Below are 55,516 nucleotides of genomic sequence, written 5' to 3' on the forward strand. Positions count from 1 at the left end.
GAGCCCGGGTCTGATCGAACAAGATCGGGTCCGGCGCCTTGTTCCCCTGCGAGGTGCCGGGTCCGGTCGGCACAGACGATCGGGCTCGGCGCCTTGTCCCCTCCGGGGAGCCGGGTCCGATCTTGTGGTGTGCGGAACGGTCAGGAATTGAGAAGCCCGGGGGCGTAGGCCGCGCTTAGCGTGAGCTCATGGTGATCCACCGCCTCGTCCCCGCCGCCTATCGGCCGGTGCTGGCCAACCGGGTGCTCCGGCGGTTGATCCTCGGCTTCGCGGTGTCGTACCTCGGCGACGGGATGAGCTTCGTCGCGGTGGCCTGGCTCGCCATCGAGCTGGCGCCCAAGGCGACGGCAGGTCTGTGGGTCGGCGCCGCGGTGGCGGCGTACACCTTGCCGGGCGTCGTCGGCGCGTTGGTGTTCGGTCGCCGTCTGCGTCACCTTCCGCCCAGGCGCATCCTGCTGGCCGACAACATTGTGCGCGGGGTGTTCCTGGGCGCCGTACCGCTTGCCTGGTTCGCCGGGGCGCTGACGCTGCCGCTGTACGTCGTATTGCTCGCAGTGTCGTCGTTGCTGCACGCGTGGGGCAGCGCGGGGATGTACACGCTGATGGCCGAGTTGCTGCCCGAGGAGCAGCGGCTGGCGGCGAACACTCTCGTCAGCACGCTCAACTTCTCAGCCACCATTGCCGGGCCTGCCATCGCCGGTGTGCTGGTGACGTACGTCAGCTCTGCGCTGGTGATCGGCCTGGATGCGCTGACCTATGTGTTCCTCGCGGTGATCGTCGTGACGACCCGACTGCCTGCGTCACGACGCGTCGACACCGTCGACGTCGTCGACACTGTCGACGTCGTCGACGAGCCGGCGGCCCGCGGTGGGTTCGCGTTCCTGCGTTCGCATCCTGAGTTGCTCGGGCTGTTGGCGCTCACCTGGTTCTTCAACTTCCTCTACGGCCCGGTCGAGGTCGCGCTGCCGCTCCACGTGACCAACGACCTGGACGCACCGGGCACGCTGCTCGGCCTCTACTGGATGCTGTTCGGCATCGGTGCGGTCCTCGGCGGTCTCACGATCGGCGCCCTGCGCCAGCTACCCCTCTGGCCGGTGACCATCGCCATCGTCGTCCTCTGGGGCCTTCTGCTGCTGCCGTTCGGTTTCGACGTTCCGATCGTGGTCACCGTCGTCTGCTTCATGGTTGGCGGCGCAATCTATGGTCCGTTCGTCCCGCTCTCCGTGACCCTCGTCCAGGCGAAGTCCCCACCCCAACACCTGGCCGCAGTCCTCGCCGCCCGCAGCGCAGTTCTTCTCACCGCGGCGCCCCTCGGCACGGCTCTCGGCGGCCCGTTGACCACAGCGCTAGGTCCAAGAGCAACGCTCGGCGCCTCAGGTCTCGCGACCGTGACCCTTGGCGGCATCGCCTGCGCTCTACTGCTGGTCCGAGAAGCCGGTGCGCCAATCGGGTGGGTGGGCGTCCACGCTAGGTGGGTGCGGGCGTAGGCGTTGGAGGCGCCTCGGGCCCAAGCAGGGCGACTGGTCGCGACAGTCGGTGGAGCAGGTACGCCGACGGATTCGGCGAACGCCGGGGACCAGGCCGAGGCCGGGGCTGGGTCGTTGTCGACGATGTTGACCGGGCCGGTTGGCCAGTTGAGGGCCTGTACGGCGGCGATCGCGGCGTCCTCGACGTGGAGGAAGCTGGTGATCTCGGAGCCGGTCGGGAGGTCGGCGGCGAGGTCGGCCATCAGGCCGCCCTTGGTGTACCAGGTGCCGGGGCCGTACAGCATGCCGTAACGCAGCACCACCCACTCGGAAGCCTCGGCGGTGATGTTCTCGAGTTCCGCGACTGCCTCGACCATTCCGCGGCGTCCCTCGTCCGGTGCGGCGAGGTCCAGTGGGGTCGACTCGATGGCCGGATCGTCGCCGCCTTCGTACGCCCACGAGATGCTCTGTGAGATCACCCGTCGCGCTCCCGCAGCCAGTGCGGCGTCGACGAGGTTGCGGGTGCCCACTCGCCGGATCCGCCCGTTCGCCGCGAAGTCGCGCGATCCCAGGTCGGTCAGTTGGTGGATGACCACGTCCGGCCGGGCCGCCGCGACCACCTCGGGCAACGACGCGGCGTCGTACACGTCTCCGACGACAGCGGTCACGCCCTGCCTGCGCAGGGATGACGGGTCGCGTCTGGTCAGGGCTGTGACGTCGTGGTGGGCGGCCAGCAGGAGCGGTACCAGCCGGCGTCCGATCGCGCCGGTCGCGCCGGCGAGAAAGATCCTCATGCTTGGCAACCTAGGCGATCGCCGTCATCTGGATGGTGGTCCAGTTCACGGTGAATTCGGTGGGCCATTCGCGGCGGTGCGTCTATTCTGAAGTGAAAGTAAACAGCTGTTCACCTCCGTGAGGACACCGCGTGAGCGCCCGCACCTCGACCGTCCGCCCAGCCCGTCCACGCCTCATCCTGACCGCGCTCGCCTCCTGCGGCGTCCTCGTCTCGATCAGCCAGACGATCGTCGTACCGCTGCTGCCCGAGCTGCCGCGGATCACCCATCGCGGGCCCGCCGACGTCAGCTGGCTGATCACGGTCACGCTGCTGACCGGCGCGGTGTTCACGCCGTTGCTCGGCCGGGCCGGCGACATGTACGGCAAGCGCCGGGTGCTGTTGATCGCGCTCGGTTCGATGGTGATCGGTTCGTTGCTTTGCGCAAGCAGTTCGGAGCTGGCGGTGCTGATCGTTGGCCGCGCCTTCCAGGGGGCCGCGGTCGCCGTCGTACCGCTCGGGATCAGCATCCTGCGCGACGAACTCGAGCCGCGCCGGGTGCTGCCGTCGATCGCGATGATGAGCTCGACCCTGGGCGTCGGTGCGGCGTTCGGCATCCCGGCGGCGACGCTGGTGGTGGAGTACTCGAACTGGCACACGATGTTCTGGATCTGCGCCGGCATCGGCGTGCTCGACCTCGCCCTGGTCCTGCTGATCGTGCCGGAGTCGGCGGTGCGGACGAGAGGCCGGTTCGACATCCTGGGTGCGCTGGGCCTGAGTGCGTTCCTCGTCTGCCTGTTGCTGGCCGTCTCGAAGGGCAGCACGTGGAGTACGACGGCGACCATCGGCCTGTACGTCGCAGCCGCGGCGATCGTGCCGTTGTGGGGACTGTTCGAGCTCAGGACGACCAGTCCGCTCGTCGATCTGCGAGTGTCCGCGCGTCCCGCCGTACTGTTCACCAACCTGGCCGCGCTGCTGATCGGATTCTCGTTCTACGCCAACTCGCTGGCGACCGCGCAACTCGTGCAGGAGCCGACGTGGACCGGCTACGGACTCGGTGAGTCGATCGTCGTCAGCGGTCTGTGCCTGCTGCCCGGCGGTCTCGCGATGGTGCTGCTGTCGCCGGTGTCCGCGCGGATCTCGGCCGCCCGTGGTCCGCGGTTCACCCTGGTGATCGCGTCGGTCCTGATGGCCGCCGGGTACGTCGTCCGGCTGTTCACCAGCGGCAATGTCGCCGGGATCGTGGCCGGTGCGACCGTGGTCTCGGCCGGGACCGCGATCGCCTACTCGGCACTTCCGGCCCTGATCATGCATGCTGTGCCCGTGACCGAAACGGCCGCGGCGAACAGCCTCAACACCTTGATGCGCACACTCGGGGCGGCGATCTGCAGCACGATCGTGGTGACCGTGCTGACCAACGTGACGCTCACCAGGTCCGGCCAGGTGGCGCCCGCGCTGTCGGCGTACCTGATCGTCTTCGTGATCGCGGGCGCGGCAGCCGTGGTCGCGGCCGGGCTCGTCCTGTTGATCCCGGTACGGCGGCAGACGCCGGTCCACCTGGAAAGCACGGTGGGTAGGACGTGACCGACGTCGGAAGAATCGCGATCCTCCGGGCGGCGCGGCGGGCGTTCGCGCTCCAGCCGTACAACGCCGTCACCCTGCGCGGGATCGCCGCCGACGCGAACGTGAGCGCGGCCCTGATCGTCAAGCACTTCGGCAGCAAGGAATCCTTGTTCGACCAGGTCGCGGACTTCAGTGAGGCCGCGGAGAAGCTGCTCGACGCGGCCGACGAGGACCTCGGCCGGCACGCCATCCTGACCCTGGTGAACTACCGCCGCGAGAACGGTCTCGACCTGCTCGTCCGAGTGATCTTCTCGGCCGGCAGCGGTGACGAACGCGCGCTGATCCGCGAGCACTTCCGCGACCAGGTGACGCGGGCGTTCGCCGCCCGCCTGACCGGAGCCGACGCGGACCTGCGGGCCGAGCTCATCACCGCCCAGTTGCTCGGCCTGGGCGCCACGATGTCGCTCGACAAGACCGGCCCGACCGCGACCGCTGACCCCGAGGCCATCGCCGATCAGTACGCTCCCGGCCTCCAGGCGCTTATCCACTGACTGAACAGCGGTCTCACTAAGTGGGCATTGACCCTGTAATCCAGGTGTGACGCCGCTAACATGGCGGGGCCGGGTCGAGAGGCGCTGCAACGGACACTCAGGTCCGCCACGCTCGACCCGGGGTCTATTTGCAAGGGCGCCTCCGGAGATTTTCTGGAGGTGACGGCAGATGAGTGAAATCGCTCTACGGGAGCTGCTGGATCAGCGGATCGCGGTGCTGGACGGCGCGTGGGGCACGATGCTCCAGTCCGCGAAGCTGAGCACGGCCGACTTTCAAGGTGACCGCTTCGTCGAGCACTCGCACGACGTCACCGGTGACCCGGATCTGCTCAACCTGACCCGGCCGGACGTCATCCTCGACGTGCACCGGAAGTACCTCGCGGCCGGTGCCGACATCACCACCACGAACACGTTCACCGCGACGAGCATCGGCCAGGCCGACTACGGTCTGCAGGACCACGTCCGCGAGATGAACGTCGCGGGTGCCCGGCTGGCCCGGCAGGCCGCGGACGAGTTCGGCAACCGCTTCGTGGCCGGTTCGATCGGACCGCTGAACGTGACGCTCTCGCTGTCGCCGCGGGTGGAGGACCCGTCCTACCGGGCGGTGACCTTCGAGCAGGTGCGGGCCGCGTACGCCGAGCAGATCGCGGCGCTGGCCGAGGGCGGCGTGGACCTGCTGCTGATCGAGACCATCTTCGACACCCTGAACGTGAAGGCCGCGATCATGGCGGCCCGTGAGGTCGCACCGCACCTGCCGCTGTGGATCTCGGTGACGATCGTCGACCTGAGCGGCCGGACGCTGTCGGGCCAGACGGTCGAGGCGTTCTGGAGTTCGGTCGAGCACGCCAAGCCGCTGATCGTCGGCGTCAACTGCTCGCTCGGCGCCGCCGAGATGCGCCCACACGTGGTCGACCTGGCCCGGTTCGCCGACACGTACGTCGCCTCGCACCCGAACGCCGGCCTCCCGAACGCCTTCGGCGGGTACGACGAGACGCCGGACGAGACGGCCGGGATGCTGCAGGAGTTCGCCGAGTCCGGTCTCGTCAACATCGTCGGCGGCTGCTGCGGTACGACGCCCGCCCACATCGAGCAGATCGCGCACAGCGTGGCCGGTATGGAGCCGCGGACCGTCGTACCGCCGAACGACACCACCCGGTTCTCCGGGCTGGAGCCGTTCAAGATCGGGCCGGACACCGGGTTCGTGATGATCGGCGAGCGAACCAACGTGACCGGCTCGGCGCGCTTCCGCCGGCTGATCGAGTCAGACAACCATCAGGCCGCGGTGGACGTGGCGCTGGAGCAGGTCCGCGGCGGCGCCAACCTGCTCGACGTGAACATGGACGCCGACCTGCTCGACAGCGAGCAGGCGATGACCACGTTCCTGAACCTGATCGCGACCGAGCCCGAGGTGGCCCGGATCCCGATCATGATCGACAGCTCGAGGTGGTCCGTCCTCGAGGCCGGACTGAAATGCGTGCAGGGCAAGGGCGTGGTCAACTCGATCAGCCTGAAAGAGGGCGAGGAGCAGTTCCTCACCCAGGCCCGGCGGATCCGCGACTACGGCGCCGGCGTGGTGGTGATGGCCTTCGACGAGCAGGGCCAGGCCGACACCGTCGAGCGCAAGGTGGCGATCTGCGGCCGGGCGTACGACCTGCTCACGCAGAAGATCGGCTTCCCGGCCGAGGACATCATCTTCGACCCGAACGTCCTCGCGGTGGCCACTGGTATGAGCGAGCACAACGGCTACGCCAAGGCCTTCATCGAGGCTTTGCCTCTGATCAAGGACCGCTGTCCGGGCGTCCACATCAGCGGCGGTATCTCGAACCTGTCGTTCTCGTTCCGCGGCAACGACGTGGTCCGGGAGGCGATGCACTCCGCGTTCCTGTACCACGCCGGCCAGGTCGGCCTGGACATGGGAATCGTCAACGCGGGGCAGCTCGCGGTCTACCAGGACATCCCGGCAGACCTGCTGGAACTCGTCGAGGACGTGATCTTCGACCGGCGCGACGACGCCACCGACCGGCTGGTCAGCTTCGCCGAGACCGTGCAGGGCAAGGGGACCCAGCGTGAGGTCGACCTGTCCTGGCGCGAGGGCCCGGTCGAGGAGCGGCTGTCACACGCGTTGGTGCACGGGATCGTCGACTTCATCGAGGCCGACACCGAGGAAGCCCGGCAGAAGCTGCCGCGGCCGCTCGAGGTGATCGAAGGCCCGCTGATGGACGGGATGAAGGTGGTCGGCGACCTGTTCGGCGCCGGCAAGATGTTCCTGCCGCAGGTGGTGAAGAGCGCCCGGGTGATGAAGCGCTCGGTCGCCTACCTGGAGCCGTTCATGGAGGCGGAGAAGGAACAGGCCCGGCTGGAAGGTCGCGCCGAGTCGGTCCGCGGCCAGGGCAAGGTCGTGCTCGCCACGGTGAAGGGCGATGTGCACGACATCGGCAAGAACATCGTCGGGGTGGTGCTCGGCTGCAACAACTACGAGGTGATCGACCTCGGCGTGATGGTGCCGGCGGCAAGGATCCTGGACACCGCCGTGGCCGAGGGCGCCGACGCGGTCGGCCTGTCCGGCCTGATCACGCCGTCACTCGACGAGATGGTTGCCGTCGCCACCGAGATGCAGCGCCGCGGGCTCAAGCTCCCGCTGCTGATCGGTGGTGCGACCACGTCGAAGCAGCACACCGCCGTACGGATCGCACCGGCGTACGAAAGCACGACCGTGCACGTGCTGGACGCGTCGCGCGTGGTCGGGGTGGTGTCGGACCTGCTCGACGACGAGCGCGCCGAGGAACTTGCCCGGAGCAACAGCATCGAGCAGGAGCGGCTGCGCGAACAGCATGCCAACAAGCAGCGCGCCCCGATCCTCACGGTGACCGAAGCGCGCGCCAACGCCGAGCCGGTCTCGTACGACGAACTCCCCGTGCCGGCGTTCACCGGGCTGCGGCACGTCTCGCCGTCGATCGAGACCTTGCGCGAGATGATCGACTGGCAGTTCCTGTTCCTGGCCTGGGAGCTGAAGGGCAAGTACCCGGCGATCCTGGACCAGCCGGTGGCGCGTGAGCTCTTCGACGACGCGAACACGCTGCTCGACGAGATCATTGCCAGCGGCTCCTTCACCGCCGAGGGTGCCTACGGGTTCTGGCCGGCGCACAGCGAGGGTGACGACATCATCCTGGACGGTGAGGACGTGTCCTTCCCGATGCTGCGGCAGCAGACCCAGAAGCCGGCCGGGCGGCACAACCGCTGCCTGGCGGACTACGTCGCGCCCGCCGGTGACCACCTCGGCGGGTTCGGGGTGGCGATCCACGGTGCCGAGGCGCTGGCCGCGTCGTACGAGGCTCGCAACGACGACTACCGCGCGATCATGGTGAAGGCGCTGGCCGACCGGCTGGCGGAGGCGTTCGCCGAGTGGATCCACCTGGAGGCGCGGCGGGCCTGGTTCGAGCCGGACGCGGAGCCGGAGCTGGCGGATCTGCATGCCGAGCGATTCCGTGGCATCCGGCCGGCGCTCGGGTACCCGGCGAGCCCGGACCACAGCGAGAAGAAGGCGCTGTTCGAGCTGCTGGAGGCCGAGAAGCTCGGCCTCGGGCTGACCGAGTCGTTCGCGATGACGCCAGCCGCTGCGGTGAGCGGTCTGATCTTCCAGAACCCGGCGTCGCGCTACTTCAGCGTCGGTCGGCTCGGCCGCGATCAGATCGAGGACTACGCCGTACGCCGGGGGATGCCTGTCGACGAGGTGGAGCGCTGGCTGCGGCCGAACCTGGCGTACGACCCGGCCTGAGATGTCACACTTCGGCGCCCGGATGACTCCTAGAAGGTGTGAAAGCACACGATGACATGAGTTCGGGCGCGGCGACCGAGGTGTTCGTCGGGCATCGGGAACTGCTGTTCTCGATCGTCTACAACATCCTCGGCAGCGTCACCGACACCGAAGACGTCCTGCAGGAGACCTGGCTGGCCTGGTCGACCCGGACCGAGGTCGAGAACCCGCGGGCGTACCTCGTCCGCATCGCGGTGAACTCGGCGCTGGCCCGGCGTACGACGATCAATCGTCGCAAGGAGGAGTACGTCGGGCCTTGGCTGCCGGAGCCGGTGGTCACGCCGGCCGACCCGGTCGAACGGGCCGAGGCGGTATCGCTCGCGGTGCTCGTCGTCCTGGAGACGCTGACGCCGTTGGAGCGGGCGGTGTTCGTGCTCCGTGAGGTGTTCGGGTACGCGCACACCGAGATCGCGGAGATCGTGGGTCGGACGCCCGCGGCGGTACGGCAGCTGGCGCATCGGGCGCGGGAACACGTGGCGGCCCGGCGTCCTCGGTTCCCCGCGGATCGGCAGGTGCAGCAGGAGGTGACGCAGCGGTTCATCGACGCCGTGGTCGGCGGGGATCTGAACGCCCTGATGGAAGTACTCTCGCCAGACGTGACGCTCTGGGCCGACGGTGGCGGCAAGGCTCGCGCGGCGGGTCTGCATCCGCTGCTGGGCCGGGACAAGATCGCCCCGCTCATCATCGGTGACCGCCGTCGCCGCCCGCTGGACTCGCTCGGCATCCGCTACCGAACCATCAACGGCGACCCGTCCGCGCTGCTCTTGTCGGGTGACACTGCGTTCGCCGTGATCGTGCTGGATGTCGAAGGCGATCAGGTGACAGGCATCTACGCGATCACCAACCCGGACAAGCTCGCGCATGTGGAGGTGGACTGACATGACCACCATCGCCGTGGTTGTCGTGGTGGTGACCCTGGCCATGAACGCGTTCTCGGGGATCGCGGCGCTGCTGCACTGGAAGGCGATCCTGCCCGGGATGGCGAAGGCCGAGGTCCCGGAATCGTGGCTGACGTTCCCGATCGGCACACTGAAGACGGCCGGTGCCGCCGGGCTGCTCGCCGGGCTGCTGATCGGAGCGCCGTGGCTGGTGGCCGCTGCCGCGATCGGGCTGGTGCTGTTCTTCGTCTGTGCTTTGTATACCCACGTTAGGGCCGCGGATTACACGGCACAGTTCGGGCTTGCCGTGGTGTTCCTGGGCGCGGCGAGCACCTCCTTGGTGCTTACCCTGACGGCATGACAGCTTCGCTCCGCCCTGCCGAGCCCGCCGACGCCGAGGCCGTCGCCGCCATCTGGTACGCCGGGTGGGGCGACGGGCATCTCGGGCACGTGCCGGAAGAGCTGGTCGCGATCCGGACCAAGGAGTCGTTCTTGACCCGGGCCGCCGAACGCGTCGCCGACACCACGGTCGCGGTGGTGGGCGAGGACGTCGCGGGATTCGTGATGGTGGTCGGGGATGAAGTCGAGCAGGTGTACGTCTCCCGCGACCACCGTGGCTCGGGTATCGCCGGCGTACTCCTGACCGAAGCCGAGCGGCAGGTGAAGGCCGACGGTCACGCCGAGGCGTGGCTCGCGGTCGCCACCGGCAACGCCCGGGCTCGCCGCTTCTACGAGCGCAGCGGCTGGACCGACGCCGGCGCCTTCGACTACCCGGCTACCACCGACTCGGGCCCCATCCCCGTCCCGTGTCACCGCTACACGAAGCCGGTCTGACGGGGCCCGCTCGGAAGTTACGGCAGGTAGTAGTTGGGGTTGGGGAGCTTGAAGGTGCGGTCGGCGTACCCGCCCTTGAGGTCGCTGTACTGGTCGCCGAAGTTGGCGACGATGTCGTACCCGAGCGACTCGATGTGCGCGCGGGTCGCCGACTTGTAGTGGATCGTCGTGCAGGAGCCGTTCGGGTCGGCGGCGCACGCCGTCTTCAGGTAGTCCGGGTAGTCCGCGACGGCCGGCTTGGTGAACAGGCCGTCCTCACCGTTCGGCAGCGTGGTCGGCTTCGGGAAGCCCGCGTCGATGCCGACGCCGTCCGCGGTCAGGTTGCCCAGCGTCGCCTGCTCCTGCGCCGCACCGCGCCCGGTCAGGAAGAAGACCGCGTACCCTTCCCGCTCGGCCGTCTTCACCAGGTCGACCATCCCCGGCACGGCGGGGAATTTCTGGTCCAGCACGTACGTCGCGTTGGTCGCCGGGTTGTACGCCCAGTTGCTGGCGATCTCGTAGTTCCAGGTGGCCAGCGAGGTGTCGTCGACGTCCAGCAGGATCGCCTTGGTCTTCGTGGCTGTCCTGGTGTGATGCGTTGTGGAGATCCAGCGGGCGCCCGCGGCGGCGACCGACTTCGCCTCCTTGGCGTAGTTGCTGTTCGCGCCGAACGTGCCGGTGCCGAGCGGATCGCCGTAGTAGTTGCGCAGCTGCTGGCGCAGGACGTCGATGTTCGTGACCTGTCGTTCGGTCCGCGGTGTCGACGTCTGGATGGCCGGCTGCTGGGCCGCGACTCCGGCCGAGTACGCGACCCCGCCGACGATCGACGCGATCGCGACCGATGCGGCGCCGGTCAGAACCAGCCGACGCGAGGGCCGGCGCCAGGAACGGATGCTCATGAGTTACCTCTCCCACGAAGAAAGCTTGCGAAAGCAAACTAACTCCATTCCTTTCCAATGGAGTTGCCACAGCCGCAATTCCAGGGGAAACCTGCGCCCTGAGCCCCGGGCTCAGCGGGGGAGGACGCCGTACAGGAGGGTGGTGAGGGCCTCGCGGAGGGCGGGTTCGAATTCCTGGCGGATGGCCGCGAGTGCGGGGTCGGCCTCGTATGCGGCCAGGATGGCGGCGGTCGGGTGCGAGTGCGTCCAGATCGTGCCGGCCAGCATGCTCGCGCTGGCGATGAAGCGGGACGCGCCGTCCACGCCGATCTGCGGAAGGGCTGCGATGACCACGGTCAGCAGACCCTCGTAGCCTCGCAGGGCTGCGCGTTTGAAGGTGAGCGCGACGTCGGCCGAGATGTTCCGCTCCAGCACGGACGCCTGTGCGCTGATCAGGTCACAGAACACCGGCCGCGCCGACAGTGTCCGCACCACTGCGTCGACCAGCTGTTCACCGCGCTGGGACGGGCTGCCGGTGACGTCCCGCAGCGCCGTCCGTAGATCCTCGACCCACGCGTCGAACTCGATGCCGAACAGCTCGAGCAGGACGGCCTCGCGGGACTCGAAGTACTTGAGCACGTTCGACTTGGCCAGGCCGACGCGGCGGCTCAGCTCGTTCAGGCTCAGGTCCGCGACCGGCATCTCGGTCAGCATCGCCGCCGCCGTGCCGAGGATCGCCCGCCGCCGGGCCGCCCGCTGCTCCTCGCTCCGGGCCCGCTGGAATGTCGTCACCCTCACAGTCTACAGACCGGCGGTCTGTTGTTAACGGACCGCCGGTCTGTTACTGTCGAAGCCATAACAGACCACCAGTCTTTTATGAGTGGAGACACGATCATGTACGTCGTACCCGACCAGACCGGCAAGCTAGCGGTCGTCACCGGCGCCAACAGCGGCACCGGCAAGGAAGCCACCAAGCGGCTGGCCGCGGCCGGCGCCCGCGTCGTAATGGCCGTCCGCACCGTCGCGAAGGGCGAGGCGGCCCGCGCCGAGATCCTCGCCGAGCACCCGCACGCCCAGCTCGAGGTACGGCGGATCGACCTCGCCGACCTCGCCTCGGTCCAGGAGTTCGCCGACGGCCTGATCGCGGACGAGCCGCACCTCGACCTGCTCGTGAACAACGCCGGTGTGATGGTCCCGCCGACCCGAATGACCACCAAGGACGGGTTCGAACTCCAGTTCGGCTCCAACTTCCTCGGCCCGTTCGCGCTCACCCTGCGGCTGCTGCCGCTGGTCCTGGCCGCCCCGGAGCCGTGGATCACCACGATGAGCAGCGGCGCCGCGAACTCCGGCCGGATCCATTTCGACGATCTGCAGTGGGAGCGCCGGTACCGCCGGATCGCGGCGTACGGGCAGTCGAAGCTCGCCGACCTGATGTTCAGCAACCACCTCGCGCAGCTGGCCGCCGAGCGCGGCTGGCCGCTGGTCAGCAACGGCGCGCATCCCGGCTTCACCCGCACCAACCTGCAGACCGCCGGTGCCAGCCTCGGCCGCGACAAAACTCCGCGATACGTGGAACTTCTGATGCGCTTCAACCCGCTCCCGACCCAGGACGTGCAGATCGGCACCGAGCCGTTGTTGTTCGCGGCAACGAGCCCGGACGCCAAGCCGGGTGCGTACTACGGACCGTCCGGCCGCTTCGGCCTGGTCGGCCCGACCAAGCTGGTCAGCGCCCCGAAGCGTTCCCTCGACCCCGAAGCCAACGCGCGCCTCTGGAAGGCGGCCGAGGAACTCACCGGTGTCTCCCTCCCGACCCACGTCAGGTAGGCCTACGCTGCGGGGATGAGCGAGTGGTCGAGTGGCGACATCTACGAGTCGTACGTGGGCCGGTGGAGCCGGCCGGTCGCGGCGGAGTTCATCGGCTGGCTGGACCAGCCCGCGGGACGGCGCTGGCTCGATGTCGGCTGCGGTACGGGCGCTCTGACCAGCACGATCCTGCGTACGGCGGACCCCGCCTCGGTGCTCGGCGTGGACCCGTCGGAAGGGTTCATCGGGTACGCCCGCCAGACGGTCGACGACCAGCGCGCGAGCTTCGAGGTCAGGTCGGCGGCCGAGCTCCCGGACGGTCCGTACGACGCGGTCGTCGCCGGGCTCGTGCTCAACTTCATCCCCGAACGGGTCGAGGCGCTACGCCGGATGCGGGAGATCGGCTCGATGGTCGCGGTCTACGTCTGGGACTACGCCGGCGGCATGCAGCTGATGCGGCACTTCTTCGACGCGGTGGCCGAGGTGCGGCCGCAGGACCGTGAGCACGACGAGGGGATCCGCTTCGCGTTCTGTACGGCGGAGGGACTTGAAGAGCTGTTCACCGAGGCCGGGTTCACCACGGTCACTACGCGCGAGATCGTCGTACCGACGGAGTTCACCTCGTTCGACGACTATTGGCGGCCGTTCCTGGGCGGGCAGGGGGTTGCGCCGGCCTACCTGCGCAGCTTGGCCGTGCCGGATCAGGAAGTAGTGCGGGAGGCGGTGCGCTCGCGATTGCCGATCGAGGCGGACGGTTCGATCCGGCTCACCGCCCGGGCGTGGGCGGCGAAGGCGGTCAGCTGAGGGTCAGCTGAGGTAGTCGTTGCGGAGGAGGCCGAAGAGCAGGTCGTCGGTCCACTCGCCCTTGAACCACGAGTTGGACAGCCGCAACCCCTCCTGCCGGAAGCCGACGCGTTCGAGCAGCCGTGCCGACGCGGTGTTGCGGGCGTCGCATTCGGCCGACACCCGGTGCAGGTCCCGCTCGATGAAGAGGTGGTCGAGCAGTCCGCGAACGGCCTCGGTCGCGTACCCGTTTCCCTGGTACGCCGGCGACAGCGTGAAGCCGAGCTCCGCCTGCATGAGGTTGTCGTGCAGGTTGAGCCCGAGGTCCCCGATCAGTACGCCGTCCAGGTCGATCGCGTACTGGAACCAGCCGGGCACGGCCGGATCGCCCTGCCCGAAGTCCTCCACCAACTCGAGCGCGTCCGCCAGGCTCACCGGCGCATCCCACGACTGGTAGCGGGCAACCTCCGGCTCCGACCGGTACGCCGCGAAGGCCTGGGCATCCGCGGTCGTGAAGCGCCGCAAGCCCAACCGCTCGGTCTGTAGGAACATCCCGCCATCATGTCAAGAACGCGGCTTCGACTCCGTCGTATCAGTGAGAGGAGTGGGCCGATGAAGTTCCTACTGATCCTGCATGGCGACACCGGCGCGGACCTGTGCCGCGACGAGTTCGAACACACCGCCCGCGAGGCCGGCGAGTTGGTCGGTGGCGAGCTGCTGGCCGATCCACAGCTGGCGATCACCGTTCCCGACCGAGCCCGCGCGGCCCCGATCGACGCCTACTACCTGATCGACGTGGACTCTCCGGTCCGCGCGGTCGAGCTCGCCCACCTCCTTCCCGACACCCGCGCTCCCGGGCGCTCGGTGGAGATCCGCGCCGTCATGCACTCGACCGCGGTCGACTTCTAGCCGTCCTTGTCCACTGCGAACCAGAGGTTGGAGGCGAGGGGGTGCTCGGTCAGGCTCAGGCGGTTCAGTGCGAGGGTGTGTCCGCCTGGGTGGTCGAAGAGGCGAGTGCCGTCGCCGAGGAGCACCGGCGCGAAGCAGAGCAGTACCTCGTCGAGTTCGCCGGCCTCGATGCACTGCTTGGCGATGTTCGCGCCGATCACGTTGACGTACTTGTCGCCGGCCGCGTCCTTCGCCATCGCGAGCGCCTTCGCGAACTCGTCGACGTACGTGACACCGGGCTCGGGACTGGCCGGCGGGCGGTGCGTGACCACGAACATCGGCCCGTCCCATCCGCCGCCGAACGCTTCGCCTTCGCCGGCCTGGCCCTTGTGTGGGTCGTCCCCGTCGTGCGACCGCCGTCCGATCAGCAGCGACCCGATCCGCGGGATCAGCTCCTCGACCTCCGGATTCGGCCCGAGGTACGGCCGCATCCATTGCATGTCGCCATCCGGCCCGGTGATGAAACCGTCCACCGACATCGTCACCGAGTACAGCACCTTCGCCATCAGAAACCTCCGGCTCGCTCGTCCTTACCTCTGTTGAGACGAGCGAGCCGGCGAAAACTCATCGCGGCCCGACGTCCCCGGGGGTGAGCGGCCGGTTGAGCGGAGCGGCCGGGCTGTACTCGTCCGCGCCGACGTCGGCCCGGCCCGTGCGCGGGTGACCGTCGAGGTCGCGCGTCACGTTCGAGTATGTCTTGCTGGCGGCGTTGATCGCCGGGCTGGTGGAGCTGAGACGGCGGATGCCGTCGGAACCAGTGGCAAGCTTCGGGTCCTTCCGGCTGAAGCCGCCCGGGATGTTGCCATCGGCGGCCGCACCCCAGCAGATGTTGCCGGACCAGCTGATGCCCTCCAGGTACGGCATCGACACCAGTTGCTTGCCCGAGTCGCCGACAAGAAGATTGTCGGCAATCGTGCAATCGCGCGGTGGCAGTGTCCGCTGGGACTCGCCGCTGATCGCCGTACCGCAGGACAGGATCGTGTTGAGGGCGATCGTCACCCGGTCCGGTGCGTCGTTGCCGCGGCGGCTCTCCGGTGAGTCCTCCGGCTTGTGGTCCTGGACGTTGCCGCTGCCCAGGACGACGCCCGAGCCGCCGACCTGCTCGACGTAGTTGTTGACGATCAGGTGATCGTTGCCGTAGATCCGTATTCCGTTGCTCCCGGCAAGGATGAAGTTGCCTTCGACCCGGGTCCGGTTGCCGTGCCGGAGCACGATCCCGCCGAGGCTGTCGCGGATCGTGTTGTACCGGATGGTGTTACCGGACGACTTGACCGAGATGGCCTCCGGATCGCCGTCGACACGCTCGAACAGGTTGTACTCGACCACCGCGCCCGCGTCGCTGAGCGACCGGCCGCTCAGCCCGAGCCGGATCGGTTCACCGCCGTTGTCGCCGGCGAAGGTGTGGTCGGAGAAGTAGTTCCGGGTGATCCGCACCCCGCGCGCCATCCCGTCCGAACCTGGCCCTTCGACCCCGAGGAAGACGCCGAGGGTCGACTTGCCGTGGAAGTGGTTCCGCTCCACGGTCGAGTAGTCGCCGCGGATCATCAGCCAGTGCATGCCCTCGATATCGGCCAACTGGAAGTCGTTCCGGCTGACGCGGACGTGATGACAGGTGGTCGGCACCTCGAACGTCGACCGCTGCCGGAGCTTGAACCCGCTCACCGTGACGTACGACGAGTCGCCGAACACGAACCCGCTGCTCCCGGTCAACGTCACGCCGCCGATCGACTCGGCCCGCACGGTGATCGGCGCGTCCGCGGTCCCGCGCTTGCCCTGGATCGCGATCGTCTGGCCGTCCGGCACGTCGTACGTCCCGTTGGCGAGCACGATCTCGTCACCCGGCCGGGCCGCGGTGATCGCCTTCCGGAGCTCGTCGAGGGTTCCCGCCCGGACGGCTCGGGCGTGTGCGCGGGCGGGCGGGACGACGAACGCGGTGGTGGCGAGACCGGCGCCGACGGTGGTCAGGAAGGTACGGCGATGCATGGGTTCTCCTCCGGGATCGGGGCGGTGGTCCGGATGTGGCGCCCAGTCTGTGGCTCGCCGACGAGTCTGGCAAGCGCTTGCCGACGAACTCGTCCGGATCTCCCGCCGGGTGGGACCAAGCAGCCACCTGGTTCCGCGACACAGCCCGGATGCGCCGACCAGACGCGGTGCCGGTAGCCTTCGGACAATCGGGCTTTTCGGATTTTCGGACTTTCGGGCGGCGACGGAGGTGGACCCGGGCGATGCCGGACGACGCGCGTCGGTCCACGTCGTACCACCGGGCCGCAGACGCCGCCAGGAACGACGTCAACCGCCCGTCCGAGGCCCGGCTCTACGACCTGTTCCTCGGCGGCAAGAACAACTTCGAGGCGGACCGCCGGCTGTACCAGGCGCTGGTGCGGATCGCCCCCGAGGCACCGCGGCTGGCGTGTGCGAACCGGCGCTGGCTGGCCGAGGCGGTCGGCCTGATGATCCGCGACGGCGGGATCGACCAGTTCCTCGACCTCGGCTCCGGCCTACCGACCGCGGAGAACACCCACGAGGTCGCCCTGCGGTCGGATCCGGCGGCGCGGGTCGTGTACGTCGACAACGACCTGACCGCGATCTCCCACGGTCAGGCGCTGCTCGCCGACGACGAGCACGCCTACTTCGCCGATGCCGACCTGACCGACCCGGTGGCCGTCCTCCGGCACCCGGTCGTGTCCGGTGCGCTCGACCTGGACCGGCCGGTCGGGATCATCCTCGGGCTGGTGCTGCACCTCATCACCGACACCGATCAGGTACGACGGATCGTCGCGGACTACCTGGACGCCGTACCGTCCGGATCGTGGCTGGCCATCACCCACCCGCTGAATCCGCGTGACGGCAGCCGGCTGGCCGACCTCTCCAGCTCGCTCGAGACCAAACTGAAGGACGCCTTCCCGGACATCCGTTTCCGCACCGCGGACGAGATCGGCGGGATCCTCACCGGTGTCGACCTGGTCGAGCCGGGCCTGGTCGACCTCGCCACCTGGTGGCCGGGCCGGGAGCAGAAGCCGGGGCCGGGCGGCACCGCCCTGCTGCTCCTGGTCGCGGTCGCGCGCAAGCCCTGACGCAAATCGTTGGTCGATCCGGCCCTCGATGGCCGATCATGGGGTGCATGTCTCCGAAGGCCGCTGCCGCTCACTGATCCCGCGACACCTCGCCGGATCACGCCCGTCACCGACGGGCCCTTCAGCGCGCAGCTTTCAGCCTTGGAGTTCATCACTTATGCACACCCTGCAATCGCAGGCGTGGGTCGAGATCGCCTGTGACGAGTCGGGATTCTCAGGGAGCAACCTCCTGGATCCCGAGTCGCCCGTGATCACCCATGCCGGCGTGGATCTCACCCTCCCGGAGGCCGCCGAGGTGGTCGCCGTACTGCGGTCGTCCCGTCGTCGCCGATCCACCGAGTACAAATCCAACCTGCTGCTCCGGCCCGAGCATCGGTCCGAGCTCGAGTGGTTCCTGACCGCCCTGCGTGGGCGTGCGCACGTGCACGTCATCGACAAGACCTGGTACGTCGCCCGCCGGGTGATCGAGTTGCTCGTGGCCGAGCCGTCGTACGGCGCGGGCACCAGCCTGGAGGGCGATCACCACGAGAGCGCGATCGCCATCTACCAGGCGGCCGGCCGGACCGAGTTCCTGGACGCGTTCATTACGATGACGCGGACGAAGCGGCTGCGGCTGATCGATCATGCGCTGATCGACCGGTTCTTCGAGACGATGCCGGCCGGCGTACCGGCGCTGCAGGAGCTGACGCGTACGCGTGTGGAAGACGTGCTGCTGCGGTTGATCGACGACGATCCGGCGATCCCGCCTCCGCTCGAGCCGATGGTGCCCGCACTGGCGGAGACCGCGCTGTTCTGGAGTGCCGGTCGTCGGTCGGTCGCGGTGGTGCACGATGAGCAGAGTGCGCTGACCCGGCACCGCATCGACCGGCTGCGCACGTACCTGGCCGGGGCTGCGTTTCCTTCCCCACCGCCGCTGCTGACCGTGACTCAGGTCGACTCTCGTCGCGACCCGCGCGTGCAGGTGGCCGACCTGCTGGCCGGCATTGCCCGTCGCTTGCACGCGCAGCCCAGCCGACTGCTCCAGCCCTACCTGGTGGGCGGGATCCGCCCGCCCACCACGCTGGATCAGACCGGCTGGCGGGTGTAGCTGCGGGCCACGTCGATACCGAGGATCTCGGGGCGGCCGGCCGGTTCGGGGCCGAGGACCTTGGCGAGGGCCGGGCCGAGCTGGTTGGCGAAGAAGCGGTCGGCGTGCTCCTTGGTCTCCCAGAGGGTGACCACTCGGAGCCCGTCGGCGGTGGTGCCGACGTAGCGGGCCTCCAGGCCGTCGACCTTGTCCTCGCCGAGCTGGTCCAGTACCCGGTCGAACTGCTCGATCGCCGCGAACGGCGGGGTGGCGACTGCGATCCACTGCATGATTCCTCCTGGGTGAGTGCTGATACTCGTCACGCTAGGGATCGCGGCGCCGCCCCGAATCCGCCAGATCACTCATTCGGGGTACTCATCGGCGGGGTCCTCAGCCGCGGGGACTCGACGGCGGGACTCAGCGGCGGCTGGACCAGGCGGCGATCTGGCTGCGGGTGGTGAAGCCGAGCTTGGTGAGGATGTGCTGGACGTGGTTCTGCGCGGTCCGCTCCGAAATCACCAGCCGCGCGGCGATCTGCCGGTTCGTCAGCCCCTCGGTCACCAGTCCGGCGACCTCCAGTTCGCGGGCGCTCAGCCCGTGCGTCTCGTCGCCGTTCAACCGCGCGACGAGAACGGCAGCCCGTTCCGTGTAGGCGGACATGCCGAGCGCGTCGACCAAGCGCGCCGCCTCGATCGCGAGCGGCCGGGCCCGGTCGCGGTCACCGGCCCGGTCGCGGGTGAACAGCGTCCAGGCGAGGTGATACTGCGCCTCGGCAACGAACCCGGCGGCTCCGGCGGTCTCGGCCAGGGCGACCGCCGTGGTGAGATCGTCGACTGCGGCATCCAATCGCCCGAGTGTCGCCGCGGCTCGACCGATCGCCAGTTCGGCAGGTCCCATGTACGCGACACCGTTGCCCACGGCATGTTCCCCGCGGTACGGCTGCAGCCTGTTCAGCAGGACGGCGAGGTCGTCGTACCGGCCGAGGCCGCAGCAGGCCAGGGTCGCGTACACGTACGCCGGCAGCACGAAGAACGCAGGCAACGACCACGTGTCGATCGGCCCGGCCCGCTGGTACGACGCCGCCGCCTGCTCGGGCGAGTTCGTGCAGAGCAACAGATGCGCACGGGACAGCAGGGACAGCGTGACGAACCGTGGTGGTGGTTCGAACGGCTGCTGGGCGAACTGCCGCATCTCGTCGGTGACTGCGACATGTCCGGCCAAGGCGATCTGCAGGGCGAAGTACGCACCGGTGGCCGGCGCCCGTTCGACCGGGCGCATCCGGTCGAAGCCGCGCCGGCCGAGTATCGCTGCTTCGGCGTACAGGCCGCGGGCTTGCGCGATACAGGCGGCGATGCGGTCGTGATGCCAGGCGGCGACCGGGCCGCCGAGGCGGTCGACGGCGACGCGGAGGCGGGGGAGTTCCTCAGCTGCGGCGGCGAGGCGGCCGCTTTCGACCAGCGCGTCGAGCCGCCAGATCTCGCCCCACATCTCCGCCCGCGGGTTGCTGGTCCGCTTGGCGAGCTGGAGCATCTCGGTCGCCAACTCCAGCCGCTCGGCGCGGCCGTCCGGACCCGGGCACGCCTCCTGCCGAGCGCGCAGGGCGTCAGCCAGAGCTCGGTCGTCCTTCGAGGCCCGAGCCAGGTCGAGAGCCTCCGCGCTCAGCTCGTCGAGTCGCGATTGTTCGCCGTCGTAGAAGGCGAGATGGCTGCGCAGGGCAAGCAGTCGGGCGCGGAGTGCGGGATCGATGTCCTGGGCAAGTGCCTCCTCGCAGAGTCGCTTGGCGGTCGCGTTGATGGTCGGGTCGGGGACGGCTTCGAGCACCAGCGCGGCCTCGGCAGCCTGCTCCGGACTCTGCGCCGCCGCGGTCGCCTCGACCGCCGCAGCACAACATCCCTGCAGATCACCCGCCAGGTACGCCGCTTTGCCCAGAGCAATCAAGATCTCGCATGACTCGTGCGGGTCGAGAGGTCGCGTCGTCAGCGCCTGCCGATAGAGCCGAACACCTTCCTCATAAGCCAGGCGTCGTACGGCGTCATCGGCCGCGCGGACCATCCACTGCCGAGCGGTCGTGCCGTCGCCGTACTGCGCGAGGACCGCATGGTGACTGGCGATCGTGGCCAGCTCCTCCTCGGGATCGTCTTCCAGTGCTGCTGCGACGGCCCGATGGAGCATGGTCCGCTCGGTGGTCGACAGGGATGCCTCGACGGCGTCGCGGGTGAGGGCGTGGACGAACCGGAAGTTCTCGATGAAGCCCAGTTTTGTTGCCTCGTCCACCAGTGGCAGGCAGTCGTCGACGGGTCGTTGCAGCGTCGCAGCAACTGTTCGGAGGCGGAAGTCGCGACCGACGATCGCCGCCGCCTGGACCAGCCGGCGGCAGTCGTCCGAGGCTCGGTCGAGTCGAGTGCCGACGATCTCCCGCACCGAGCGTGGCGGTGGCTGATTCGGACGCCAGGCGCCGTCAGCGATCGCGCGGGCGAGTTCCCGGACGAACAGCGGGTTGCCGCCGGTGATCTCGTAGACCGTTGCCGCCAGCCCGGAATCCGCAGTTGCTGCTGACAACTGTTCGGCGACCTCGGTCGCGGCGAGGGTGTGCAGGTCCAGGCGCTCGACTGCGGAGAGTTCGCCGAGTCCGGTGGTGTCGCGGGCGGTGGCGAGGATCAGCACCGGCAGGCTGGTGAGTTGGTCGGCCAGGTGTCGCAGTACCAGCAAGGACGGTTCGTCACCGCGGTGGATGTCGTCGAGGACGATGACGAGGCCACGGTCGCCGGCTACCCGTCGTACCTCGTCCGTCACTTGCTCGAAGAGCTTGAAACGATCGTCGCCGGTGAGTACGTGGTCCGCGTCCAGGTCGAGGGAGCGCAGGACCTGCCGCCACGGCCAGTAGGCGGGGGCGCCTTCGGTCTCGACGCATCGGCCCCACGCGACGGCGGCACCTTGCGCGAGGGCCAGGCCGGCGACTTCCTGCGCCAGGCGGGTCTTACCTATCCCGGCCTCGCCGGTGCACAGCACCAGCCGCCCGTGTCCCGCACGAGCCTCGTCCACCCACGCGCGCAGCGCCTGCAGTTCCCCCCGGCGCCCCACCATCGCCATGGGCCAAGCATCACTCCCCGAGCGGTTTGGCGGAAGCCCCGTGTGTTTGCGCGGCCAGGAAGTCCTCCCAGGTCCGCGTTCCGACGGTGGCGCCGCTGAGCGTTAAGTTGCCCCCGGCCCGATACACCTTGCCGGCCTTGCCCGGAACCCGGACCGGAAGTGACAGCCGCCGCTTGCCGGTCGCCTTCAGGTAGTCGCGGGCGAGCTCTCCGAGGGTGTAGACCTTCGGCCCGACCAGATCAGGCACGAGCCCGGCCGGTTCGCCCAACGCGAGTTCGACCAGCCGGTCGGCCACGTCCCGGGCATCCACCGGCTGGAACCGCAGACCGCCAGGAACAGGCAGCACGGGCAGCTTCGCCATCGCCTGCACGGACTTCAAGGCGAAGTCATGGAACTGCGCCGCCCGCAGCACCGTCCACGGCACCGACGACTCCCGTACGGCCTGCTCTGCGCCGAGCTTCGACTTGAAGTACGTGAGAGGCAACTGGTCCACCGCAGTCACCGAGATGTGCACCAGGTGCTTCACTCCAGCCCGCTCCGCCGCCTGGACGAGGTTCCGCGTCCCGATGTCGTCGCCCTTCGGCCCACCCGCCAGGTGCACCACCACCTCGACACCCTCCACCGCAGCGTCGATCCCGTCACCCTGCAGCAGGTCCGCCGCGACGTACTCGACCCCGTCGCCCCGGTCCTGCGCGTGCCGACTCAGCACCCGCACCCTCCACCCCGCCGCCTGCACCAACGGCACAACCTGCCGCCCCAGCGTCCCGGTCCCACCAGTCACCAGCATCGTGCCCACAACAGCCTCCACTCGTCAGTCGGACCCACCTCCTGGGTCCTCACCCTTCTGACGAGCCCCGATCGACGAGTGTGACCGCTGTGTCCGGCGTCACCACCCGCCGCAGCTGCCTGGGACACCTTCTGGGGGCCCAGGACAGGAAATGACCTGTCCTGGGCCCCCGGTTCCTGTCTCCGCCGTTGGTCGGCGTGGAGGTCAGGTGAGGACTAGCTCCTTGTTCTCGTCGAGCGGGGTCTCCAGGGTGTGGCCCTCGGTGTCGAGGTGGGGGAGGAGGCGGTTCAGCCAGGTGGGGAGCCACCAGGCGGCGGGACCCAGGAGGGAGAGGGCCGCGGGCATGATGATCATGCGGACCAGGAAGGCGTCGACGATGACTCCGACGACCAGGCCGAGGGCGATGGAGGCGGCGACGGCCATGGGGGAGGAGGCGAAGCCGGCGAAGACGAACGCCATGATGGCGGCGGCCGCGACGAGGACCGGGGCGGACTTGGAGAAGCCGCTGATCACGGCCTCCTTCGGGGAGGCACCGCGGCTGTGCATCTCCTGGATCCGCGAGACCAGGAAGACCTGGTAGTCCATCGCCAGCCCGAACAGGACGCCGACCAGGATGATCGGCAGTGTGCTCAGCATCGGATCGCCCTGCGGTGCGGGGATGATCGAGTCGAACCAGCCCCACTGGAACACCGCCACACTCGCGCCGAACGACGCTCCGACGGACAGCAGGTAACCCAGTGTCGCGGCCAGCGGGATCAGCAGTGACCGGAACATCAGGATCAGCAGCAGCAACGACATCCCGACGATCAGGATCACGTACTCGATCAGTGCCTTGTGCAACATCGCGTCGCTGTCGATCCCGATCGCGGTCTCACCGGTGACCTGCAGGTCGACCCCGCTGATCGTGCCCGCCTGGTCGCGGATGGTGGTGACGAGGTCCTTGGTCGAGTCGTCGATCGGGCCGCCGCGCGGGACGACCGTGACGAGCGCCGCGTCGTTCTGCGGTGTGACAGCACTCGTCACGACCACTTGCACGTCTTCGAGGCCACGGAGCCGGTTCTCGACCGCGGGCAGCTTGCCGGACACGTCATCGCCCTGAACCAGCACGACCAGCGGGCTCTGCACGCCGCCGAACTTCTCCACCACCAGGTCGTACGCGTGCCGCTGGGTCGACACCGGGTCGTTGCCACCCGGGATGTTCGAGGCCGTCTTCATGTCCAGCATGGGTACGGCGACGACGCCGACGACAACGATCGCGCCCAGGAGGGACAGCACGGGCCGTCGTACGACGAACGACGCCCACCGGTTCAGCACCGACGGCCGATGTCCGCCGGCAGCAGCCTGCACCCGGTCTCGTCGCGGCAGCGCACGCCGACCCAGAGTCCGCAGCAGCACCGGCAGCAGAGTGAGTGCCATCAGCACAGCCATCAGTACGCCGAACGCCCCGGCCAGCCCCATGTCGCGCAGCACGCTGATGCCGACCACACTCAGACCGGCCAGCGCGATGATCACCGTCAGCCCGGCGAACACCACCGCCGTACCCGCGGTCCCGACCGAACGGGCGACGGCGTCCTCGACGCTGCGGCCTTCCCGGAGCTCGGCCCGGAACCGGGTCAGGATGAACAGGCTGTAGTCGATGCCGACGGCCAGGCCGAGCATGGTGGCCAGCGTCAACGTGGTGTCCTGCAACGGATTGATGGTGCCGTAGGCAAGCACTCCCAGAGTGCCGACACCGACTCCGGCGAACGCGACGAGCATGTTGGCGCCGGCCGCGGCCAGTGAGCCGAAAGTCAACAGCAGCACGAGAAACGCGACCGCGACACCGAGGAGCTCACCGGCGCCCATGGCGGCCACCTCGGGGGCGTAGAGCTCACCGCCGACCTCAGCGGTCAAGTTCGTCCGGGCCTGTGCGGCCAGGTCCAGGACGTCGTCGTACACCTGCTCCTGGTTGGCCTCGGTCACGCCCTCGAACGACAGTGTCGACATCACGGTCGTGCCATCCGTGGAGACGGAAGGCTGCTGCGGATCGAAGGGGTTGCTGACCGCGTTCACCTGCGGGATCGTCGCTGCCTGAGTGAGGATCCGGACGATCTCCGGCTTCACAGCCGGGTCGGTCACCTTCGCGGTGCCGCGGGTCTGGAGTACCAGCGTGAGCGTCTTCGCACTCGACTGCGTGCCGGGGAACTTCTGGTGGACGATGTCGAGCGCCTTCGACGCACTCGTGCTGGGGATCGAGGTGGTCGAGGCGCTGTCGGATGCGGACGACGAGGCGACGACGCCGGTGAGGATCGCGAAGGCGGCGAGCCAGATCGCGATCACGACCAGCCGGTGGCGAGCGCTGAAGCGGCCGATCCGGGCCAGTAGCTGCGGCATGATGCTCCTGAGGACGAAAGAGACGTTTGGCGTGATTCATCCTCTGGATTTCGGCCGCTCGCCGAATCGTCCGGACGCAGCGATCGATCTACTGCGATCGCAGTAGATCAGCGGGCGATACCCGCCCGGTAGGCGAACGCGACCAGCTGGGCCCGGTCCTTCGCCCCGACCTTCGTCATCGCCCGGTTCAGATGGGTCTTCACCGTGTACGGCGACAGGAACATGCCCGCGGCGATCTGTGCGTTGTCCAGCCCGGACGCGATCGCGACCACCACCTCCCGCTCCTTCGGCGTCAGCTCGCCGAACCGGGCCGCCATCGCCTCGTCGACGGTCACCGATGGCTGCTCGCTGACGTGCCCGATCAGCGCCGCCGACGCCGCGGCCGACAACGCGCCGCCACCTGCCGCGACCTCCTCGACGCCGGTGATGAGCTCGGTCGGCCCGACCGCCTTGCTCAGGAAGCCGTTCGCCCCGGCCCGGAGCGCGGTGAGCACGAGTTCGTCCTGCTCGAAGGTAGTCAGGATGATGATCCGGGTCCGCTCCGCCGGGGACGTCTCCCGGATCCGCCTGGTCGCCTCAACCCCGTCCACGCCGGGCATCCGGATGTCCATCAGGACGACGTCCACCGGCTGCTCCTGCAGGAACCGCACCGCCTGCAGCCCGTCCCCGACGTCCCCGACCACCTCGAAGGGCGCATGTGTCTGCAGGATCGACCGGAGACCGACCCGGATCATCTCCTGGTCGTCGACGATCAGGATGCGCGTCATCTGAGGTTGCTCCCGTCAACGGTCAGTACGACGCTCAACCGGAACGTACCGTCCTCGTCGCTCACCGTGAGCCGCCCACCGGCCGACTCGACCCGCTCCCGGACGCCGACCAGACCGTAACCGCCGCCGATCCGCTCGACCGTGCCACCGGGCCCGCGTGGATTGACCACCTCGATCAGCAACCGCCGGTCCACAGAAGTCACGCTCAACGTCGCCGTACCGTCCCCGTGCCGGTGCGCGTTCGTGAGCGCCTCCTGGACGATCCGGTACGCCGTCAGGCTGACCGCCGGATCGATCGTCGCCGGGATCTCGCCGACGGTGGACTCGATCCGCAGCCCGATCTGGCGATACGACTCCACCAGTTCGGGCAGTCGGCTGAGCTCGGGCGCAGGTTCGGCTGCCGGGTCGTCGTCGGTGCCGCGGCGGAGCAGTTCCAGGATGCGCTGCGTCTCGAGCAGGACCGACCGTACGCCGGTCCGCGCCGCGTCGAGCGCCGTACGCGTCGAGTCGGCTCCGGGTGGCAGACCCACCTCGGCGACTCCAAGGTGCATGCTCACGACGGCGACCTGGTGACCGACCACGTCGTGCAGGTCGCGGGCGATCCGGAGCCGCTCCTCGGCCACCCGCCGGGTTGCCTCGATGTCGCGCGTCGCCTCGGCATCCGCCGCCCGTTGCTCGAGCGACATCCAGTACTGCTGATGAATGCGGATCGCGGCGCCCGTGGCGCCACCGGCCACTGCGGAGACCACGGCCGGGAAGGATTGCAGGCTCAGGAAGTCGTAGTCCTGCGCGATCGCGGTGACCAGATAGAGCGCGGCACCGACGAAGACCGTGCCGCGGACGGCCGGCAGGCCGTCCAAGGTGAGCGAGAACAGCGCGAACACCGTGATGCTCCACATCACGATCGGATCCCACCCGACCAGGGCGGAGATCAGGCAGCCTGCGGCCGCGACCGCCAGACCCGGCCAGGGCCGCCAGCGGGCCAGCGCGGCCCCGGCGACCGTGATGAGCAGCGCTGCGAAGGCCATGACCCCGGCCCGGTCGGCCACGATCCGGACGAGCTCCACCGACGCCGACACCGCGATGAGCACCGCCGTCGCGGCGTGCAGCACTGCCGGGCGCCGAAACCACACCGGACTCGAGGCCCACGGCTCTGCACTGACGTCAGCCTTCATGCAGCCGATTGTGATACACCGCGAAGAAGTGTCGAGCACGGCACGTCGCTTCCGACGTCTCCTGCGTATCGACGCACACCACAGGAGGATGTCGTGAAGTACGTGATCCTGATTCATTCCAATCCGCAGCCGTGGGGGCACCCGACCGTCGACTTCACCGAGGTGGGGCGCGCGATCCCGGTGGCGCAGCGGGAGCAGATGTACAAGGAGTTCGATGAACTGCTCGCCGAGCTGAACGCATCGGGGGAGTTCTTGACGGCGGCGGCGCTCGATGCGCCGGCCTCGTCGAGTGTCTACCGGTGGCACGGCGGCCGGCCGGTGAGTACCGACGGGCCGTACGCCGAGGCGAAGGAGCAGTTGGCGGGGTTCTTCCTGTTCGACTTCGCCACCCGCGAGCGGGCCGAGGAGATCGCCACCAAGTTCGCCGGCCCCGGCGACACGGTGGAACTCCGGCCGGTGATGTGAGCATGTCCGACGCGATCAGGCTCGCATCGCCGACGCTGAACTGCCCCGATGCGACTGCGCTGGCGCGCTTCTACGCCGAGATCACCGGCGGGAAGGTCGTGTACGTCGATCCGGTCTGGGCCTCGATGGACGGGCCGGGTGGGCGGATCGACTTCCAGACCGATCCCGCCTACGTCCCGCCGACCTGGCCGGATCCGGCGACGCCGATCCAGATGCACCTCGACTTCACCGTCGACGATCTGGACTCGACCGCGGCGAGGGTGCTCGCCGCCGGGGCGACCAGGTACGACCATCAGCCGAACGACGACCACTGCCTGGTCTTCGCGGACCCGGCCGGGCACCCGTTCTGCCTGTCGACCTGGGATCCGCTGGGGTGACGTAGTTCGCGTCCGGACGTGATGTACGCCGTACCGCCGCCGCGGAACTTCTCCTACTCTGTTGAACCTTACCGAGAGTCAGGAGAGCCGACCGTGACGACCGTCGTCTTGATGGGTCCGCCGGGAGCCGGCAAGGGAACTCATGCCGAGCTGCTCGCCGGTCGTCTCGGTGTCCCGGTCATCTCGACCGGTGACATTTTCCGTGCCCAGGTCGCCTCCGGGACCGACCTGGGCCGAACTGCGCAGCGGCACATGGACGCCGGTGAGTACGTCCCGGACGAGGTCACCAACGCGATGATCCGCGAGCGCCTCGCGGCCGACGACACCCGCTCGGGCTTCCTGCTCGACGGCTACCCGCGCACCGTCGACCAGGTGGCTGTGCTGGACGAGATCTGCACCGTCGACGCGGTCGTCGTCCTGCAGGTCGATCAGGAACCCCTGGTACGACGCCTGCTCCGCCGGGCCGAGATCGAGCACCGCTCGGACGACACCGAGGAAGTGATCCGGCGCCGGCTGCAGGTGTACGCGGACCAGACCGTCCCGCTCATCAGCCTGTACGGCGGCCGCGGCCTGCTGCGCGAGGTCGACGGCAACGGCGAGATCGACGAGGTCCGCGAACGCGTCCTCGAGGTCGCCTGCGCACTCACACCGGCTGAGTGACCTCCCACCGGCCCGGCTGCCGGTTGAGCACCAGCGCTGACGTTCACGGCGTACTGCCAGGAAAGCCGAGGGGCTTTCACAGCGGCTCTTTCTAGCGTCATTGCCTTCGCACGGGACGAACGGCTCAATCGGTCGGATATCCGGGTGGACACCTCGGACGGATCGAAGGTTGCCGGTACGGCGTTCACCCTGGTGCTGCACATCCTGCAAGTGGGGGAGCGCGCCTGCACGCCGTTGCCGGGTGCAACTGTCGACATCTGGCACTGTGACGCGGCCGGCATCTACTCCGATATCGCGGCCGAAGGCACCACCGGCAAGAACTTCCTGCGCGGCTACCAGGTGACGAACCGCGGCGGCATCGTCAAGTTCACCACCGTTCTACCCGGCTGGTACCAGGGCCGGACCGTCCACACTCACGTGAAGGTGCAGACGACAGGCACCGACGGCAACCCGTACGAGTTCACGTCGCAGATCTACTTCACCGAAGAGTTCAAGGCCGCCTACCGACGCGTCCACCGCAACGCCGACGGCCTGACGGCTGCCCCGAGCCCCGGCAATCCCGGGGCTCGGGCCTCCTTCAGCTGCGCCAGACGGGAGCGACGGACTTGCGGTAGTTCCGGCCGAAGACGCCGGAGATGATGGTCAGGACCGGCTTGGGCACGGTGCCGGTGATCGCCGCGGACTCTTCCGGGCCGGCGCCGTCGAGGGCCCAGGCGAAGAACGTGCCGCCCTGCGACGGGCTGACCTTGGCGAACTGCCGGCCCATCGCCTTGATCTCGGCGGAGTCCTTCTTCTCCAGGTACACCGGCTCGATCGCGGCCTCCTCGTGATCCAGGTGCAGCACCGTGACTCGCTGCAACTCCTGCATCGCAGTCAGCGCGGCCGCCGCGTCCTCGGCACTCGCCGTACTGCGCAGGGTCGCGAGCGCATTGCGGGTCGCGGTCAGTGCCTCCGCCATCGTGTCGTGCTCGGCATCCATCTGGGTGAGCAGCTCGTGGCTCACGCCGACCGACGCCAGCGCCGGCCAGGCGATGTCGTGCTCACCCTGGTGGTGGTGCGTCAGTTGCTCGTCGAAGTTGGCCCAGGCCGTAGACAATTGCTCCGCCCGCTGCCGATCCCCCGCCGGAAACCGCCCCAACGCGTCGATGAATCGCTGCAGATCCCGCCGGAAAGCGGCGTGGATCGCCTTATTCATACTCATCATTTCCGCCATGGTTTCGGAGTGTAGGCCGAAGTGTTTCCCCGGGGAACATTTGTGGCTCCCGGCAAGTTGTCCACAGATATGCATGGTGAGTACAAAGTGCCGGGCGGAAAGCTCGTTGTCGCGGACCTCGAGGTAGTCGACGAGCACGTACGGCGGGCTCAGATCAGCGGAGACTTCTTCCTCGAGCCGGACGACGCGCTGGAGCGGATCAACGGTGCGCTCGCCGGTTTGCCGGTCGCGACTCCGGCGGCTCAGGTGGCTGCGCGGGTGCGCGCCGTACTGGGTGACGGCGTCGAGATGCTCGGGTTCTCGCCGGAGGCAGTGGCGGTCGCCGTACGGCGTGCCCTGACAGGCGCGACCGGTTGGCGTGACCACGAGTGGGAGTTCGTGCACGACGTACCGCGGGAGCCCGCGTTGCAGATGGCGCTCGACGAGGTGCTGACCGAGCAGGTCGGTTCCGGTGAGCGCCCGCCCACGCTCCGCGTCTGGGAGTGGGCCTCGAATGCGGTCATCATCGGCAGCTTCCAGTCACTCAGCAACGAGGTCGACCTGGACGGTGCCGCCCAGCACGACGTGACAGTGGTACGTCGGATCAGCGGCGGCGGAGCCATGTTCGTCGAACCGGGGAACACGATCACGTACTCGCTCTACGTCCCCGAGTCACTGGTGTCCGGGTTGTCGTTCACCGAGTCGTACGCGTTCCTGGACGACTGGGTCATCGGAGCGCTCAACGACCTCGGCATCGCGGCGACGTACCAGCCGATCAACGACATCACCTCGCCCGCGGGCAAGATCGCCGGCGCCGCGCAGAAGCGGTTGGCGGGCGGCGCCGTCTTGCATCACGTCACGATGGCCTACGACATGGACGCCGCGAAGATGCTCGAGGTCCTGCGGATCGGCCGCGAGAAGCTGTCCGACAAGGGCACCACGAGCGCCAACAAGCGCGTCGACCCGCTCCGCAGCCAGACCGGCCTCGACCGCGCCGAGGTGATCGACCGGATGGTCGCATCCTTCGCGAATCGCTACGGCCTCAAGCCCGGCGCCATCGACCCCACAACCGTGGAGCAGGCCGAAGACCGCGTGCTCAGCAAGTTCGGCACCGACGACTGGCTCATCCGCGTTCCTTGATCGGTACGGCGTTGCCACTCACCCGGACCCGGTTGTCGTCGGTCCGCAGCTCGACCTGGATCTCGCTCGGCCGGCCCAGGTCGTAGCCCTGGTGGAGCGTGAGCGTCACGGGCGCCTGGACGATGCCGCGCTCACGCAGGTACGCCCCGAACGCGGCAGCTGCAGCACCGGTCGCCGGATCCTCGACCACACCGCCGACCGGGAACGGATCGCGAACGTGGAAGGTGGTCGCGGACTCCCGCCACACCAACTGCAGGGTGGTGAGATCACGCTCGAGCATGTACGCGAGCAGTCGATCGAAGTCGTAGTCGAGCTCGGCGAGTCGTTGCCGGGTCGCCGTACTCACGATCAGATGGCGTGCCCCGGCGTACCCGATGGCCGGCGGCAACGCGGGGTCGAGTTGGTCTGCGCGCCAGCCGAGGATGTCCAAGACCTCGCTGATGTCGCCGGCCTCCTCGACGTACGGCTCGACGCTCGTGAGTGTTGCCCGCAGCCCTTCGTCCACGACGATCGGCACGAGCCCGGCCGCGGTCGAGAACACCACCTCGCCCGGGCCGATCCGCTCCGCCAGCGCGACCGCGGTGGCCACGGTCGCGTGACCGCAGAACGGGACTTCCGCCTTGGGGGAGAAGTACCTCACCTGGTATTCGCCGGTCACGAAGGCCGTCTCGGAGTACCCGACCTCGGCCGCAATCGCTTGCATCGCCGCGTCGTCGAGCCCGCGGGCATCGAGGACGACTCCGGCGGGATTTCCGCCGGCCGGATCGGTGGTGAAGGCTGTGTAGCGGAGTACTTCGGTCATCGGCGCCTCAACGTGACGTGGGTGACGGCGGGGGAGCTCACCATCTCGGTCACCTCGTAGTTTCCCAGGGCGTCTTCGAGATTGTCGAAGAGGCGTTCGCCGGCGCCGACCAGGAGCGGGGCCACGACGAGGTTCAGCTCGTCGATCAGCCCGGCGCGCAGGTACTGCTGGACCGTCGCAGCCCCACCGGCGATCACCACATCCTTGCCCTTGGCCGCCTCGACAGCGCGCTCGAGCACTTTCTCGACCGGCTCGTCGTAGAAGTGGAACGTCGTACCGCCCTCCATCGGGAACGACTCGCGCGGGTGGTGCGTGTGGACGAAGACATCGTGGTGGTACGGCGGGTTGTCGCCCCACCAGCCCTTCCAGGACTCGTCCTCCCACTCCCCGCGGATGGGGCCGAACATGTTCCGGCCCATGATCGTCGCGCCGACGCTCTCGTTCCACCGGCCGATCCGCTCCGCGTCGATGCCGGTCGCGTTGTTCTCCTGCGCCGCGAACATCCAGTCGTGCAGCTTGTCCACGCCGTCCCCGAACGGCGCATCCATCCGCTGGTTCACCCCGGCGCTGAAGCCGTCGAGCGTGATGGTGAAGTTGTGTACCCGGACCTTGGCCATGTCAGTCTCCTCAGGTCGTGCTCGCACCCGTCGGTCGGAGCAGTTGCGCCGGCTTTGACATGGCTACTCGGTCCAGTCCAGCTGCGGCTCCGGGATCCCCAACTCCCGCCCGAACCTCTGCGCCTCCTCGCGGGCCGCAGCATCGCCGCGCGGATACCGGAACACCCGACCAGGAAACACTACGAAGATCTCCTTGTCGTTGTGGAAGTCGGCGTACCACCCGGGCGCGTCCAGCGCTGCCGCCAGGTCCTTGGCCAGCGCCTCGGCATGCCAGTCCTCCACCTCGAACTCCAGCACCGACCACACCGGAGGCTGATCAGTCGTCGCACTACTGACGTCGTACCGGCTGATCTTCCGCACCACCACCGGAATCCCCGACAACTCCGTCCCCACCCGGAGACTCTCCAGAATCAACGCCCCGTCGTACACCAGACTCTCCTCTCGTCACTGCCGAGATTAGGCCGTCCTGCCGACAGTCAGCGGCTAGCGTGAGGGTTGTGGAGCTTGGCTATGTGATCTTGTACGTCGAGGATCTCGAGCGCTCGGTGGAGTTCTACCGGGACGTGATCGGGTTGCCGTACAAGTTCACCGATGCGGGGTATGCGGAATTCGGGACGGACGGGACGCGGTTCGCGTTGTACGAGCGGCGCCGGGCGGAGTGGTTGACCGGGCAGGCCGTGTCGCCGGGGCCGGCGGCGGAGATCGTGTTGGTCGTCGAGGATGTGGACGCGTGCGCCGATCGCCTCGCGGCCCAGGGCGTGACGGTGCTCAGCGGGCCGGCCGACCGTCCGTGGGGACACCGGACGGTGCATATCGCGGATCCCGACGGCTTTGTCGTCGAGTTCGCGCAGGAGATCCCTCGGCGCCGAGGGCGGGTCAGCGGTGGTAGTGGCGGTGATGATGGTTCTGGTGCTGCCAGCGGTGGCGATGAGCCCCGCTGAACAAGGCGATCCAGAACAGACCCCACAGCAGCCACGGCGCGGTCAGGATGACCGCCGAGATGACGAGGCCGATCATCAGGATCGGCACCAGCATCAGGATCGGCGGCGGCGGGCCCTGGCGGCGCCGGGGCCGGACCGGCTGCGGCGACCACGGACCCTGGGCGAGTTGCAGCTCGGCCGGATCCGGGAGGTCGTCGAACAACAGGGTGAGGTCGTCGGCGTACCGGGCCCGCGTCGCGTGCTCGCTGCGCTCCTCGAACTCGTCCTGCGTCAGCCGGCCCGCGACGAAGTGGTCACTGAGCACGGCCACGGCCTGATCGCGTTCGGCATCGCCGATCCGGACCGGGCCGTGGCGCTCCGGGAGGTACGAGGTCATGACCGGTCGTCCTGCTCGTCGTCGGCGAGGATGCCGTACAGCTTGCGCCGCAGCTCGGCGACCGCGTCCTTGGCCCGCGCCTGCTGCTCCGGCGTACCGGTCGCGAGGATCTGCCACATCGCCGTCGCGACCTGGCCGAGCATCGGTTTCAGCCCGTTCTCGTCCTCGGCCGGTGCGCTCATCGCCTGCCACGGTGCCGACACCTCGTCGGCGTGCTCGGCGACGTACGTGCGTCCCTCGTCGGTCAGGGTGAAGGTACGGCGGCCGACCTCGGCGTCGGCGGTGACGAGGCCCTCGTCCTCGAGTTGCTGCAGGGTCGGGTAGATCGAGCCCGGGCTCGGCTTCCACGCCCCGCCGCTGCGCTCGGCGATCTCCTGGATGAGCTGGTAGCCGTTCATCGGCTGCTCGGCCAGGACGGCGAGGATGGCGGCGCGGACGTCACCGCGCCGGGCCTTGGGTCCGCGCCAGCGCGGCGGCGGCCCCCACGGCGGGCCGAACATCTGGCCGCCGAACGGGCCCCACTGCGTCCCGAACGGGGACTGCCCGTGCCCGTGATGCGTGCGCCGGCCGGTCATCGCGGCGCGCAACTCGTCTTTGATGTCGTCGAAAGCTGAGCAGTGCCGTGCGATGTACTGCCAGGGCCACCCCGCGGCGTATGTCGATCCGGTCATCCCGACCACCGTCCCTCAGGTGAGTTTGCGATACGTCGACGATATATCGCGAACGATCGCAACCCAAGGGTCAGCTGTGCACGATCTCCAAGCTGGCGAGTAGGCGGAGGCCGTCGTACGACGGAGTGCCCGGCGCGGCGTTGTAGGCGGTCAGGGTGAGACCGGGATCGGCCGGCAGCGGCATCGCCTCGAAGTTCAGCTCGAGCGCGCCGACCTCCGAGTGGTGGAAGTGTTTGACGCCGGAGTGGTGCAGCCGGACGTCGTGCGCGGCCCAGCGGGTCCGGAACTCGTCGCTCCGGGTGGAGAGCTCGCCGACCAGGTCGGTCAGGTTGCGGTTGTACGGATCGCGGCCGGCCTCGGTCCGGAGCAATGCGACGGTGGTGTTCGCCGAGTGCTCCCAGTTGGGATGGAAGGTCCTGGCGACCGGATCGAGGAAGACGAACCGGGCAAGGTTGACCGGGCGGGCCTCGGCTGCGAAGGCGGGCGCGAACAGGGCTTGGGCCAGCCGGTTGACGGCCAGGAGGTCGAGCCGGCCGTTGCGGACGAACGCCGGCGCCTCGGTCATCGACTCGAGCATGGCGACGACACTCGGCCGGACTTCGTCAGTGGTACGGCGACGTCGCGTCGTCCGTGGGGTTGCGCCGGCCGTACGGGCCAGGTCGTAGAGGTGCTGGCGCTCGGCCTCGTCCAGCTGGAGTGCGCCGGACAGGGCGTCGAGGACGCTTTCGGAGACGCCGCCGAGGTTGCCGCGCTCGAGGCGGGCGTAGTACTCGACACTGACGCCCGCCAGCAGCGCGACCTCCTCGCGGCGGAGGCCCGGGACCCTGCGGTGACCGCTGTGCAGCCCACCGAGTCCGGCCTGCTGCGGGCTGATCTTCGCCCGCCGGCTGGCCAGGAACTCGCGGATCTCGCTGCGGTTGTCCATGCTTTCGAGGCTAGCGCGGCGCTCCGCAGGGTGGGATTCCCTGTCAGTACCTCCCTCAGTACCAGTTGCGGCGCTGCGCGACGTACGGCTCCTCCAGCCGCCGGATCTCGTCCTCGGTGAGCTCGAGGTCGAGTGCGGCGACGGCGTCGGTGAGGTGGTGCGGTTTGGTGGCGCCGACGATCGGCGCGGAGACGACGGGCCTGGTCAGCAGCCAGGCCAGCGCGACCTGCGCCATCGGTACGCCGCGATCGGCCGCGACTGCTTCGACAGCATCGACCAGGGGACGGTCGGTGCTCCGCTCGAGGGCCTTGGCCACCTGGTCGGTCTCCGCGCGCCGAGTCTGGCGACCCCACGGCTGTCCGAGCCGGCCTTTGGCGAGTGGCGAGTAGGGGATGGAACCGACGCCTTGGTCGGCGCAGAGCGCCAGCAACTCGTCCTCTTCGTCGCGCCGGATCACGTTGTACTGGTTCTGCATGGACACGAATCGCGTCCACCCGCCGAGGTCGGCCGCGTGCTGCAGCTTGGCGAACTGCCACGCCCACATCGACGACGCGCCGAGATACCGGACCTTGCCGGCCCGGACCGCGTCGTCCAGTGCCTCCATCGTCTCCTCGACCGGCGTCTCCGGGTCGAAGCGGTGGATCTGGTACAGGTCGACGTACTCGGTCCCGAGCCTGGTCAGGGACGCGTCGAGCTGTTCGAGAATCGCCTTACGGGACAGGCCGGAGCCGCCCGGGCCGTCGTGCATCTTGCCCCACACCTTGGTCGCCAGTACGACGTCCTCGCGGCGGCTGTACCGTCTGATCGCCCGGCCGACGAACTCCTCCGAGGTGCCACCGCCGTACGTGTTCGCCGTGTCCCAGAAGGTGATCCCTAGCTCGACTGCCTGCTGGAAGAAGGGCTGCGAACTCTCCTCGTCCAGCGTCCACTGATGGAACCCGTCGCGATCGCTGAAACTCATACATCCCAACGCGATCCGGCTGACGGTGAGTCCGGTTCTGCCCAACTTCAGATACTCCATGTCCCGACGCTAAAGGTGTTCGCGAGGATCAGGCAGGCCCTGTCAGTACACGTCCTGCGCGGGTGCGGCCTCGATGACGTGGTAGTCGTACGGCGGTAGCGCCTTGCTCACGCGGGTCATCGTCAGACCGGCCTTCTCGAGGAGGCTGCGGCGATCAGGCCGGGGGCGGCGTCGCGGGAGTGCTGCGACATCGCCTTGTTGAAGGTGGCTGATGCCTCCTGGTGGAGGGCGTAGAAGTCGATCCAGGACATCCCGTAGGCCTGGCTCCAGCCCCGAGCTGACCGCGGGCTGCTGGGGAGCTCGACAGGGGGAGGTCAGCCGGCGAACTCGAGGTCGGCGACGGTCGCTACGAGGACGACGGAGTTGCCTTCGACGGCGACCTGTTTGAGCGAGGCGCCGAATGGGAGCTCAGGCAGGGTGATACCTCTCGCGAGCAGTCGGGAGACGGTACTGCGAAGGATGGACGGCACCGAGTCGGACAGTTCGTCGACCGCGAGGACGACGCGACCCTTGTCGACCTTCGGGCTGAGTGTCGCGTCCACGTCGTTGCCGCGCACCGACAGTCGCGCGTGCAACCTGCCGTCGACGACGCTCAGAACCAGATTGTCGACACCGGTCGCGCGTGCCGCCAGCTTGGCCAGCTCCGCCGGAGACAACCGCACCTTCATGTCCGTCGAGTCGATGGTGACCGCCGCACCGGAACCGCCCGTGATCAACGCGCGCGGCACGTGAACTCCGCTCATCGTCACGGTGAGGTCCTCGGCCGGGACCGATGAGAACGTCGGCTCCTGCATGGTCAGCGTGACGGTCGAGAACTCTTCCTTCACCACCTGCGGCAGGAACCCGAACCCGCCGATCTCCACGTTGGTGTCCGCGGCCTGGACGTCGTACTGCGCCGCCTCTTTCGCGGCCATCGTCGCCAGCCGGTCCTCGGCCACCCACGCAGCCGCCCGATCGGCACCGACAACCAGCAGCCCCAGAATCACCACCGTGACAACCAAACGCCGCAACCACCGACGCGGTCTCCTCGAACTCATCCCAGCCCTTCCATCGGCAGCCCAGCAGCCCCGTCGGACCCGCACAGCCTAGGGCACACCACCAAAGGACGATCCCCGGCCGGACTCAGACAGCTGCTTGAGCGCGGATCCCGTCGATGGTTTCGCGCAGGGCTTCGTCGGTCGGCGTGGGTTCGATGCCAAAGGCAACAGTCGCGGCTTTGGAGTCCACGACGAACGGACGCTGCCACTGGTACTGGGTCTCGATCATCTCCCGCGCGGCCGGGTTGAACAGCCCCGCCAACCGCAGCGCCACCCCCGGCATCTTGGCAACCCGGGCAGCCGGTGCTCCGGCCAGCTCAGCAGCGCGACCGGCGAGTTCCCGAATGGACATCGGCGGGGGAGTAGGCGCGTGCCACGGCCGACCCCACGCCTTCTCATCCGCCGCTACTGCAACCAGGGTGCGTGCCACATCACCGACGTACGTCCAACTGTGCGGCGCATCCAAGTCAGCCGGCGCCGTTCCGCGACCCCCGGCAATCACCTTTGGCAGCACCATCACGCTGAACGGCGACACCGCATGGGCTCCGAGGTAATCCGACCCGCGCACCTCAGCCGTCCGGATCCGCCCAGCCTCATGCGCAGCCAGCGCGTCCTCCCACAACTTCGCCCGTACCCGCCCCTTGACCGAGTTGGCCCGCAACGGCATCTCCTCAGTCATCGGCCCGTCCACTTCGCCGTACCCATAGAGATTCCCGGTCGTCACCAGCACGGCCCCGCTGGCCTCAGCCGCCCGAACCAGCGCCGCCCCCAACGGCGGCCAGTCCGTAGTCCATCGGTGATACGCCGGCCCTGCACAGGAGTACAACGCGACAGCGCCCGCGGTGTGCCGCTCCAGCGCCACCTCATCACTTGCATCCGCCGCAACACACTCGATCCCGGCGCCGCTTGTGCTGCGGCCGGGCAGTTGTTGGGGTCCACTGCCGCTGCGGGTGATGAGGCGGACCTGCTCGCCGCGAGCGGCCAGGAGGCGGGCGGTGGCCGAACCGACAGGGCCGGCTCCGACGATGACGTGCAGGGACATGGCGGGTAACCCCTTCGTTGACGCTGAGGAGAACAGTGTTCTCGAATAGGTTCACTGTACGCAGACCGCCGACCGCCGTCAAGAACACTGTTCTCGCCGCGTTCCAGTGTTCTCGGATCTGTGCCAGACTGGCCCCATGTCCGCACCGTCACTGCGCGCCCGGGTCCGCTCGGAGATGAGCCAGGAGATCAAGGGCGTCGCCCGCCGGCACCTCGCCACGGACGGCGCCAACCTCTCGCTGCGTGCCGTGGCCCGCGACCTGGACATCGTTGCCTCGGCCCTCTACCGCTACTTCCCGAGCCGCGACGCCCTGCTCACCGCCCTGATCATCGACGCGTACAACGCACTCGCCACCGCCGCGACCGAGGCCGATGCCGCCGTACCTCGCGACGACCTCCGCGGTCGCTGGCTGGCTGTCTGCCGCGCCGTACGCACCTGGGCTCTCGCACACCCGGCCGAGTACGGCCTCATCTACGGCGCCCCAGTGCCCGACTACGCCGCCCCGCAGGACACCGTCGAGCCGGCGTCCAAGGTGATCCTCCTGCTCGTCGACATCGTCGTAGACGGCCTCGACCGCCTGAACCCGCTGACAGCGTCGCCACTGTTCACACCGCTCCGCACCGACCTCCGCCGCCTCATCGAGCAGCGCCAAGGCGACCTCCTCGAGGAACGGCTCGATCGAGTCCTGGTCGCGTGGACCCACCTGTACGGCGTACTCAACTTCGAAGTCTTCGGCCGCCTGGACGACATGATCGAGGCCCGCGCCGAGTACTTCGACCACCACATGAGCCTGATGGCCGACCTCACCGGCCTACCAAACTAAGAACAACCCGGGTGTTCTCGCTGGTTTACTCCGCGACCCAGACGTCCGGGGAGGCGATGCGGTCGGCGGGCAAGTAGTCGGTGATTTCGCCGTGGCCGTCGTCGTACTGGACGAGGCCGACCCAGCCGTTAGGCCCGTTCTGCCGGGCGATCAACCAGCCCCGTCGCCAGCCGGTGTCCGTCCGCAGGATCACGTGGCCGGGGAGCGGAAGACTACGGAGGAGCCGCTCGCCGTGGGCACGCTGGGACCGGCCTTGTGCCGTCCCGGTCATGACGACAACCGACGGCGCAGGCGCAGTTCGTCGCGTATCGCGCGTGGCACCGGCAGCCGGTATCCCTCCAATGCGCTGGCGTAGGCACTGAGGGAGGCGGTGAGGCGACGGGAGTTACTGCGGATGTTGTCGTCCGGACGCTTCGTGCTGCGGGTCAGTTGTTCGGCGGCGCGAGCGGTGACGACCTCGGCGTACAGGTGCGAGAGATCATGGTCCGCGGTCGAGCGGCGCCGAATACTGGGCAGGGGGGCTATGGGGTGGATGGTCATCAGGCATCGCCTCAAATCAGGCTAGCCGGTTCCCGACAGACCGCCTGGTGTGCCATTGTTCCGGAGTCTCACCAGCTTACCTCCTCAGTAAAGCCCCCCGAAGGTCGAGACATCGGGGCGCCTCGGCCTGTACTCCGAGGAGATCGCCCTGACCGGCCTGACAGGGTCACGACGACGGCCGGGGGACGCGACCATCATCGAGTGACCCGTCACTGATCGGGGGGCTACGGTCACGCACCGGCGACGCGCTCGTCTTCCAGCTCCGCCATCGCTACCTCGATAGCGATACTGAGGGCCGTCACGATGCGGCCTGTCGCCGCGGCGACCCGCGAGGTTCCGACGATGGGGGCGATCGCGGCGAGAACACCGCGAACGTCTTCTGCAGTGAGGCCGATCTCGGCATCGGCGGCCAGGTTCAGGGCATAGGACGCGGCAGGTGCGTCGCTGGCCACCAGAGCGGCGAGTCTGACGAGCGCGATGGACGGCACGTCGAGGGTCGACGTGGCCACGGAATCGGCGGTCATCCGCGCCAGGAGATCGAGAACGGGGGTGTCTGCTGTGGTGAGATCAGACATGGCTTCTCCTCAGAAAGTCTGCTGTGACGGCGAATCCGACGCCACTGCTCACCCTGCGCCTGCTGCCACTTCGAGACATCATCCGGACCGGACGAATCCCAACCCCGCCACCGGAACGCCGCCCGCAATCGTCGTCGTCAGGTCTCATTCCTCGAGTCGCGCCAGTTCGCGCCCGTCTGCCGTCTGTACTCCGCGACAGCCTCGTCGAGCGTCGGGAGGAAGTGCCTCGGGTCGATCGTGCGCGTGAGCCCGTACCGCTCGATCTTCTGACGGACCGGATCCTTCATCTCCGCGAAGACCAGGGACACACCACGCGCGTTGAGCCAGGAGTCCAGCTCCAGCAACATGTCGGCGGCCGTGGTGTCGACGTCGGTGATGGGCTCGGCGGCCACGATGATCCAGCGGAGATCTGGGTGATCCTCCGCGATCTCCCGGACCGTCTCACCGAACATTCGCGCGTTGGCGAAGATCAGCGGCGCGTCGAAACGGTAGACGACCAGACCGGGCAGCACGTCGGCGTCGGGGTAGCTCTCGGTGTCGTGCAGGCCCGCGATCCCCTCCACCTGACCGAGCTCGGCCTGGTGCGGCCACCAGGCGCGGCGGAAGACGTTGAGGATGGACAGGCCCACCGCGACCAGAATGCCGGGCAGCACACCCAGGAGGGCGACGCCGAGCAGCGCGATGATGGACAGCAAGAACTCCACCCGGCGTTGGTGCCACAGGCGACGCGTTCCGGCAATGTCGGCCAGCGACAGTGCGGCGGCGATGACGATCGCGCCCAAGGTCGGTTGAGGTACGTACTGCATCAGGGTGGTGGCGAAGACCAGGACGACGGTGATCACCGCGGCGCCGACGACGCCCGTCACCTGGGACCGGGAGCCGGCCTGCTCGGCGACGGCGGTGCGGGATCCGCTGGTACTGACCGGAAAACCCTGGAAGAACCCGGCCGCGACGTTCGCGGCACCGATGCCGATCATCTCCTGGTTGCCGCGGACCCGCTCCCCCTTGCGGGCGGCGAACGACGATGCCGTCGACATCGTGTCGGCGAGCGCGACGACCGCGATGGCGAGCGCCCCGAGCAACAGCGGTGCGACGTCGCTCCAGTTGATCGACGGGAGATCGAAGGGTGGGAAACCCTGAGGGAGTACGCCGACCGTGTCGACGCCGCGCGACTGCAGGTCGAACGTGTTGACCGTGAGGGCGGCCAGCACCACGACGATCAGGACGCTCGGGAGCTTGGGCAGCAGCCGGTTCAGGAGCAGGATGCCGGCGAGCGATCCCACCCCGAGGATCGCGGCCGTCGTGTTGGCCTCACCGGCCGCGAGCCCCGACACGAAGTCGCGTACCTCGTCCACCAGCCCGTCGGCGTCGATCGAGAACCCGAAGAGCTTGGCCAACTGACCTACCACGATGGTCAGCGCAAGCCCGTTCATGTAACCGATCTGGGTCGGCTTCGACAGCAGGTCCGCCACGAACCCGAACTTGGCCAGCCCGGCGACCGTCATCACCACGCCGACCATGATCGCCAGCATCGAGGCGAGCGCGACGGCTCGAGCCGGGTCGCCGTTGGCGAGCATGAGTGGTGCGATCGTTGCCGCGATCATCGGGCCCAGGGACGAGTCCGGACCCAGGACCAGCACCCTGGACGGTCCGAAGACCGCGTAGCCGAGCAGGCACAGGATCGAGGTGTAGAGCCCGGTCACCGGAGGCAGCCCCGCCAGCTGTGCGTACGCCATCCCCTGCGGCACCAGCAGCGCCGACAAGACGAGGCCGGCGACCACATCCTTGGGCAACCATGCCCGCTCGTACGACCTCGCCAGCGCCAGACCAGGTACGTACTCCTGCCATCGAGGCGGAGTCACGTCGGGTCGATCGGTCAGCGCCGGCATGGTGGTCAGCCGACCATCTGGGCACGGATCGAGAAGCAGGGCGAGGTCATCCGCCGCCCCCTGCCGTCACGGCCGTCATGAGACAGGGCGATTGTCTGAGTCCGGGCACGTCGGTCCTCCTCAGGTGGTCGCCTGGAGGGCATCGTTCGACCACCATTCGACCGCCGGCAGGACCGTTAGGCATCACCCCGCCCGGATGAGGAAGGACCACCAGCGGGCGCAGGACCGGCTGGCTGGATCCCGTCGTCCACGGATCCACGAGGGTGGCGCTCGCTCGATTACCGCAACTGGTCGCGGCGGCGGGTCAGGTAGGCGGTCTCGGCGGTGTTGCCGGCCAGCTCGATGGCTTTGTCGTACGCCGCGCGCGACTTCTGACTGCGGCCCAGCCGGCGCAACAGGTCGGCGCGAGCCGCATGGTAGGCGTGATAGCCCGCCAACGCGTCCTCGAGACGGTCGACGGCGGCCAGTGCCACCTCCGGGCCGTCGAGCTCAGCGACTGCGATGGCCCGGTTGAGGGCGACGATCGGCGAGGGGTCGAGGCGGACGAGTTGGTTGTAGAGGGCGACGATCTGCGACCAGTCGGTGTCGCGGATGTCGCGAGCGGAGGTGTGTACGGCGTTGATCGCCGCGAGGACCTGGTAGCGGCCTGGAGCTACTCCGGAGGCCAGGCGTTCGCGCACCAGCCGATGGCCCTCGGCAACCATCGCCGCGTCCCAGGCGCCACGGTCCTGCTGGTCGAGGGGGACGAGTTCGCCGCTCGCGGAAACCCGGGCGGTACGGCGGGCCTCGGTAAGGAGCATCAGCGCCAGCAGTCCGGCCACCTCGCCGTCGTCCGGTAGGAGGGCACGGATCAGGCGAGTGAGCCGGATCGCCTCGGCGGTCAGGTCGTGACGGACGGGATCGGTGTCGGGGCCGGTCGCCAGGTAGCCCTCGTTGAAGACGAGGAAGAGGACGGCGAGGACGCCGGAGACGCGGGCCGGGAGATCCTCCGCGGACGGCACCCGGTAGGGGATCCGAGCCGCCTTGATCTTGGCCTTCGCGCGGGTGATCCGCTGCCCCATGGTGGTCTCCTGCACCAGGAAGGCACGGGCGATCTCGGGCATGGTCAGACCGCCGACCATCCGCAGCGTCAGCGCCATCCGGGTCTCCATCGCGAGCGCCGGGTGACAGCAGGTGAAGATCAGCCGGAGCCGCTCGTCGTCGATGGCGCCGAGAGGCTCAGGCGGGTCGTCGTCGTACAACATCTGAGCCTCCTTGTGCTTGTCGTCGCGCTTGTTCTCGCGCCGGATCCGGTCGATGGCCTTGTGATTGGCGGTCGTGGTCAGCCAGCCGCCGGGGTTCGGGGGTACGCCGGTGGCCGGCCATCGCTCGGTGGCGGTCGCGAATGCCTCGGCCGCGGCCTCCTCGGCGATGTCGAGATCGCCGAAACGCCTGGTCAGGGCAGCGACCACCCGGGCCCACTCCTCGTGGTGAGCCTGGATGATCGCCTCCTCGACGTCGCTCACTGGAATGGCCGCACCTCGATCTTGCGATCGCAGACCTTCGACGCCTCGGCGGCGAGCTTGAGCACCACATCCAGATCGGGGGCCTCCCACACCCAGACGCCGGCAAGGTACTCCTTCGACTCCACGAACGGCCCGTCGGTGAGCACCGCCTGCTCGCCCCGGTTGTCGATGACCGTGGCCGCGGTGGTGTCTGCGAGTCCGCCCGAGAAAACCCAGTAGCCCTCGGCGACCAGTCGTTCGTTGAACGCGCTGATGGCAGGCTGCCTGTCCGTGCTGCCGGGGTTGCTCTTGTCATCGATCACGGAAACCAGGTACTGCATCTCGAATCATCTCCTGTGGTTTGCGGACGCCCCTCGTGGTCGGCCTCTCACCCCTGCTACGAACACCGCTACCCCGATCCGACACCGCCGCCCGGATTTCTTTCCAGGACTTTCTGGTACGCCGGGTTGTGAGCGATCGGACAGCGACAGTATCCCGTCCGGTGGTTCGAAGTCCGACGTGAGAACGCCTGTGTCACGTGCTTCAGTCGGCGGTGGCGGTTGCGTACTGAGGGCGTCCGCTGGGCCGGTAGACCTGGATCGTTATTCCCTCGGGGGTGGCTCGCGAGTCCACCAGGTCGAGCGCTGTGTCCGGGCCGGTGGCGGGGAACAGTCGCGCGCCCTGGCCGACGACCACGGGATAGGCGAGCAGGATGATCTCGTCGACAAGCTGGTTGTCGAACAGCCAGCGGACCAGGCTGCCGCTTCCGTGTACCTGCAGCTCACCACCCGGCTTGGCCTTCAGCTCGCCGATAGCCGCCGCGACGTCACCGGACAGGACGGTCGTGTCCGCCCATTGCGGGTCGGTGAGCGTGTTCGACGCGACGTACTTGGGCCGCGTGTTCAACGCCGCTCCGATGGGGCTGCTGCTCGGATCTTCCATCGCACCCCAGGAGCCGGCGAAGATCTCGTAGGTCCGCCGGCCGAACAGGAACGCGTCGGCGCGCTGGTAGACCTGGCCGAGGAACGCCTCGGTCTCGCCCTCGAACAGCGGCAAGGCCCAGCCGCCGCGCTCGAATCCGCCCCTGCGGTCCTCTTCAGACCCGCCGAGTCCCTGCATCACGCCGTCGACGGAGACGTTCGTAACGGTCGTCAGTTTCATGATTTCAGTTCCCTTCTCGCTGAGTTGGTCGTCGTTCGATGGGGACGCCACTCGTGGGCGGCCGCTCACCCCTGCTACGAACACCTCAGCCCCGATCCGACACCGCCTCCCGGACTTCCTCCAATGAGCCGGATATCGTCTCGCCATGGTCGGCAGCCCACAAACCCGATTGGTGATCCTCCGTGGCAACTCCGCCTCGGGTAAGTCGACGATCGCGAAGCTATTGCGGGAGCGCCTCGGGCGTGGTGTCGCCTGGGTCGAGCAGGACTACCTGCGCCGTACGGTGCTCCGGGAGCACGACCGCCCGGGCCTTCCGAACCTTGGACTGATCGAGGTGACCACCCGGTACGCCCTCGACGCCGGCTATCACGTGATCGTCGAAGGAACCTTCGGTGCGCAACGGTACGGCGAGATGCTTCGGCGACTCACAGCTGATCATGCGGGCGTGACCAAGCTGTACTACTTCGACGTACCGCTGGAGGAGACCCAGCGTCGGCATCAGACCAAACCGCTCATCACCGTCGGCCCGGAGAAACTGTCCGAGTGGTATCGCCACCGCGATCTGCTCGGCCTCGTTGACGAGTCGATCATCACCGCCGACGAGAGCGAAGAACAGATCGTGACGCGACTGGTGAACGAGGTCGGATTCGGTGATCCCCCCGTGCGAGCCAGGTTCGAGCCGGCCGTCCATCTCGACTAGCGGCACCATCGGTTGATTCCGGCAAGTCTGGGCCCGTGGTCACGGGTGAGTCGCCGCGGGCCAGTCAGGCCCGGCGGTAGCCACGCAGCGCTTCGGGGATCAGGCTCAAACCCTCCCAAACGTCAGACTTGCTGGATAGCCTCGATCCGGTTCGAGCTGATGGCTTTGGCGAAATCTGCGAAGTCCTGGTCGTTCTGGGCCGCGTAGCGTTCGGAGAAGTCGGTGATCGACTTGTCGAAGGAGTCGTCTTCGCCGAGGTAGGCGGCGATGGACACCGGATCGCCGGATCGGGCGTGTGCACGGGCCAGCGTCCACGCGCATGTGCGGCCGTAGAAGGCCAGCTCCGCGGGCTGCATCAGCTCCACGATCGCTGAGCCCTTCATGTCGCGCAGTTGGCGCCAGTAGAAATAGCGGTCGGCCTGAACACCTTTGGACCAGCCCAGGAAGATGTCGCTGCTGGCTTGCATCAATCGCTGTCCCTGGACCACCCGCTCGCCGGGCTGCTTGTACGTGCTCTTGCGCAACGGACCTTCGAGAACAGACCTGGTGGCTTCCTTGACCTGGAGAAACAGCGGATCGCTGCGGTCACGGCCCTGCAACAGGACGATGAACGCTCGAGTTCCGACGCTTCCGACGCCGACGACCTTGCGTGCCCAGTCGACGATCTCGAAGCGCTCCAGCAGTTGCCGAAGCTCGGGTCGAAGGGTGGAACGGTAGTCCCGGAACAGTTTGACGACGACTTCGCCCATCTGTTCGGGACTCACGCCGTACGTCGTGTGGAGCTCGCGCGCGGGGACGATCACTGGCGGGACACTGGCGATGCGGTAGCGCCCGTCGACCTCTTCGCTGAGCTTGGACAGGGCCTGCTCGCTGTTGCGGGAGTGCGCCTTCTGGGCGTTCTTCTCGAAGCGCTTCTTGGCCTCTTTCACCTGCTTCGCCGTCAGCCCACGCATACCCTCGTCCTCGCGGGTGGCCTTGCTCTTGCTCTTCCGGGACATCTTGTCTTTGCCCTTGGCATCGGCTCCGGCCAGGAAGTCGACGACTGACTGCTTGATCTCTTCCTCGGAGGTGCGGGCGTACCACACGTCGAGGGTTCTCATGGTGGCGAACTCAGCCATCGTCTCCCGGTAGGCGGTGACACAGTCCTTCGTGATTGCACGACCCTCCGACTCCGAGCAGCCGTTGTTCTGTGCCGCCACCATGAAACTCGCCGCCAGCCGTTTGACGTCGTACTCGAACGGTCCCGGAAGAGTCTCGTCGAAGTCGTTGATGTCGAACAGCATCGTTCGCTCCGGCGATGCGAAGACCCCGAAGTTCGACAGATGGGCGTCCCCACACAGTTGGACCTCGAGACCGGCCGTGGGTGTGTCGGCCAGGTCCGACGCCATGATCTTGGCAGCACCGCGGTAGAACGTGAACGGCGAGGCCATCATCCGGCCGTGCCGCACCGGGACCAGGTCTGCGTCACGCCGGAGGTTCTGCTCCTCGATGAGGGCCACCGGGTCCGGCCGGTCCGTGGCGGGCTTCCACCCTGCGTGACTGTCCGGCATCGCTCGCGTGCGAGCCTCCAGACCGCGTGCTCTGCGCTCCTCCAGCGTCAGATGTTGAACCTTCGTCGGCATGATCGGCCACCCTTCGCTCCGTCGCAGGGCGGCTCGTCGGGCGAGCCGGGTCCCCACCCCGCAATCCGCGTACTCTGCCGACAATTCAGCAGGACTCGGGTCGCCGCATCACCCCTGCGGGAGGATCACGGGCTCTGCCGGCGCCTCGGTCCGTTTGTCCCTCCGCCGAGGAGGTGGTGCGGCGGGGGTCCGATCGACCAGCCTCGGTGCAGTCAGCCGGTGGAGCGCGCCTGCGGCGACCGGGACGGCTTCGGCGCCTCAGGACTTGGATCCGGGAGCATGTAGGTGATGACGAAGGCCACCACCACAGCCACCACGACCTGCGGTGTCACCGATATTCCGTCGGCACCGAGCAGCAGGGTGGCCAACAGCACCGAGGTCATTGGCAGCCGCAGCATCGTGGCGCACATGGCTCCGATGCCCATGCCGATCGCCGGCGCGAGACTCATGCCGGGCAAGCCGCTCGCGGCGATCCCCAGCACCGCACCGATGTACATCGCGGGAAAGACCGGTCCCCCGCGGAAGGCGCTCAGCGAGAGCCCGTAGGCCAAGGCCTTGCAGGCCGCGAGCAGGATCAGTACGCCGACCGAGTAGTCGGCGGCGTGTTCGACCAATGCGGGCATAGCATCCTGGCCGGAGAACAGCACCTGGGTGAAGCTTCTGTCGGAGATGAGCTGGTATGCCATCGCGGTGAGGCCGATTGCCACGCCGAGAACGGTCGTCACCAGCACACGGTTCAGGTGCACGACCGGGCGCAGCGACAGCCCGATCCAGCGGATCACCCAGCCCAGTAGCGCTCCAGCCACGCCCATGGCCAGAGCCCAGGCCATCGTGGCCAGCGTCGGATCCACCGCCGGCGGCACTGAGGGCAGGGCCAGCGAGAAACTGCCGAGGCCTGTCCAGTTGTCCAGCCCGATGAAGACCAGCGCGCCGACGCCGGAGGCGAGCAGTCCCGGCAGCGCCACCAGGCTCAGCGTCGCACCGCCGATGCCGGCGGCTTCCATGATCAGGAACGCGCCGAGCACCGGGGAGCCGAGCAGTGTGCTGATTGCGGCGAAGCTGCCGGCCGAGGCCATGATCGTCAAGGCCATCGGCGGCGCGTCTTTCTTCGCGAGGTGAACGGTCAGCGCGGCGAGGCCACCACCGATGGCGATCAGGGGTGCCTCGGGTCCGAGGACGGCGCCCAGACTGAGCGTGGTCAGTGAGGCGAGGATGATGCCGGGGAGCTCCTTGTCCACGGGTGGACCTCCGCCGGTCTTGAACCCGAAGGCGGGTGAATGGCCCGCGTTTCCTGGCAGGTACCGGATGGTCAGCCCGGTGAGGCAGCCGCACAGCGCCAACCAAGGAACCGGCCACCAGGCGGGGACACCGCCGGTGAAGATGTCCTGCGGCAGATCGTCGAACAGAAACTCCTGGATCGCGCCGACCAGCGCCAGGAAACCGTAGGCGACACCTGAGATCGGGATGCCCAGGATCGCGGCGAGCAGCAGGGCTGATAGGTACGGCTTGGAGCGGATGACTTGGACCGGGTCCAGGTTCGGTGGTCCGGCCGGCGGCGAAGCGGCAGCCCGACTCTCCGCGGGGGATACGCCCGAGGGGACGTGCGAATCGCTCATCAGTCTCGCTTCCCTAACCAGAACTACCCCGGCTTGCCGGTCACTTCGGGCGGCCGAGTGGTCACATCGTGCTGCCTCCATCAGCTTGCCGAGTTCGGCGCCTGTCGTTCACGAACTGCTGCCCGATGTCCCGCACGTCATGACCTGGTGCGGCCGCGAGACGACTGCGCCTCGCCCGAACCAGTCACCGATCGCTCGGTGGCGCGCCCACAGGGCCGAATCTCGATTGTGTGCTCATCGAGCGGCGGCAACCTCGTCCCGCCAGGATGAATCCGATGCCCGCCCTTGCGATCTCGGTCGCCCCAGCAGTCAGGCTCGCCAGCGGTCGGTCAGTTCGTCATTGCTAGGCGGCGGTCCCGGAAGTTCCGAACCGCCGCCCGGTCGTTCCTCGCGCCGATGCATCGCCTCCAGCATCAAGGCGAGGTACCGATGCCGGAGTTGGTTCGTCCGAGCCTCGTCGCCGAGCTTGATCGACGTGATCTGCTCCAGGATCACCCCGAAGTCCTCGACCACGATCCCCGGCCGGAGGTACTCCTTCGTCCGCGCGTAGATGGCCTGGTTCAGCTCAGCCGCCCGGGCGGCGTCCTGCCAGAGGTCGGGCGTCGGGGTGAACGTTCCCGCCAGCCGCTGGGTCAATGAGTTGGTGTCAGCGTCGACCAGCGCGTGCAGGAACGCTCCGAACGCAACCCACGGCTCGCGGTCGTCGGCGAGCGCCTTTTCCGACTCCTCGACGTACCGGGCCAGTCCGTCGCTGCAGAGCTTGCGGAGCAACTCCTCCTTGCTCGCGTACCGCCGGTAGAGGGCGCTGATACCGACACCAGCGCGCTCGGCCACAGCGGAGATCGGGGCGCCGGGATCGGCGATGAACACCGCCCGGGCCGCGGCCAGGATCACTTCGTCGTTGCGGGCCGCCTGCGCCTGCCGGCCACTGAGAGCTTTCGTCATGTCACCAAGATTACCACTTGAACGGAATGCTCCGTTCCGCTAGAGTTGGAACAGAACAGTTCGTTCCGTTTGAGTCTGGAGTCGATGATGACCGCAGTCGCAGAACTCCCCAGCAGCGCAGCAGCAGCCGTCATCGAGCCCGCCCCGCGGCGCCTTCGCAACCGCTGGCTCGCCTTCTCCGCGGTCATCACCGCGTCCGTGATGGACCTACTCGACTCGACCGTGATGAACGTCGCTGCCCCCGCCATCCGCGCCGACCTCGGCGGCTCCTACGCGAGCCTTCAGTGGATGGCCGCCGGGTACACGATGGCCCTGGCCGTCCTGCTCCTCGTCGGCGGCCGCCTGGGTGACCTGGTCGGCCGGAAGCAGGCGCTGCTGATCGGCGTCGGCGGGTTCACCGTGACCTCGTTCCTCTGCGGCCTGGCGGTGTCGTCGGAGATGCTGATCGCCGCGCGCGTCGCCCAGGGCGCGTTCGCCGCGATCATGTTGCCGCAGGGCTTCGGACTGGCCCGGGACCTGTTCGAACCGGGCGAGCGCGCCAAGGCGTTCGGGTTCTTCGGTCCGGTGATGGGTCTGTCGGCGGTGATCGGCCCGATCGTCGGCGGCACGCTGCTCGACGCGGACCTGCTGGGGACCGGCTGGCGAGCGATCTTCCTGGTGAACATCCCGGTCGGCATCTTCACCTTCGTCGTCGCGGCCAAGTACCTGCCGAACAGCCGGCCCACGGGCCGCCGGATCTCGCTGGACATTCCCGGGCTGCTGATCGCCGGCGCCGGCCTGGTTGCCCTGGTCTACCCGCTGGTGCAGGGTCACGAGATCGGCTGGCCGCTGTGGTCGAAGGCGCTGCTGGTCGCCTCGGTACCGGTGCTCGCCGGGTTCGGTGTCTACCAGTCCCGCCGGCAGCGCAGCGGTGCGACCCCGCTGATCGAGCCCCGGCTGCTGCGGAGCCGCTCGTACCTGTCCGGCGTGTTCTTCGCGGTGGTCTTCTTCGGTGCGATGGCCGGCACGTTCGTCCTGGGCATGTTCCTCCAGGTCGGCCTCGGCTACAGCCCGATCCACGCGAGCCTGGCGATGGCGCCCTGGGCCTTCGGGGCGCTGGTCGGCTCGGCGGTCTCCGGGATTGCGATGCAGAAGTACGGCCGCAAGCTGCTTCACATCGGCCTCGCGCTGATGGCGATTGGTCTGGTCGGACTGTACGGCGTACTGGCGCTGAGCGGCCTGAACGTCGGGCATTGGGATCTCGCAGTCCCCAATCTGATCGGCGGCGCCGGTATGGGCATGGTCTTCGTCCCGCTGTTCGACATCGTCCTGAGCGGCGTCCGGGACGAGGAGGTCGGCTCGGCCACCGGCATGCTGGGCTCGCTCGAGCAGGTGGGCATCGCGCTCGGTATCGCGGTGATCGGGACCATCTTCATGGGCAAGGTCGCCCACGCCGAGCCCTCGACCCGCGCCCTGGCCGCGCTCGACGGCACCCAGACGGCCCTCCTCGCAACCACCGGCGGCATCCTCCTCGCGTTCGCGGCCGGCTTCCTGCTCCCCAAAACCGCCCGCCCCACCCCCGACCACTAACCCCAACTGTCACCGGACCTGCAGATTCGTGTGGTGCCTCGACGTAGTGTGGATGACATGGTGGCCGTAGTCGAAGGCACGCTTTCGTCCGGTCTGCCCTACCTGCAGCTGGGGCAAGGACCTCCGATGGTCATGATGCCGGGTCTCAGTGCTGAGCACGCGAACCCGACCGGTCTGTGGCGCCGCATATACCTGTCTGGGGCAGCCCCGTACGCCGAGCATTTCACGGTATTCCTGGCCAACCGGCGAGCCGGTCTGGCGCCCGGATCATCCATGACGGACATCGCCGCGGACTACGCCGTAGCGATCGAGAACGACATCGGCGAGCCTGTCATGTTGCATGGAACGTCGACGGGCGGGTCTGTGGCGCTGCAGCTGGCGGTTGACCGGCCCGAGCTGGTGAAGCGGTTGGTGCTTGCTTCAGCCGCATGCCGGTTGTCACCTGCAGGACGGCGTATGCAGGCGGAGTTCGCACGCCTGACGACCGAAGGCGACGTACGTCGGGCATGGGCCAACGTGATGGGGATGGTGGCGCCAGGATTACTCAGGCCTCCCGTATGGGGGTTGGGCTGGCTCGCGGGGCGGAGGTTGGCCGTTGACGATCCGGCCGACATGTTGATCACGGTGGCGGCCGAGGATTCCTTCGACGCGGAGCCGGGCCTCCATCGTGTCCAGGCCGCCACACTCGTGCTGGGTGGGACGACAGATCCCTTCTATTCCGAGGACCTCTTCAGGCGGACCGCCGCTGGTGTGCCGGACGGGCGGGCGGTGCTCTTCCCCGGCAAGGGCCACATGTACCCGGCGACCTCCAAGCACGCCGCCGGCTTGAGCTTGGGCTTCTTCATCGCTGGCTGAGGGAGGATGGGCGCAGGCGACTAGGGCGAGCACACACAACGCCGTACTCGGAAGACCGATGGACCGAACTGCCAGCCATGACCTTCTCTGCACTTACTTAGAGGGTGCCCTTCTCGACGATGCGGTGCCTGATTCCGTACGCGACGGCGGCGGTACGCGAGTCGACGTTGAGCTTGGTGAAGATGTTGGACACGTGGCGATGGACCGTGCGCTCGCTGAGGTGCAGCTCGTTGGCGATCGCGCGGTTCGCTTTGCCTCGGGCGATGAGGCAGAGGACCTCGATCTCCCGTCGAGTGAGCCCGTGTGTCTCGGAACCAGCGTCCGTGGCTGCGACGATCCGGTCCAGCTGAGCCAGATCCGGACGCGCGCCGAGCCGTTCGAATGTCTCCCGGGCCGCAGAGAATTCGAGCCGCGCACCATCATGGTCAGCGAGCGCGCGGCAGGCCTGCCCGATCAGGACGTTCAGCTTGGCCACCTCGTGCGGGGCATCCTGCTCCTGCCAGGTACCGGCGGCCTGGCGGAGGAGTGGCAGCGCGCTCCCGGGATCGCCCTCGGAGAGCGCCAGCGCGCCTCTGATGGCGGAGGTCTCGGCCTCGATGACAGGCGTCGTCAGCTCGCCCGTGATCTCCTCGAACTCGGTCACGGCATCCCGGGCCGCCTCGATCTTCCCCTCCTCGAGGTAGATGGAGACCACGGCCTTCAACAGGTCCAGGCGGTCGGGCCTCGCGGTCACCTCGGTCAGCGCCCGACGGACGCCGGCTTCTGAGGCGTCGATATCACCTTCGGCGAGTCTGAGGAGGGCGAGTCCCGGCTGTGTCGGGCAGCCATGTTCCGCCGCGCGGCGGTAGGCGTCTTCGGCGGCATCCCACTCGCCGCGCAGTCGCCGGACCTCACCGAGCTGGTAGTACGCGTGGCCGCAGACCCAACCGGTGTAGCCGTCGAGGTCGGTACAGACCGCGGCAATCTCCTCGAGGGCGTCCGGCCAGGCACCGTTGAGGAACATCAACCGTGAGCGGTAGATGCGGCAGTTCCCGAGGTACGCACCTCCCAGACTGCTGAGCGAATCGAGCCACCTGGCCATCGACCGGTTCCAAGCCCGGGCGCGAGCGAAGTCGCGGGCCAGAAAGCAGCCGCGGACGGCGGCGCAGTAGATCCACGGGGTGACACGTGGCGATAGGCCATGGGTGGCGATGGCCATCGCCTCCTCCAGGTGATCGAGCCCGTCCTGCGGCCGCCCGTCGTCGATCAGGGTCTGACCCCACAGGCTCAATGCCCAGGGGACCACCTCGCCCTGACCTTCGTCGACGATCGCCCTCAGCAGCTCGTCGGCACGAGCGCGGTTGCCCGTCGTTGCGTGGAACATCGCCTCGGGGATCTTGAGCCACAGGCTGGTGGCCATAGCGGGGCCCAGAGTGCGGCTCGTCTGCTTGAGCCAACCGCTTGCTTCGACGATCTCGTTGGTGTTCAACAGGGCCCACCACAGCCAGAACGCCACCTGCGCCGCGTCCTCGAGTTCGCCGGCACTGACCCGGAGGTCGAAGACACGGTGAAGCAGGGCGACCGCCTCGTCACCCCGGGCAGAGACCTGGGCCGCCTCGGCGAACGCTTCCAGATCCTCGACGACGAGCGGCTCTTCGGCGTCTGCCGCGGCGTACTCCGCACACGCCTCCTCCCACCGGGAGGCCCGGTGAAGCTCCCGCGCGCGGACCAGGTGCGCCGTGGCGACGGCTGCCATGCCTCCAGCATGGCCCGCCGGATCGGAGATGGGTAGTTATACCCACGCCGTTGGACCCAGGGTGGCAGCCAATGCCGATCCCCCCGGCTGAGCGGTCGGCCAGTCTCGAATCAGACGCTCGCAAGGCGGACGCCACACCTACGAACTAAGGGGTTCCGGTGAAGACAACAAACGTGAACGGCATCGAGTTGGCCTACGACGTCCAGGGTGAGGGGGAGCCGGTGCTGTTCATCCACGGCGCCATCTTCGCCGACTTCCTTCGTCCGCTGGCTGAACAGCCGGCGTTCCGCGGGTTCCAGAGGATCCGCTACCACCGGCGCGGGTACGGCGAGAGCGGCGGACCAGCCGGTGGCTTCGACCTGCAGGCGGCCGACATCGTTGCCCTGCTGGACCACCTCGGGGTGGACCGGGCTCACCTTGTCGGCCACTCCGAGGGTGCGATGATCGCGCTCGTACTCGCAGCCTCCTACCCCGATCGGGCACGATCCCTGGCGCTGCTCGAGCCGCTGCCGTCGAGCAGTTGGCTGGCTGCCGGCGACTTCGCGGACGTGCTGGGAATTCTCGGACCGGCGTTCGAGGCGATGGTGGGTCGTTACCAGGCGGGTGACGTACCAGGCGCTTACGATTCGCTCTTCGAGCCAACTGGCCTGGACTGGCGCGCGGCGGCGGCAGCCGCGGGGCCTGGCGTCGTCGCCCAGGGCATCAAAGACGCGGCAACGTTTGTCGAGGGTGAAGCTGCCGCATTGGTCGAGTGGGACTACGGGGTCAAGCAGGCGGCAACGATCGACAGCCCAGTGCTCTCGTGGGGTGCCGCTTCGGAGAACCCGATCAACCCCGCGACGCGAGCGTTCATCTACGAGTTGTTCCCGCAGCGCGAGGAGGCCATCCTCGAGGGTGGAGATCACTTCTCGGTCGCCACGGACCCAGCGGCCGTAGCCGAGCCGATCGCCGAATTCGTCTCGCGGCACAGCGCGGGGTGGCGGACGGGTAGCCCATTGGTCTCGGCGCCCGAAGTATGACGGTTGCTTTGGGCATCGTTCATATCGGCGCGGTAATCACGGGCAGCCGATCCAGTGACAATCGGGGTGACGTCGCGGATCACGTCGACCTGGACGTGATCCGCGTTGCGAAGCCTGCGGGCGGTCCGCTGGCTGGTCGAGCACGGCTTCGACCCGTCCTCGCCAGGCTGCGAGTTCGACGTACTGAGATCCCAGATGTGAGGCTGCACCAGCCTGATGGTGGCCGAGCTTGGCCGGACGCAGTACGTCCGACGAGCTCGGCGGACTGAGCCTCGGTGAGCGGGACGGTCCGGCTGACCACGACATCCCCATAGAGGTCCCGGGGGAACGACCTTGGCTGAGGCGTTGCAGGGCCACCTGTGTGGATCGATCATGAAGCATTGATTGGGCGGTGCGCCGGTTCCTTCCGAGTCGTCCGCGCCGCCCTAGGGGAAGGGGAATCAGATGAGGAAGTTCGTGCTGCTCGTGGGAGCGGTGCTCACGCTGACGCTGGGGTTGCTGACCCCAGCGACAGCGGTCACACCCGGCGCACTGACCCCGGCGGCGGCCTCTGCCAACTGCCAGGCCTTCTTCGGCGTCGCAGCCGGACCTGAGCCGCTGTCCGCCTGTCAGTGGGACATGCGTGCGATCGGGGTCGGTGCGGCGTCGTACGCCAACGCCACTGGTGCCGGCGTCGACGTGGGGGTTATCGACAGCGGGGTCGACTTCACCCACCCCGACCTTGTCGGCGGCATCGACGTCGCTCGGTCGTGCTCGTTCATCTTCTCGACCACGCCGACGGCCGACCCGCGGGAGGTCGCCAACGGTGACTGCAGCAACAAGGCCGCTGTCCAAGATCTGCAAGGCCACGGTACGCACGTGGCCAGCACGATCGCCGGCCGGGTCAACGGCGTCGGCATCGCGGGGGTGGCACCCAGGGCCACGGTCGTGGCGATCAAGGCCTGCACCATCGCGGGCTTCTGCTTCGCCGACTCGGTGGCGGCCGCGCTTCGGTACGCCGGTGACCAGCGCCTCGACGTCGTCAACCTGAGCCTGTTCGCGGACCCGTGGCTCTATTTCTGCGGCAACGACGCCGAGCAGCGAGCGATCCTCGCGGACCTGCGGAATGCTGCACGG

General features: G+C 68.3%; 57 protein-coding genes, 1 pseudogene and 1 riboswitch (1 of these 59 running past the window's edge). Of the genes and pseudogenes, 24 read left to right on the top strand and 34 right to left on the bottom strand.

Annotated elements, in window-relative coordinates; all coding sequences use genetic code 11:
- The first annotated feature begins 188 nt into the window (after positions 1-188).
- Positions 189-1,487, top strand: coding sequence for an MFS transporter (locus EV652_RS28760; protein ID WP_132212384.1), 1,299 nt, complete (start codon positions 189-191; stop codon positions 1,485-1,487).
- 152 nt (positions 1,488-1,639) lie between these two features.
- Here the strand turns inward: EV652_RS28760 and EV652_RS46225 are convergent.
- Positions 1,640-2,260: pseudogene (locus EV652_RS46225) on the bottom strand (NAD-dependent epimerase/dehydratase family protein); the annotation flags it as partial.
- 131 nt (positions 2,261-2,391) lie between these two features.
- Between EV652_RS46225 and EV652_RS28770 the strand changes: the two are divergent.
- The 6 genes from EV652_RS28770 (at position 2,392) to EV652_RS28795 (ending at position 9,878) form a co-directional block, all read left to right on the top strand.
- Positions 2,392-3,822, top strand: a complete 1,431-nt coding sequence (locus EV652_RS28770; RefSeq protein WP_132212386.1) for an MFS transporter — start codon at positions 2,392-2,394, stop codon at positions 3,820-3,822.
- A complete protein-coding gene (locus EV652_RS28775) occupies positions 3,819-4,352 on the top strand; it encodes a TetR/AcrR family transcriptional regulator (RefSeq protein WP_132212387.1) in 534 nt (177 codons plus the stop codon). Before EV652_RS28770 ends, EV652_RS28775 begins: the two co-directional genes overlap by 4 nt.
- A gap of 70 nt (positions 4,353-4,422) precedes the next feature.
- A riboswitch (S-adenosyl-L-homocysteine riboswitch) is annotated at positions 4,423-4,501 on the top strand.
- A gap of 20 nt (positions 4,502-4,521) precedes the next feature.
- A complete protein-coding gene (gene metH, locus EV652_RS28780; RefSeq protein ID WP_132212388.1) occupies positions 4,522-8,127 on the top strand; it encodes a methionine synthase in 3,606 nt (1,201 codons plus the stop codon).
- 56 nt (positions 8,128-8,183) lie between these two features.
- Positions 8,184-9,044: an RNA polymerase sigma factor SigJ gene (gene sigJ, locus EV652_RS28785; protein WP_132212389.1), complete on the top strand. Its 861-nt coding sequence runs from the start codon at positions 8,184-8,186 to the stop codon at positions 9,042-9,044.
- A 1-nt stretch (position 9,045) separates the two neighbouring features.
- Entirely contained in the window at positions 9,046-9,405 is a 360-nt protein-coding gene (locus EV652_RS28790) for a DoxX family protein (protein ID WP_132212390.1), read from the top strand.
- The gene (locus EV652_RS28795; RefSeq protein WP_132212391.1) at positions 9,402-9,878 is read left to right on the top strand and encodes a GNAT family N-acetyltransferase; all 477 of its coding nucleotides are present in this window, start codon (positions 9,402-9,404) and stop codon (positions 9,876-9,878) included. The genes EV652_RS28790 and EV652_RS28795 overlap by 4 nt, the downstream gene beginning before the upstream one ends.
- Before the next feature lie 17 nt (positions 9,879-9,895).
- On the opposite strand, the gene EV652_RS28800 is transcribed toward EV652_RS28795, so the two are convergent.
- Positions 9,896-10,756 carry an HAD family acid phosphatase gene (locus EV652_RS28800; protein WP_132212392.1) on the bottom strand — a complete coding sequence of 287 codons (861 nt, stop codon included), beginning with the start codon at positions 10,754-10,756 and terminating at the stop codon, positions 9,896-9,898.
- A 111-nt stretch (positions 10,757-10,867) separates the two neighbouring features.
- Positions 10,868-11,527 carry a TetR/AcrR family transcriptional regulator gene (locus EV652_RS28805; RefSeq protein WP_132212393.1) on the bottom strand — a complete coding sequence of 220 codons (660 nt, stop codon included), beginning with the start codon at positions 11,525-11,527 and terminating at the stop codon, positions 10,868-10,870.
- Positions 11,528-11,611: 84 nt separating this feature from the next.
- On the opposite strand from EV652_RS28805, the gene EV652_RS28810 reads away from it, so the two are divergent.
- Together EV652_RS28810 and EV652_RS28815 are read left to right on the top strand one after the other, a co-directional pair.
- Positions 11,612-12,559, top strand: a complete 948-nt coding sequence (locus tag EV652_RS28810; protein ID WP_242002072.1) for an SDR family oxidoreductase — start codon at positions 11,612-11,614, stop codon at positions 12,557-12,559.
- Positions 12,560-12,574: 15 nt separating this feature from the next.
- Positions 12,575-13,342: a class I SAM-dependent methyltransferase gene (locus tag EV652_RS28815; RefSeq protein WP_132212394.1), complete on the top strand. Its 768-nt coding sequence runs from the start codon at positions 12,575-12,577 to the stop codon at positions 13,340-13,342.
- Between the two features lie 3 nt (positions 13,343-13,345).
- On the opposite strand, the gene EV652_RS28820 is transcribed toward EV652_RS28815, so the two are convergent.
- Positions 13,346-13,873, bottom strand: coding sequence for a GNAT family N-acetyltransferase (locus EV652_RS28820; RefSeq protein WP_132212395.1), 528 nt, complete (start codon positions 13,871-13,873; stop codon positions 13,346-13,348).
- Positions 13,874-13,933: 60 nt separating this feature from the next.
- Here EV652_RS28820 and EV652_RS28825 point away from each other — a divergent pair, with 60 nt between their 5' ends.
- A complete protein-coding gene (locus EV652_RS28825) occupies positions 13,934-14,230 on the top strand; it encodes a YciI family protein (RefSeq protein ID WP_132212396.1) in 297 nt (98 codons plus the stop codon).
- On the opposite strand, the gene EV652_RS28830 is transcribed toward EV652_RS28825, so the two are convergent.
- On the bottom strand, positions 14,227-14,775 hold the full coding sequence (locus tag EV652_RS28830; protein ID WP_132212397.1) for a dihydrofolate reductase family protein: 549 nt from the start codon (positions 14,773-14,775) through the stop codon (positions 14,227-14,229). The genes EV652_RS28825 and EV652_RS28830 overlap by 4 nt on opposite strands.
- 58 nt (positions 14,776-14,833) lie before the next feature.
- Positions 14,834-16,252, bottom strand: coding sequence for a polysaccharide lyase 6 family protein (locus EV652_RS28835; RefSeq protein ID WP_132212398.1), 1,419 nt, complete (start codon positions 16,250-16,252; stop codon positions 14,834-14,836).
- Between the two features lie 242 nt (positions 16,253-16,494).
- On the opposite strand from EV652_RS28835, the gene EV652_RS28840 reads away from it, so the two are divergent.
- Entirely contained in the window at positions 16,495-17,343 is an 849-nt protein-coding gene (locus tag EV652_RS28840) for an SAM-dependent methyltransferase (RefSeq protein WP_132212399.1), read from the top strand.
- 157 nt (positions 17,344-17,500) lie between these two features.
- The gene (locus tag EV652_RS28845) at positions 17,501-18,430 is read left to right on the top strand and encodes a DUF3800 domain-containing protein (RefSeq protein ID WP_132212400.1); all 930 of its coding nucleotides are present in this window, start codon (positions 17,501-17,503) and stop codon (positions 18,428-18,430) included.
- On the opposite strand, the gene EV652_RS28850 is transcribed toward EV652_RS28845, so the two are convergent.
- The 6 genes from EV652_RS28850 to EV652_RS28875 all read right to left on the bottom strand — a co-directional run bounded on the left by EV652_RS28850 (position 18,409) and on the right by EV652_RS28875 (position 26,601).
- Positions 18,409-18,699: a hypothetical protein gene (locus EV652_RS28850; RefSeq protein ID WP_132212401.1), complete on the bottom strand. Its 291-nt coding sequence runs from the start codon at positions 18,697-18,699 to the stop codon at positions 18,409-18,411. The genes EV652_RS28845 and EV652_RS28850 overlap by 22 nt on opposite strands.
- Before the next feature lie 127 nt (positions 18,700-18,826).
- On the bottom strand, positions 18,827-21,499 hold the full coding sequence (locus EV652_RS28855; protein ID WP_242002073.1) for an ATP-binding protein: 2,673 nt from the start codon (positions 21,497-21,499) through the stop codon (positions 18,827-18,829).
- Positions 21,500-21,509: 10 nt separating this feature from the next.
- On the bottom strand, positions 21,510-22,286 hold the full coding sequence (locus EV652_RS28860; RefSeq protein ID WP_132212486.1) for an SDR family oxidoreductase: 777 nt from the start codon (positions 22,284-22,286) through the stop codon (positions 21,510-21,512).
- Positions 22,287-22,490: 204 nt separating this feature from the next.
- Positions 22,491-24,659 (bottom strand): MMPL family transporter, encoded by a 2,169-nt coding sequence (locus EV652_RS28865; protein WP_132212402.1) that lies wholly within the window; start codon positions 24,657-24,659, stop codon positions 22,491-22,493.
- A 107-nt stretch (positions 24,660-24,766) separates the two neighbouring features.
- Complete coding sequence (locus EV652_RS28870; protein ID WP_132212403.1) at positions 24,767-25,426, bottom strand: response regulator transcription factor; 660 nt, start codon at positions 25,424-25,426, stop codon at positions 24,767-24,769.
- On the bottom strand, positions 25,423-26,601 hold the full coding sequence (locus EV652_RS28875; RefSeq protein ID WP_158441267.1) for a sensor histidine kinase: 1,179 nt from the start codon (positions 26,599-26,601) through the stop codon (positions 25,423-25,425). Before EV652_RS28875 ends, EV652_RS28870 begins: the two co-directional genes overlap by 4 nt.
- A gap of 93 nt (positions 26,602-26,694) precedes the next feature.
- Between EV652_RS28875 and EV652_RS28880 the strand changes: the two genes are divergently transcribed.
- The 4 genes from EV652_RS28880 (at position 26,695) to EV652_RS28895 (ending at position 28,742) form a co-directional block, all read left to right on the top strand.
- Positions 26,695-27,066 carry a YciI family protein gene (locus EV652_RS28880; protein WP_132212405.1) on the top strand — a complete coding sequence of 124 codons (372 nt, stop codon included), beginning with the start codon at positions 26,695-26,697 and terminating at the stop codon, positions 27,064-27,066.
- A 2-nt stretch (positions 27,067-27,068) separates the two neighbouring features.
- Positions 27,069-27,443 (top strand): VOC family protein, encoded by a 375-nt coding sequence (locus tag EV652_RS28885; RefSeq protein WP_132212406.1) that lies wholly within the window; start codon positions 27,069-27,071, stop codon positions 27,441-27,443.
- 93 nt (positions 27,444-27,536) lie between these two features.
- Positions 27,537-28,103: an adenylate kinase gene (locus EV652_RS28890; RefSeq protein WP_255512640.1), complete on the top strand. Its 567-nt coding sequence runs from the start codon at positions 27,537-27,539 to the stop codon at positions 28,101-28,103.
- 144 nt (positions 28,104-28,247) lie between these two features.
- Entirely contained in the window at positions 28,248-28,742 is a 495-nt protein-coding gene (locus EV652_RS28895; RefSeq protein WP_199238448.1) for a dioxygenase family protein, read from the top strand.
- On the opposite strand, the gene EV652_RS28900 is transcribed toward EV652_RS28895, so the two are convergent.
- Positions 28,681-29,307 carry a hemerythrin domain-containing protein gene (locus EV652_RS28900; RefSeq protein ID WP_158441268.1) on the bottom strand — a complete coding sequence of 209 codons (627 nt, stop codon included), beginning with the start codon at positions 29,305-29,307 and terminating at the stop codon, positions 28,681-28,683. The genes EV652_RS28895 and EV652_RS28900 overlap by 62 nt on opposite strands.
- Before the next feature lie 96 nt (positions 29,308-29,403).
- Between EV652_RS28900 and lplAB the strand changes: the two genes are divergently transcribed.
- Positions 29,404-30,435: a lipoate-protein ligase LplAB gene (lplAB, locus tag EV652_RS28905; RefSeq protein WP_369410048.1), complete on the top strand. Its 1,032-nt coding sequence runs from the start codon at positions 29,404-29,406 to the stop codon at positions 30,433-30,435.
- Here lplAB and EV652_RS28910 read toward each other — a convergent pair.
- From EV652_RS28910 to EV652_RS28920, 3 genes are all read right to left on the bottom strand, one after another.
- The gene (locus EV652_RS28910; RefSeq protein WP_132212410.1) at positions 30,419-31,237 is read right to left on the bottom strand and encodes a PhzF family phenazine biosynthesis protein; all 819 of its coding nucleotides are present in this window, start codon (positions 31,235-31,237) and stop codon (positions 30,419-30,421) included. The two genes, lplAB and EV652_RS28910, sit on opposite strands and share 17 nt — an antisense overlap.
- Positions 31,234-31,854, bottom strand: a complete 621-nt coding sequence (locus tag EV652_RS28915; protein WP_132212411.1) for a dihydrofolate reductase family protein — start codon at positions 31,852-31,854, stop codon at positions 31,234-31,236. The genes EV652_RS28910 and EV652_RS28915 overlap by 4 nt, the downstream gene beginning before the upstream one ends.
- Positions 31,855-31,917: 63 nt before the next feature.
- Positions 31,918-32,283, bottom strand: coding sequence for a hypothetical protein (locus tag EV652_RS28920; protein ID WP_132212412.1), 366 nt, complete (start codon positions 32,281-32,283; stop codon positions 31,918-31,920).
- A 68-nt stretch (positions 32,284-32,351) separates the two neighbouring features.
- Here EV652_RS28920 and EV652_RS28925 point away from each other — a divergent pair, with 68 nt between their 5' ends.
- Entirely contained in the window at positions 32,352-32,795 is a 444-nt protein-coding gene (locus tag EV652_RS28925) for a VOC family protein (RefSeq protein WP_242002074.1), read from the top strand.
- On the opposite strand, the gene EV652_RS28930 is transcribed toward EV652_RS28925, so the two are convergent.
- The 7 genes from EV652_RS28930 to EV652_RS28955 form a co-directional block, all read right to left on the bottom strand.
- Complete coding sequence (locus tag EV652_RS28930) at positions 32,731-33,171, bottom strand: DUF1707 SHOCT-like domain-containing protein (protein WP_132212414.1); 441 nt, start codon at positions 33,169-33,171, stop codon at positions 32,731-32,733. The genes EV652_RS28925 and EV652_RS28930 overlap by 65 nt on opposite strands.
- Positions 33,168-33,842: a PadR family transcriptional regulator gene (locus EV652_RS28935; RefSeq protein WP_132212415.1), complete on the bottom strand. Its 675-nt coding sequence runs from the start codon at positions 33,840-33,842 to the stop codon at positions 33,168-33,170. The genes EV652_RS28930 and EV652_RS28935 overlap by 4 nt, the downstream gene beginning before the upstream one ends.
- A gap of 70 nt (positions 33,843-33,912) precedes the next feature.
- Positions 33,913-34,767 (bottom strand): helix-turn-helix transcriptional regulator, encoded by an 855-nt coding sequence (locus EV652_RS28940; RefSeq protein ID WP_132212416.1) that lies wholly within the window; start codon positions 34,765-34,767, stop codon positions 33,913-33,915.
- A 55-nt stretch (positions 34,768-34,822) separates the two neighbouring features.
- On the bottom strand, positions 34,823-35,788 hold the full coding sequence (locus EV652_RS28945) for an aldo/keto reductase (RefSeq protein WP_132212417.1): 966 nt from the start codon (positions 35,786-35,788) through the stop codon (positions 34,823-34,825).
- 122 nt (positions 35,789-35,910) lie between these two features.
- The gene (locus EV652_RS45865; RefSeq protein WP_255512641.1) at positions 35,911-36,039 is read right to left on the bottom strand and encodes a hypothetical protein; all 129 of its coding nucleotides are present in this window, start codon (positions 36,037-36,039) and stop codon (positions 35,911-35,913) included.
- Positions 36,040-36,102: 63 nt separating this feature from the next.
- The gene (locus EV652_RS28950; protein ID WP_242002075.1) at positions 36,103-36,777 is read right to left on the bottom strand and encodes an LmeA family phospholipid-binding protein; all 675 of its coding nucleotides are present in this window, start codon (positions 36,775-36,777) and stop codon (positions 36,103-36,105) included.
- 133 nt (positions 36,778-36,910) lie between these two features.
- A complete protein-coding gene (locus EV652_RS28955; protein ID WP_132212419.1) occupies positions 36,911-37,867 on the bottom strand; it encodes an NAD-dependent epimerase/dehydratase family protein in 957 nt (318 codons plus the stop codon).
- A 136-nt stretch (positions 37,868-38,003) separates the two neighbouring features.
- Here EV652_RS28955 and EV652_RS28960 point away from each other — a divergent pair, with 136 nt between their 5' ends.
- Positions 38,004-38,690 (top strand): TetR/AcrR family transcriptional regulator, encoded by a 687-nt coding sequence (locus EV652_RS28960; RefSeq protein WP_132212420.1) that lies wholly within the window; start codon positions 38,004-38,006, stop codon positions 38,688-38,690.
- Between the two features lie 25 nt (positions 38,691-38,715).
- Here the strand turns inward: EV652_RS28960 and EV652_RS28965 are convergent, their stop codons facing one another.
- The 7 genes from EV652_RS28965 to EV652_RS28995 all read right to left on the bottom strand — a co-directional run bounded on the left by EV652_RS28965 (position 38,716) and on the right by EV652_RS28995 (position 44,339).
- Positions 38,716-38,961, bottom strand: a complete 246-nt coding sequence (locus EV652_RS28965; RefSeq protein ID WP_132212421.1) for a hypothetical protein — start codon at positions 38,959-38,961, stop codon at positions 38,716-38,718.
- Positions 38,958-39,230 carry a hypothetical protein gene (locus tag EV652_RS28970; protein WP_132212422.1) on the bottom strand — a complete coding sequence of 91 codons (273 nt, stop codon included), beginning with the start codon at positions 39,228-39,230 and terminating at the stop codon, positions 38,958-38,960. Before EV652_RS28970 ends, EV652_RS28965 begins: the two co-directional genes overlap by 4 nt.
- Positions 39,231-39,460: 230 nt before the next feature.
- Positions 39,461-39,805: a carboxymuconolactone decarboxylase gene (locus EV652_RS28975; protein WP_132212423.1), complete on the bottom strand. Its 345-nt coding sequence runs from the start codon at positions 39,803-39,805 to the stop codon at positions 39,461-39,463.
- Positions 39,806-39,942: 137 nt separating this feature from the next.
- Positions 39,943-41,694 (bottom strand): SulP family inorganic anion transporter, encoded by a 1,752-nt coding sequence (locus EV652_RS28980; RefSeq protein ID WP_132212424.1) that lies wholly within the window; start codon positions 41,692-41,694, stop codon positions 39,943-39,945.
- 278 nt (positions 41,695-41,972) lie between these two features.
- The gene (locus tag EV652_RS28985) at positions 41,973-43,199 is read right to left on the bottom strand and encodes an RNA polymerase sigma factor (RefSeq protein WP_132212425.1); all 1,227 of its coding nucleotides are present in this window, start codon (positions 43,197-43,199) and stop codon (positions 41,973-41,975) included.
- A complete protein-coding gene (locus EV652_RS28990) occupies positions 43,196-43,519 on the bottom strand; it encodes a YciI family protein (protein ID WP_132212426.1) in 324 nt (107 codons plus the stop codon). The genes EV652_RS28985 and EV652_RS28990 overlap by 4 nt, the downstream gene beginning before the upstream one ends.
- A 202-nt stretch (positions 43,520-43,721) precedes the next feature.
- Complete coding sequence (locus tag EV652_RS28995; protein WP_132212427.1) at positions 43,722-44,339, bottom strand: dihydrofolate reductase family protein; 618 nt, start codon at positions 44,337-44,339, stop codon at positions 43,722-43,724.
- A 145-nt stretch (positions 44,340-44,484) separates the two neighbouring features.
- Here EV652_RS28995 and EV652_RS29000 point away from each other — a divergent pair, with 145 nt between their 5' ends.
- Entirely contained in the window at positions 44,485-45,039 is a 555-nt protein-coding gene (locus EV652_RS29000; protein ID WP_132212428.1) for an AAA family ATPase, read from the top strand.
- A 122-nt stretch (positions 45,040-45,161) separates the two neighbouring features.
- Here the strand turns inward: EV652_RS29000 and EV652_RS29005 are convergent, their stop codons facing one another.
- The 3 genes from EV652_RS29005 to EV652_RS29015 all read right to left on the bottom strand — a co-directional run bounded on the left by EV652_RS29005 (position 45,162) and on the right by EV652_RS29015 (position 49,222).
- Entirely contained in the window at positions 45,162-46,661 is a 1,500-nt protein-coding gene (locus EV652_RS29005) for a DUF2252 domain-containing protein (RefSeq protein WP_132212429.1), read from the bottom strand.
- 212 nt (positions 46,662-46,873) lie between these two features.
- Positions 46,874-48,277, bottom strand: coding sequence for a chloride channel protein (locus EV652_RS29010; protein ID WP_132212430.1), 1,404 nt, complete (start codon positions 48,275-48,277; stop codon positions 46,874-46,876).
- A gap of 309 nt (positions 48,278-48,586) precedes the next feature.
- Complete coding sequence (locus EV652_RS29015) at positions 48,587-49,222, bottom strand: TetR/AcrR family transcriptional regulator (protein WP_132212431.1); 636 nt, start codon at positions 49,220-49,222, stop codon at positions 48,587-48,589.
- An 87-nt stretch (positions 49,223-49,309) separates the two neighbouring features.
- Here EV652_RS29015 and EV652_RS29020 point away from each other — a divergent pair, with 87 nt between their 5' ends.
- Positions 49,310-50,791, top strand: a complete 1,482-nt coding sequence (locus EV652_RS29020; RefSeq protein WP_132212488.1) for an MFS transporter — start codon at positions 49,310-49,312, stop codon at positions 50,789-50,791.
- A 57-nt stretch (positions 50,792-50,848) separates the two neighbouring features.
- Entirely contained in the window at positions 50,849-51,646 is a 798-nt protein-coding gene (locus EV652_RS29025) for an alpha/beta fold hydrolase (RefSeq protein WP_132212432.1), read from the top strand.
- A 97-nt stretch (positions 51,647-51,743) separates the two neighbouring features.
- Here EV652_RS29025 and EV652_RS45460 read toward each other — a convergent pair whose 3' ends face one another.
- Entirely contained in the window at positions 51,744-53,381 is a 1,638-nt protein-coding gene (locus EV652_RS45460; protein WP_132212433.1) for a response regulator transcription factor, read from the bottom strand.
- 158 nt (positions 53,382-53,539) lie between these two features.
- Between EV652_RS45460 and EV652_RS29035 the strand changes: the two genes are divergently transcribed.
- A complete protein-coding gene (locus EV652_RS29035; RefSeq protein WP_132212434.1) occupies positions 53,540-54,400 on the top strand; it encodes an alpha/beta fold hydrolase in 861 nt (286 codons plus the stop codon).
- Positions 54,401-54,844: 444 nt separating this feature from the next.
- Positions 54,845-55,516, top strand: partial view of a S8 family peptidase gene (locus EV652_RS29045; RefSeq protein ID WP_132212435.1) — the 5' portion only. It continues 627 nt past the right edge of the window; the window shows 672 of its 1,299 coding nt (coding positions 1-672); its start codon is at positions 54,845-54,847; its stop codon lies off the right edge, out of view.

Source organism: Kribbella steppae, from assembly GCF_004342025.1.
GTDB classification, from domain to species: Bacteria; Actinomycetota; Actinomycetes; order Propionibacteriales; family Kribbellaceae; genus Kribbella; species Kribbella steppae.

Bases quoted from the DNA above. Each gene is read 5' to 3' on its own strand.
- EV652_RS29000 (WP_132212428.1), top strand. From the start codon at position 44,485: ATGGTCGGCAGCCCACAAACCCGATTGGTGATCCTCCGTGGCAACTCC.
- EV652_RS28870 (WP_132212403.1), bottom strand. From the start codon at position 25,426: ATGACGCGCATCCTGATCGTCGACGACCAGGAGATGATCCGGGTCGGT.
- EV652_RS29010 (WP_132212430.1), bottom strand. From the start codon at position 48,277: ATGAGCGATTCGCACGTCCCCTCGGGCGTATCCCCCGCGGAGAGTCGG.
- EV652_RS28875 (WP_158441267.1), bottom strand. From the start codon at position 26,601: ATGAAGGCTGACGTCAGTGCAGAGCCGTGGGCCTCGAGTCCGGTGTGG.
- EV652_RS28815 (WP_132212394.1), top strand. From the start codon at position 12,575: ATGAGCGAGTGGTCGAGTGGCGACATCTACGAGTCGTACGTGGGCCGG.
- EV652_RS45460 (WP_132212433.1), bottom strand. From the start codon at position 53,381: ATGGCAGCCGTCGCCACGGCGCACCTGGTCCGCGCGCGGGAGCTTCAC.
- EV652_RS28930 (WP_132212414.1), bottom strand. From the start codon at position 33,171: ATGACCTCGTACCTCCCGGAGCGCCACGGCCCGGTCCGGATCGGCGAT.
- EV652_RS28865 (WP_132212402.1), bottom strand. From the start codon at position 24,659: ATGCCGCAGCTACTGGCCCGGATCGGCCGCTTCAGCGCTCGCCACCGG.
- EV652_RS28945 (WP_132212417.1), bottom strand. From the start codon at position 35,788: ATGGAGTATCTGAAGTTGGGCAGAACCGGACTCACCGTCAGCCGGATC.
- EV652_RS45865 (WP_255512641.1), bottom strand. From the start codon at position 36,039: ATGTCCTGGATCGACTTCTACGCCCTCCACCAGGAGGCATCAGCCACC.
- EV652_RS29025 (WP_132212432.1), top strand. From the start codon at position 50,849: ATGGTGGCCGTAGTCGAAGGCACGCTTTCGTCCGGTCTGCCCTACCTG.
- EV652_RS29020 (WP_132212488.1), top strand. From the start codon at position 49,310: ATGACCGCAGTCGCAGAACTCCCCAGCAGCGCAGCAGCAGCCGTCATC.
- EV652_RS28840 (WP_132212399.1), top strand. From the start codon at position 16,495: ATGCCGGACGACGCGCGTCGGTCCACGTCGTACCACCGGGCCGCAGAC.
- EV652_RS28845 (WP_132212400.1), top strand. From the start codon at position 17,501: ATGCACACCCTGCAATCGCAGGCGTGGGTCGAGATCGCCTGTGACGAG.
- EV652_RS28995 (WP_132212427.1), bottom strand. From the start codon at position 44,339: ATGAAACTGACGACCGTTACGAACGTCTCCGTCGACGGCGTGATGCAG.
- EV652_RS28960 (WP_132212420.1), top strand. From the start codon at position 38,004: ATGTCCGCACCGTCACTGCGCGCCCGGGTCCGCTCGGAGATGAGCCAG.
- EV652_RS28885 (WP_132212406.1), top strand. From the start codon at position 27,069: ATGTCCGACGCGATCAGGCTCGCATCGCCGACGCTGAACTGCCCCGAT.
- EV652_RS28800 (WP_132212392.1), bottom strand. From the start codon at position 10,756: ATGAGCATCCGTTCCTGGCGCCGGCCCTCGCGTCGGCTGGTTCTGACC.
- EV652_RS28760 (WP_132212384.1), top strand. From the start codon at position 189: ATGGTGATCCACCGCCTCGTCCCCGCCGCCTATCGGCCGGTGCTGGCC.
- EV652_RS29015 (WP_132212431.1), bottom strand. From the start codon at position 49,222: ATGACGAAAGCTCTCAGTGGCCGGCAGGCGCAGGCGGCCCGCAACGAC.
- EV652_RS28835 (WP_132212398.1), bottom strand. From the start codon at position 16,252: ATGCATCGCCGTACCTTCCTGACCACCGTCGGCGCCGGTCTCGCCACC.
- EV652_RS28820 (WP_132212395.1), bottom strand. From the start codon at position 13,873: ATGTTCCTACAGACCGAGCGGTTGGGCTTGCGGCGCTTCACGACCGCG.
- EV652_RS28830 (WP_132212397.1), bottom strand. From the start codon at position 14,775: ATGGCGAAGGTGCTGTACTCGGTGACGATGTCGGTGGACGGTTTCATC.
- EV652_RS28940 (WP_132212416.1), bottom strand. From the start codon at position 34,767: ATGGACAACCGCAGCGAGATCCGCGAGTTCCTGGCCAGCCGGCGGGCG.
- metH (WP_132212388.1), top strand. From the start codon at position 4,522: ATGAGTGAAATCGCTCTACGGGAGCTGCTGGATCAGCGGATCGCGGTG.
- EV652_RS28825 (WP_132212396.1), top strand. From the start codon at position 13,934: ATGAAGTTCCTACTGATCCTGCATGGCGACACCGGCGCGGACCTGTGC.
- EV652_RS28990 (WP_132212426.1), bottom strand. From the start codon at position 43,519: ATGCAGTACCTGGTTTCCGTGATCGATGACAAGAGCAACCCCGGCAGC.
- EV652_RS29005 (WP_132212429.1), bottom strand. From the start codon at position 46,661: ATGCCGACGAAGGTTCAACATCTGACGCTGGAGGAGCGCAGAGCACGC.
- EV652_RS28810 (WP_242002072.1), top strand. From the start codon at position 11,612: ATGAGTGGAGACACGATCATGTACGTCGTACCCGACCAGACCGGCAAG.
- EV652_RS28910 (WP_132212410.1), bottom strand. From the start codon at position 31,237: ATGACCGAAGTACTCCGCTACACAGCCTTCACCACCGATCCGGCCGGC.
- EV652_RS28975 (WP_132212423.1), bottom strand. From the start codon at position 39,805: ATGTCTGATCTCACCACAGCAGACACCCCCGTTCTCGATCTCCTGGCG.
- EV652_RS28955 (WP_132212419.1), bottom strand. From the start codon at position 37,867: ATGTCCCTGCACGTCATCGTCGGAGCCGGCCCTGTCGGTTCGGCCACC.
- EV652_RS28970 (WP_132212422.1), bottom strand. From the start codon at position 39,230: ATGACCATCCACCCCATAGCCCCCCTGCCCAGTATTCGGCGCCGCTCG.
- EV652_RS28900 (WP_158441268.1), bottom strand. From the start codon at position 29,307: ATGATGAGTATGAATAAGGCGATCCACGCCGCTTTCCGGCGGGATCTG.
- EV652_RS28860 (WP_132212486.1), bottom strand. From the start codon at position 22,286: ATGCTGGTGACTGGTGGGACCGGGACGCTGGGGCGGCAGGTTGTGCCG.
- EV652_RS28850 (WP_132212401.1), bottom strand. From the start codon at position 18,699: ATGCAGTGGATCGCAGTCGCCACCCCGCCGTTCGCGGCGATCGAGCAG.
- EV652_RS28790 (WP_132212390.1), top strand. From the start codon at position 9,046: ATGACCACCATCGCCGTGGTTGTCGTGGTGGTGACCCTGGCCATGAAC.
- EV652_RS28935 (WP_132212415.1), bottom strand. From the start codon at position 33,842: ATGACCGGATCGACATACGCCGCGGGGTGGCCCTGGCAGTACATCGCA.
- sigJ (WP_132212389.1), top strand. From the start codon at position 8,184: ATGAGTTCGGGCGCGGCGACCGAGGTGTTCGTCGGGCATCGGGAACTG.
- EV652_RS28965 (WP_132212421.1), bottom strand. From the start codon at position 38,961: ATGACCGGGACGGCACAAGGCCGGTCCCAGCGTGCCCACGGCGAGCGG.
- EV652_RS28855 (WP_242002073.1), bottom strand. From the start codon at position 21,499: ATGGCGATGGTGGGGCGCCGGGGGGAACTGCAGGCGCTGCGCGCGTGG.
- EV652_RS28915 (WP_132212411.1), bottom strand. From the start codon at position 31,854: ATGGCCAAGGTCCGGGTACACAACTTCACCATCACGCTCGACGGCTTC.
- EV652_RS28795 (WP_132212391.1), top strand. From the start codon at position 9,402: ATGACAGCTTCGCTCCGCCCTGCCGAGCCCGCCGACGCCGAGGCCGTC.
- EV652_RS28980 (WP_132212424.1), bottom strand. From the start codon at position 41,694: ATGCCGGCGCTGACCGATCGACCCGACGTGACTCCGCCTCGATGGCAG.